General features: G+C 67.5%; 56 protein-coding genes, 1 pseudogene and 1 riboswitch. Of the genes and pseudogenes, 23 read left to right on the top strand and 34 right to left on the bottom strand.

Annotation, left to right across the window (positions count from 1 at the left end; genetic code table 11):
• Positions 1-169: 169 nt before the first annotated feature.
• The 5 genes from ACXDF8_RS14815 to thiC all read right to left on the bottom strand — a co-directional run bounded on the left by ACXDF8_RS14815 (position 170) and on the right by thiC (position 5171).
• The gene (locus ACXDF8_RS14815; protein ID WP_457224024.1) at positions 170-430 is read right to left on the bottom strand and encodes a DoxX-related protein; all 261 of its coding nucleotides are present in this window, start codon (positions 428-430) and stop codon (positions 170-172) included.
• 16 nt (positions 431-446) lie between these two features.
• Complete coding sequence (locus ACXDF8_RS14810; protein WP_457224023.1) at positions 447-1931, bottom strand: flavin-containing monooxygenase; 1485 nt, start codon at positions 1929-1931, stop codon at positions 447-449.
• A gap of 173 nt (positions 1932-2104) precedes the next feature.
• Entirely contained in the window at positions 2105-2728 is a 624-nt protein-coding gene (locus ACXDF8_RS14805) for an alpha/beta hydrolase family protein (protein ID WP_457224022.1), read from the bottom strand.
• A complete protein-coding gene (thiD, locus tag ACXDF8_RS14800; protein WP_457224021.1) occupies positions 2725-3591 on the bottom strand; it encodes a bifunctional hydroxymethylpyrimidine kinase/phosphomethylpyrimidine kinase in 867 nt (288 codons plus the stop codon). Before thiD ends, ACXDF8_RS14805 begins: the two co-directional genes overlap by 4 nt.
• Positions 3588-5171 carry a phosphomethylpyrimidine synthase ThiC gene (thiC, locus tag ACXDF8_RS14795; RefSeq protein ID WP_457224020.1) on the bottom strand — a complete coding sequence of 528 codons (1584 nt, stop codon included), beginning with the start codon at positions 5169-5171 and terminating at the stop codon, positions 3588-3590. Before thiC ends, thiD begins: the two co-directional genes overlap by 4 nt.
• Positions 5161-5269, bottom strand: a riboswitch (TPP riboswitch). It overlaps the preceding gene by 11 nt.
• A gap of 191 nt (positions 5270-5460) precedes the next feature.
• On the opposite strand from thiC, the gene ACXDF8_RS14790 reads away from it, so the two are divergent.
• The gene (locus ACXDF8_RS14790; protein ID WP_457224162.1) at positions 5461-7164 is read left to right on the top strand and encodes an MFS transporter; all 1704 of its coding nucleotides are present in this window, start codon (positions 5461-5463) and stop codon (positions 7162-7164) included.
• On the opposite strand, the gene ACXDF8_RS14785 is transcribed toward ACXDF8_RS14790, so the two are convergent.
• Both ACXDF8_RS14785 and ACXDF8_RS14780 read right to left on the bottom strand, forming a co-directional pair.
• On the bottom strand, positions 7124-7507 hold the full coding sequence (locus tag ACXDF8_RS14785; protein ID WP_457224019.1) for a hypothetical protein: 384 nt from the start codon (positions 7505-7507) through the stop codon (positions 7124-7126). The genes ACXDF8_RS14790 and ACXDF8_RS14785 overlap by 41 nt on opposite strands.
• A 59-nt stretch (positions 7508-7566) precedes the next feature.
• A complete protein-coding gene (locus tag ACXDF8_RS14780) occupies positions 7567-7800 on the bottom strand; it encodes a hypothetical protein (RefSeq protein ID WP_457224018.1) in 234 nt (77 codons plus the stop codon).
• Positions 7801-8001: 201 nt separating this feature from the next.
• Between ACXDF8_RS14780 and ACXDF8_RS14775 the strand changes: the two genes are divergently transcribed.
• On the top strand, positions 8002-9018 hold the full coding sequence (locus ACXDF8_RS14775; protein WP_457224017.1) for an NADP-dependent oxidoreductase: 1017 nt from the start codon (positions 8002-8004) through the stop codon (positions 9016-9018).
• 3 nt (positions 9019-9021) lie between these two features.
• On the opposite strand, the gene ACXDF8_RS14770 is transcribed toward ACXDF8_RS14775, so the two are convergent.
• The 3 genes from ACXDF8_RS14770 to ACXDF8_RS14760 are packed head-to-tail and all read right to left on the bottom strand — an operon-like array spanning position 9022 to position 11356.
• Positions 9022-9837 carry an exodeoxyribonuclease III gene (locus tag ACXDF8_RS14770; protein ID WP_457224161.1) on the bottom strand — a complete coding sequence of 272 codons (816 nt, stop codon included), beginning with the start codon at positions 9835-9837 and terminating at the stop codon, positions 9022-9024.
• Between the two features lie 15 nt (positions 9838-9852).
• On the bottom strand, positions 9853-10758 hold the full coding sequence (locus tag ACXDF8_RS14765; RefSeq protein WP_457224016.1) for an N-acetylglutamate synthase, CG3035 family: 906 nt from the start codon (positions 10756-10758) through the stop codon (positions 9853-9855).
• A 4-nt stretch (positions 10759-10762) separates the two neighbouring features.
• Positions 10763-11356, bottom strand: coding sequence for a peptide deformylase (locus ACXDF8_RS14760; RefSeq protein ID WP_457224015.1), 594 nt, complete (start codon positions 11354-11356; stop codon positions 10763-10765).
• Positions 11357-11483: 127 nt separating this feature from the next.
• On the opposite strand from ACXDF8_RS14760, the gene ACXDF8_RS14755 reads away from it, so the two are divergent.
• The 6 genes from ACXDF8_RS14755 (at position 11484) to ACXDF8_RS14730 (ending at position 15199) form a co-directional block, all read left to right on the top strand.
• Positions 11484-11792: a nucleoid-associated protein NapA gene (locus tag ACXDF8_RS14755; RefSeq protein WP_457224160.1), complete on the top strand. Its 309-nt coding sequence runs from the start codon at positions 11484-11486 to the stop codon at positions 11790-11792.
• Between the two features lie 75 nt (positions 11793-11867).
• Entirely contained in the window at positions 11868-12329 is a 462-nt protein-coding gene (locus ACXDF8_RS14750) for a LytR C-terminal domain-containing protein (RefSeq protein WP_457224014.1), read from the top strand.
• Positions 12330-12339: 10 nt separating this feature from the next.
• The gene (sodC, locus tag ACXDF8_RS14745) at positions 12340-13071 is read left to right on the top strand and encodes a superoxide dismutase[Cu-Zn] (protein WP_457224013.1); all 732 of its coding nucleotides are present in this window, start codon (positions 12340-12342) and stop codon (positions 13069-13071) included.
• A complete protein-coding gene (locus tag ACXDF8_RS14740) occupies positions 13052-14206 on the top strand; it encodes a glutamate--cysteine ligase (RefSeq protein ID WP_457224012.1) in 1155 nt (384 codons plus the stop codon). The genes sodC and ACXDF8_RS14740 overlap by 20 nt, the downstream gene beginning before the upstream one ends.
• 10 nt (positions 14207-14216) lie before the next feature.
• Positions 14217-14561 carry a hypothetical protein gene (locus ACXDF8_RS14735; RefSeq protein ID WP_457224011.1) on the top strand — a complete coding sequence of 115 codons (345 nt, stop codon included), beginning with the start codon at positions 14217-14219 and terminating at the stop codon, positions 14559-14561.
• Positions 14561-15199, top strand: a complete 639-nt coding sequence (locus tag ACXDF8_RS14730) for an LON peptidase substrate-binding domain-containing protein (protein WP_457224010.1) — start codon at positions 14561-14563, stop codon at positions 15197-15199. The genes ACXDF8_RS14735 and ACXDF8_RS14730 overlap by 1 nt, the downstream gene beginning before the upstream one ends.
• A gap of 9 nt (positions 15200-15208) precedes the next feature.
• Here ACXDF8_RS14730 and ACXDF8_RS14725 read toward each other — a convergent pair whose 3' ends face one another.
• The 10 genes from ACXDF8_RS14725 to ACXDF8_RS14680 all read right to left on the bottom strand — a co-directional run bounded on the left by ACXDF8_RS14725 (position 15209) and on the right by ACXDF8_RS14680 (position 26045).
• Entirely contained in the window at positions 15209-15682 is a 474-nt protein-coding gene (locus ACXDF8_RS14725; protein ID WP_457224009.1) for an SRPBCC family protein, read from the bottom strand.
• Positions 15679-15999, bottom strand: coding sequence for an ArsR/SmtB family transcription factor (locus ACXDF8_RS14720; RefSeq protein WP_457224008.1), 321 nt, complete (start codon positions 15997-15999; stop codon positions 15679-15681). The genes ACXDF8_RS14725 and ACXDF8_RS14720 overlap by 4 nt, the downstream gene beginning before the upstream one ends.
• Before the next feature lie 69 nt (positions 16000-16068).
• The gene (locus ACXDF8_RS14715) at positions 16069-16974 is read right to left on the bottom strand and encodes a class I SAM-dependent methyltransferase (protein WP_457224007.1); all 906 of its coding nucleotides are present in this window, start codon (positions 16972-16974) and stop codon (positions 16069-16071) included.
• Complete coding sequence (locus ACXDF8_RS14710; RefSeq protein WP_457224159.1) at positions 16971-19697, bottom strand: cation-transporting P-type ATPase; 2727 nt, start codon at positions 19695-19697, stop codon at positions 16971-16973. The genes ACXDF8_RS14715 and ACXDF8_RS14710 overlap by 4 nt, the downstream gene beginning before the upstream one ends.
• Before the next feature lie 95 nt (positions 19698-19792).
• On the bottom strand, positions 19793-20146 hold the full coding sequence (gene mnhG, locus ACXDF8_RS14705) for a monovalent cation/H(+) antiporter subunit G (RefSeq protein ID WP_457224006.1): 354 nt from the start codon (positions 20144-20146) through the stop codon (positions 19793-19795).
• The gene (locus ACXDF8_RS14700; protein ID WP_457224005.1) at positions 20143-20430 is read right to left on the bottom strand and encodes a monovalent cation/H+ antiporter complex subunit F; all 288 of its coding nucleotides are present in this window, start codon (positions 20428-20430) and stop codon (positions 20143-20145) included. The genes mnhG and ACXDF8_RS14700 overlap by 4 nt, the downstream gene beginning before the upstream one ends.
• A gap of 101 nt (positions 20431-20531) precedes the next feature.
• The gene (locus tag ACXDF8_RS14695) at positions 20532-21077 is read right to left on the bottom strand and encodes a Na+/H+ antiporter subunit E (protein ID WP_457224004.1); all 546 of its coding nucleotides are present in this window, start codon (positions 21075-21077) and stop codon (positions 20532-20534) included.
• Positions 21077-22675 carry a Na+/H+ antiporter subunit D gene (locus ACXDF8_RS14690; RefSeq protein ID WP_457224003.1) on the bottom strand — a complete coding sequence of 533 codons (1599 nt, stop codon included), beginning with the start codon at positions 22673-22675 and terminating at the stop codon, positions 21077-21079. The genes ACXDF8_RS14695 and ACXDF8_RS14690 overlap by 1 nt, the downstream gene beginning before the upstream one ends.
• A complete protein-coding gene (locus ACXDF8_RS14685) occupies positions 22672-23142 on the bottom strand; it encodes a Na(+)/H(+) antiporter subunit C (protein ID WP_457224002.1) in 471 nt (156 codons plus the stop codon). The genes ACXDF8_RS14690 and ACXDF8_RS14685 overlap by 4 nt, the downstream gene beginning before the upstream one ends.
• Positions 23139-26045, bottom strand: coding sequence for a Na+/H+ antiporter subunit A (locus ACXDF8_RS14680; RefSeq protein ID WP_457224001.1), 2907 nt, complete (start codon positions 26043-26045; stop codon positions 23139-23141). Before ACXDF8_RS14680 ends, ACXDF8_RS14685 begins: the two co-directional genes overlap by 4 nt.
• Before the next feature lie 255 nt (positions 26046-26300).
• Here ACXDF8_RS14680 and ACXDF8_RS14675 point away from each other — a divergent pair, with 255 nt between their 5' ends.
• Entirely contained in the window at positions 26301-26750 is a 450-nt protein-coding gene (locus ACXDF8_RS14675; protein ID WP_457224000.1) for an SRPBCC family protein, read from the top strand.
• Between the two features lie 4 nt (positions 26751-26754).
• On the opposite strand, the gene ACXDF8_RS14670 is transcribed toward ACXDF8_RS14675, so the two are convergent.
• From ACXDF8_RS14670 to ACXDF8_RS14650, 5 genes are read right to left on the bottom strand one after another with little or no spacing between them, the layout of a single operon-like run.
• On the bottom strand, positions 26755-28932 hold the full coding sequence (locus ACXDF8_RS14670) for an AAA family ATPase (RefSeq protein ID WP_457223999.1): 2178 nt from the start codon (positions 28930-28932) through the stop codon (positions 26755-26757).
• Between the two features lie 3 nt (positions 28933-28935).
• Positions 28936-29787 (bottom strand): CDP-diacylglycerol--serine O-phosphatidyltransferase, encoded by an 852-nt coding sequence (gene pssA, locus ACXDF8_RS14665; protein ID WP_457223998.1) that lies wholly within the window; start codon positions 29785-29787, stop codon positions 28936-28938.
• The gene (locus ACXDF8_RS14660; RefSeq protein WP_457223997.1) at positions 29784-30497 is read right to left on the bottom strand and encodes a phosphatidylserine decarboxylase; all 714 of its coding nucleotides are present in this window, start codon (positions 30495-30497) and stop codon (positions 29784-29786) included. Before ACXDF8_RS14660 ends, pssA begins: the two co-directional genes overlap by 4 nt.
• Before the next feature lie 36 nt (positions 30498-30533).
• Positions 30534-31727 (bottom strand): molybdopterin molybdotransferase MoeA, encoded by a 1194-nt coding sequence (gene moeA, locus ACXDF8_RS14655; protein WP_457223996.1) that lies wholly within the window; start codon positions 31725-31727, stop codon positions 30534-30536.
• A complete protein-coding gene (locus ACXDF8_RS14650) occupies positions 31727-32650 on the bottom strand; it encodes an SDR family NAD(P)-dependent oxidoreductase (protein ID WP_457223995.1) in 924 nt (307 codons plus the stop codon). Before ACXDF8_RS14650 ends, moeA begins: the two co-directional genes overlap by 1 nt.
• Before the next feature lie 59 nt (positions 32651-32709).
• On the opposite strand from ACXDF8_RS14650, the gene ACXDF8_RS14645 reads away from it, so the two are divergent.
• Positions 32710-33525, top strand: coding sequence for an HAD-IIA family hydrolase (locus ACXDF8_RS14645; RefSeq protein ID WP_457223994.1), 816 nt, complete (start codon positions 32710-32712; stop codon positions 33523-33525).
• Positions 33526-33570: 45 nt separating this feature from the next.
• A complete protein-coding gene (locus ACXDF8_RS14640; RefSeq protein WP_457223993.1) occupies positions 33571-33825 on the top strand; it encodes an SRPBCC family protein in 255 nt (84 codons plus the stop codon).
• Here ACXDF8_RS14640 and ACXDF8_RS14635 read toward each other — a convergent pair.
• The 3 genes and pseudogenes from ACXDF8_RS14635 to ACXDF8_RS14625 all read right to left on the bottom strand — a co-directional run.
• Positions 33809-35506 carry a DEAD/DEAH box helicase gene (locus ACXDF8_RS14635; protein ID WP_457223992.1) on the bottom strand — a complete coding sequence of 566 codons (1698 nt, stop codon included), beginning with the start codon at positions 35504-35506 and terminating at the stop codon, positions 33809-33811. The two genes, ACXDF8_RS14640 and ACXDF8_RS14635, sit on opposite strands and share 17 nt — an antisense overlap.
• A 74-nt stretch (positions 35507-35580) precedes the next feature.
• Positions 35581-36069: a cupin domain-containing protein gene (locus ACXDF8_RS14630; RefSeq protein ID WP_457223991.1), complete on the bottom strand. Its 489-nt coding sequence runs from the start codon at positions 36067-36069 to the stop codon at positions 35581-35583.
• Positions 36070-36086: 17 nt separating this feature from the next.
• Positions 36087-36473, bottom strand: a pseudogene (locus ACXDF8_RS14625) (short-chain dehydrogenase); the annotation flags it as partial.
• A gap of 28 nt (positions 36474-36501) precedes the next feature.
• On the opposite strand from ACXDF8_RS14625, the gene ACXDF8_RS14620 reads away from it, so the two are divergent.
• The 3 genes from ACXDF8_RS14620 to ACXDF8_RS14610 all read left to right on the top strand — a co-directional run bounded on the left by ACXDF8_RS14620 (position 36502) and on the right by ACXDF8_RS14610 (position 39526).
• Positions 36502-36747 (top strand): SbtR family transcriptional regulator, encoded by a 246-nt coding sequence (locus ACXDF8_RS14620; RefSeq protein WP_457223990.1) that lies wholly within the window; start codon positions 36502-36504, stop codon positions 36745-36747.
• 182 nt (positions 36748-36929) lie between these two features.
• Positions 36930-38555, top strand: a complete 1626-nt coding sequence (groL, locus tag ACXDF8_RS14615; RefSeq protein WP_457223989.1) for a chaperonin GroEL — start codon at positions 36930-36932, stop codon at positions 38553-38555.
• A 137-nt stretch (positions 38556-38692) separates the two neighbouring features.
• On the top strand, positions 38693-39526 hold the full coding sequence (locus ACXDF8_RS14610; RefSeq protein ID WP_457223988.1) for a DUF559 domain-containing protein: 834 nt from the start codon (positions 38693-38695) through the stop codon (positions 39524-39526).
• An 87-nt stretch (positions 39527-39613) separates the two neighbouring features.
• Here the strand turns inward: ACXDF8_RS14610 and ACXDF8_RS14605 are convergent, their stop codons facing one another.
• Positions 39614-41341, bottom strand: a complete 1728-nt coding sequence (locus ACXDF8_RS14605; protein WP_457223987.1) for an N-acyl-D-amino-acid deacylase family protein — start codon at positions 41339-41341, stop codon at positions 39614-39616.
• 41 nt (positions 41342-41382) lie between these two features.
• Here ACXDF8_RS14605 and ACXDF8_RS14600 point away from each other — a divergent pair, with 41 nt between their 5' ends.
• The 5 genes from ACXDF8_RS14600 to ACXDF8_RS14580 are packed head-to-tail and all read left to right on the top strand — an operon-like array spanning position 41383 to position 44638.
• Positions 41383-41772 (top strand): VOC family protein, encoded by a 390-nt coding sequence (locus ACXDF8_RS14600; RefSeq protein WP_457223986.1) that lies wholly within the window; start codon positions 41383-41385, stop codon positions 41770-41772.
• A 31-nt stretch (positions 41773-41803) separates the two neighbouring features.
• Positions 41804-42328, top strand: a complete 525-nt coding sequence (locus ACXDF8_RS14595) for a mycothiol transferase (protein ID WP_457223985.1) — start codon at positions 41804-41806, stop codon at positions 42326-42328.
• Positions 42329-42363: 35 nt separating this feature from the next.
• A complete protein-coding gene (locus tag ACXDF8_RS14590; protein WP_457223984.1) occupies positions 42364-42855 on the top strand; it encodes a phosphatase PAP2 family protein in 492 nt (163 codons plus the stop codon).
• A gap of 58 nt (positions 42856-42913) precedes the next feature.
• The gene (gene ppk2 / locus ACXDF8_RS14585; protein ID WP_457223983.1) at positions 42914-43771 is read left to right on the top strand and encodes a polyphosphate kinase 2; all 858 of its coding nucleotides are present in this window, start codon (positions 42914-42916) and stop codon (positions 43769-43771) included.
• A gap of 27 nt (positions 43772-43798) precedes the next feature.
• Complete coding sequence (locus ACXDF8_RS14580) at positions 43799-44638, top strand: hypothetical protein (protein ID WP_457223982.1); 840 nt, start codon at positions 43799-43801, stop codon at positions 44636-44638.
• Positions 44639-44800: 162 nt separating this feature from the next.
• Here ACXDF8_RS14580 and ACXDF8_RS14575 read toward each other — a convergent pair whose 3' ends face one another.
• From ACXDF8_RS14575 to ACXDF8_RS14555, 5 genes are all read right to left on the bottom strand, one after another.
• Positions 44801-45532, bottom strand: coding sequence for a hypothetical protein (locus tag ACXDF8_RS14575; RefSeq protein WP_457223981.1), 732 nt, complete (start codon positions 45530-45532; stop codon positions 44801-44803).
• A gap of 31 nt (positions 45533-45563) precedes the next feature.
• Positions 45564-47066: a putative alpha/beta hydrolase gene (locus tag ACXDF8_RS14570; protein WP_457223980.1), complete on the bottom strand. Its 1503-nt coding sequence runs from the start codon at positions 47064-47066 to the stop codon at positions 45564-45566.
• Positions 47063-47362 carry a DUF2563 family protein gene (locus ACXDF8_RS14565; protein WP_457223979.1) on the bottom strand — a complete coding sequence of 100 codons (300 nt, stop codon included), beginning with the start codon at positions 47360-47362 and terminating at the stop codon, positions 47063-47065. The genes ACXDF8_RS14570 and ACXDF8_RS14565 overlap by 4 nt, the downstream gene beginning before the upstream one ends.
• A gap of 70 nt (positions 47363-47432) precedes the next feature.
• Positions 47433-49430, bottom strand: a complete 1998-nt coding sequence (locus ACXDF8_RS14560; protein ID WP_457223978.1) for a prolyl oligopeptidase family serine peptidase — start codon at positions 49428-49430, stop codon at positions 47433-47435.
• Between the two features lie 23 nt (positions 49431-49453).
• Positions 49454-51268, bottom strand: a complete 1815-nt coding sequence (locus ACXDF8_RS14555; RefSeq protein WP_457223977.1) for an NAD(P)-binding domain-containing protein — start codon at positions 51266-51268, stop codon at positions 49454-49456.
• A 118-nt stretch (positions 51269-51386) separates the two neighbouring features.
• On the opposite strand from ACXDF8_RS14555, the gene ACXDF8_RS14550 reads away from it, so the two are divergent.
• From ACXDF8_RS14550 to adh, 4 genes are all read left to right on the top strand, one after another.
• Positions 51387-52439 (top strand): 2,3-butanediol dehydrogenase, encoded by a 1053-nt coding sequence (locus tag ACXDF8_RS14550; protein WP_457223976.1) that lies wholly within the window; start codon positions 51387-51389, stop codon positions 52437-52439.
• The gene (locus ACXDF8_RS14545; protein WP_457223975.1) at positions 52436-53215 is read left to right on the top strand and encodes an acetoin reductase; all 780 of its coding nucleotides are present in this window, start codon (positions 52436-52438) and stop codon (positions 53213-53215) included. The genes ACXDF8_RS14550 and ACXDF8_RS14545 overlap by 4 nt, the downstream gene beginning before the upstream one ends.
• A gap of 23 nt (positions 53216-53238) precedes the next feature.
• On the top strand, positions 53239-54528 hold the full coding sequence (locus tag ACXDF8_RS14540; RefSeq protein ID WP_457223974.1) for a GAF domain-containing protein: 1290 nt from the start codon (positions 53239-53241) through the stop codon (positions 54526-54528).
• Positions 54529-54538: 10 nt separating this feature from the next.
• The coding region (gene adh / locus ACXDF8_RS14535; RefSeq protein ID WP_457223973.1) for an aldehyde dehydrogenase at positions 54539-56046 on the top strand (1508 nt) is incomplete at its 3' end.

Raw genomic sequence — 56046 nt, 5'->3', positions numbered from 1 at the left:
GACCGGCGTGGGCGCGGTTTCCCGCGCCCAGGCCGGTCCGGCACGGTCCCCCGACCCAATTTGCGTGGCATCCTCACAAGCCAACGACCAACGCGTCGCCGTGCCCGATCAATGTAAGCCAAATATCTGACGTCTTCGTAAAACTTGTCGGATTTGTGACCTTCGCCGATCAGCGATGACGGGCGACGTTGACGCCCAGATACGCGCCGTATGCCACCAGTGCGGCCAGCGCGAGCTTGCGGGTTTTCGGTGCGACCAGACCCAGTCCGATCGCGGTCTCGATCCCACCGTCGATGTAGGTGTGCTGCAGGGTGTTGTCCGGGAAGGCCGACTTGGTGGCCGACTCGAAGAGCTCCGGGCGCACGAAGTGCGACAGCCCGGTGACGGCTACGAGCGCACCGGTCAACTTGATCAAAGGCTCTGCAGACATCAAGGTCCTCTCAGCTTCAATTGATGTGGTAATCCGTGACCGGATACGACGACGCCTCGCGCACCGCGGCGCGCGTGGACATCGGGCGTAGCAGGGCCGCCTCACCACTGGGATTGAAATAGTACGACCGCGCCGACGCGCAGTTGCCCTGGGTGAACAGCGAATCGCCGAGTAGTTCGGTCATCCGGTCCAGGTAGCGGGCATTGGCTTCTTCGGTGATCTCGAATGTCGTTGCGCCCCTGCGCCTCACTTCGCCGAACAAGCGGTGCATGTGCCGCATCTGGTATTCCATCGAGTTGAAGAAGTTCAGCCCGAGGAAGGCATACGGGCTCGCCAGGCTCAAGAAGTTGGGGAAGTGCGGCACTGAAACGCCCTGGTAGGCCTGGAACCGGCTCTCCCGCCACCACTTTCCGAGGTTGCGGCCGTCGCGGCCGATCACCTCGAAGGCTGGGAAGTTGGCCTCCCAGATGTCGTATCCGGTTGCCAGCACCAGCGTGTCGAGGACGGCCTTGGTGCCGTCGTTGGCCACGATCCCGTCGGACTCGATGTGGTCGATGCCGGTGGTCTGCAGATGCACGTTGGGCTTGGTGAACGTGCGGTAGTACTTGTTGGAGAACGTCGGCCGCTTGCAACCGAAATCGTAATCGGGGGTGAGCTTTTCGCGCAGCTCCTTGTCGCGGATGGTGGCGAACCGCCACATCTTGGCCAGGTCGGCGGCCGCGATGGTGGCGCGCCGGAAGTGTCGCTGGCGCAACACCCCGACGTAGACCATGAATTCATAGACCGAGTCGGTGATCACCCGGATCGCGCGCTGGGTGAGCGGTACCCGGGCGAACAGTCGTTTGGCCCGCGCAGAGAACTTGATGTCGATCTTGGGCACGACGTAGATCGCCGTGCGCTGGTAGACGGTGAGGTCGGCGGCAGTCTTGGCCAGTTCGGGGATCAACTGCACCGCGGTGGCGCCGGTACCGATGATGCCGATCCGCCGGCCTGCGGGGTCGTAGGCGTCATCCCAGTCGGCGGTGTGGACGACCTTGCCCTCGAAGCTGTGGATGCCCGCGATCTGCGGGGTGAACGGCTGGGACAGGAAGCCGGTGGCGGTGATCAGATAGCGCGCGGTCAGTAGATCGCCGCCGGCCAGGGTCACCTGCCACAGCGCCGCCTCTTCGTCCCAGCGGGCGCTGTCCACCGCCGCACCGAACTGGATGTGACGGCGGATGTCGTACTTGTCGGCGACGTCGTCGGCGTACTGCTTGATTTCGGCGCCGGTGGAGAACAGCCGGTTCCAGTTCGGATTGGGCTCGAAGAAGTACGAGTAGGTGGTGGTCGGGACGTCGACGGTCAGCCCCGGGTAGTGGTTGACGTACCAGGTGCCGCCCAGGTCGGCTTCCCGCTCGAGCAGGACGAAGTTGTCGAATCCCAGTCGCTTGAGCTGGATCCCAGCCCCGATTCCTGCGAAGCCGGCGCCGACGATGATCGCGTCGAGCTGCGTCGATGGCATCGGCCCAGAATACCGCCACCTACCGGTTGGTAATCCGCTCCTTTGGGCCCGAGTCCCGGGGACCAACGACAGTGCGTTCAGGGATCCGAGTGTGCGACGCAGGCGAAAAATACGGCCGATTTCCGCCCCGGCCGCACGCTCGGCTCCGCCAGCGCACAGTCGATGAAAACAGCTCAGCCCAGGGCCGACAGCGCCGCGTCGACCGCCAGGGCGGGGACGTCGAGCGTCTTCGAAACCAGATCGTGACGGGCCCCGGTGACCTCCACGATGTCCACCGGACCGCCGAGCAACGCGGCGGCCTGACGCAGCTCGTCGATCGTGCCGAACGGGTCGGACGTGCCGTGGGTGAACACCGTGGGCATCGAGATGGCGCCGAAGTGCTCGGTGCGCAGCCGGTCGGGCTTGCCGGGCGGGTGCAGAGGATAGGAGAACAGGCTCAGCCCGTCGATCAGGTCGGGCCGCTCGGCGGCGACCATCGAGGTCTGCCGGCCGCCGTAGGAGTGCCCGCCGGCGATGACCGGCCCATCCGCGAGCGTGTGGGCCAGGGTCAACGCCTCGACGATGCCGTCGCGGTCTCCGCCTGCCGAGCCCGACGGCGGTCCCTTGGGACGCCGCCGCCGATAGGGCAGGTTGTAGCGGATCGCCAGCCACCCGCGCCCGGCCCACTCCTCGCAGAGGCGGATCAGCAGCGGGGAGTCCCGGTTGCCGCCCGCGCCGTGCGTCAGGACCACGATTCCGCTCGGGCTGCCGGCCGGCTCGTGGGCGATGCCGGCGATCTCGTCGAGGCCCGGGCTCATGCGCGATCCGCCTGCGGCTTCTCGCTGGATGCCTGCAGTCGCCATAGTGCCGAAACCGGGCCGTGCCCGGCGCCGAGCGGGTAGGCCGCGCGCAGGCATTCGGTCACCCACGTCTTGCCGAAGGCGACGGCATCGGGCATCGAATAACCGTGCGCCAGAGCGCATGCGGTGGCGGCACCGAGTGTGTCACCCGCACCGTGGTCGTGGCCGGTGTCGATGCGGGGTCCGTCGTACTCGTGGAAGTCGGTGCCGTCGTAGAGCAGGTCGGGGCTGTGTGTCGAGCCGCGCAGGTGGCCGCCCTTGACCAGGGCCCACTGGGGCCCCAGCGCATGCAGGGCCTTGGCGGCGTCGCGCTGGGTCTGCTCGTCGACCACGTCGATCCCAACGAGCAGCCGCACCTCGTCGAGGTTGGGCGTCACCAGGCTGGCCAGCGGGAACAACTCGGTGCGCAGGGTGTCCAGCGCGGAGGGATGCAGCAGCGGATCGCCGTGCATGGAGGCGCACACCGGGTCGACGACGAACGGGGTATTGCCCGTCAGCCCGAGGTCGCGCCAGGTCCCCGCGACCGTCTCGATGATCTGCGAGGAGGCCAGCATGCCGGTCTTGGCGGCCTGCACGCCGATGTCACTGACCACTGCCTCGATCTGGCCTGCGATCACATCGGTTGGGATCTCATGAAAGCCCTTGACGCCCAACGAGTTCTGCACCGTGACGGCGGTGACGGCAACCAGTGGATGCATGCCGAGCATGGCGAAGGTCCGCATGTCCGCCTGGATACCCGCGCCGCCACCGGAATCGGAACCGGCGATGGTCAGCACCCGCAGCGGCGTCTGGCCCGGCGGGGTCAACGGGAGAAAGTTCACGGGTGTGAGTTTTCCAGAGGGAGGTACACGCGGTTGCCGTGTGCGGCGAACTCCTCTGATTTGGCGGCCATCGCGTCCCGAATATCGGCCGTGATACGCATGGAGCAGAACTTCGGTCCGCACATCGAGCAGAAGTGTGCGGTCTTGGCCGGCTCGGCCGGCAGCGTCTCGTCGTGGAATTCCCGCGCGGTGTCCGGGTCCAGCGACAGGGCGAACTGGTCGTTCCAGCGGAACTCGAATCGGGCCTGCGACAGCGCGTTGTCGCGTTCCTGCGCCCGGGGGTGGCCCTTGGCCAGGTCCGCGGCGTGCGCGGCGATCTTGTAGGCGATCACGCCGTCCTTGACGTCCTTGCGGTTGGGCAGGCCGAGGTGTTCCTTGGGGGTGACGTAGCACAGCATCGCGGTGCCGGCCTGGGCGATGATCGCCGCGCCGATCGCCGAGGTGATGTGGTCGTATCCGGGTGCGATGTCGGTGGTCAGCGGGCCCAGGGTGTAGAACGGCGCCTCCTCGCAGAGCTCTTCCTCCAGGCGGACGTTCTCGACGATCTTGTGCATCGGCACGTGGCCGGGCCCCTCGATCATCACCTGCACACCATGGGATTTCGCGATCGTGGTCAGCTCGCCAAGGGTGGCCAATTCGGCGAACTGCGCCTCGTCATTGGCGTCGGCGATCGAACCCGGGCGTAGCCCGTCGCCGAGGGAGAACGTCACGTCGTAGCGTGCCAGGATGGTGCACAACTCATCGAAGTTGGTGTACAGAAATGACTCTCGGTGATGTGCCAGGCACCACGCGGCCATGATGGACCCGCCACGGCTGACGATGCCGGTGACCCGCTTGACGGTCAGCGGGATATGGCGCAGTAGCACCCCGGCGTGCACGGTCATGTAGTCGACGCCCTGTTCGCACTGCTCGATCACGGTGTCGCGGTAGATCTCCCAACTCAACTGGGTCGGGTCGCCCTTGACCTTTTCCAGCGCCTGATACATCGGCACGGTGCCCACCGGCACGGGGGAGTTGCGCAGGATCCACTCCCGGGTTGCGTGGATGTCGGCCCCGGTGGACAGGTCCATGATGGTGTCGGCACCCCAGCGGATGGCCCACACCATCTTGTCGACCTCCTCGGCGATCGAGGAGCTGACCGCCGAATTGCCGATATTGGCATTGACTTTCACCGCGAAGGCCTTGCCGATGATCATCGGTTCGCTCTCCGGATGGTTGTGGTTGGCCGGGATGACCGCACGGCCGCGGGCCACCTCGTCTCGGACCAGCTCGGCAGGCAGCCCTTCGCGAGCGGCGATGAACGCCATCTCGGCGGTGATCTCCCCGGCGCGGGCGCGCTGGAGCTGGGTGCCGCGGTCGCGGACCACACCCGCGCGGGCCGGTAACCCGGCGTGCAGGTCGATCACCGCCTGCGGGTCGGTGTACGGCCCGGAGGTGTCGTAGAGGTCCACGTGCCCGCCGTCGGACAAGCCGACCCGGCGCAGCGGCACCCGGGCGGCGCCGTCCAGCTCGCGGTAGACCTTCGTGCTACCCGCGATCGGGCCTGTGGTGACGGTGGGGTCGACGAAAAGATCGGTCATTCTCACTCCCTACGCCGGCGTTACCCGGACAGGTTCTACGGTCGACGGCCCTAGCCGTCCTCTCAGCGCACTGGGTGTGCACTCCCGTGTGGTTGGTTGCCCGGTCGACGCTATCAGCCGAGTGGGATCGCCGATTGGTTCAAGGTGATTTGTATAGCTAACATATGTGTATTGCGCCGCGAGGCGACCCGATGACTTGCACCGTGGACGATTGCTTACGAAACGAGATTGACCCGTGACTGCCGAGCTCGACGCCGACCTGGCCGAAACCGACCGGCGGCGCCGCCGGATGGACCACGACCACCCGCACTACAAGTGGATCGTGCTGTCCAACACCACGCTGGGCATCCTGCTGGCCTCGATCAACGCCTCGATCGTGCTGATTTCGCTGCCCGCGATCTTCCGCGGCATCGGCCTGAACCCGCTGGCGCCCGGCAATGTCAGCTACCTGCTGTGGATGCTGATGGGCTACCTGGTGGTGACCGCAGTCCTGGTCGTGCCGTTCGGCCGCCTCGGCGACATGTACGGGCGGGTGAAGATCTACAACATCGGGTTCGTCGTATTCACCCTGGCCGCCGTCGCGCTGTCGTTCGACCCCTTCCACCTCGACGGCGGAGCCATCTGGCTGATCGCCTGGCGGGTGGTCCAGGGCGTCGGTGGCGCCATGCTGATGTCGTCGTCGTCGGCCATTCTCACCGACGCCTTCCCGGCCAACCAGCGGGGAATGGCGCTGGGTGTGAACATGGTTGCCGCCGTTGCGGGTTCGTTCCTGGGACTGCTGATCGGCGGGGTGCTCTCCGAGATCCACTGGCAGGCCATCTTCTGGGTGGGTGTGCCGATCGGCGTCATCGGCACCATCTGGAGCATGCGCTCGCTCAAGGAGCTGGGCACACGCAGCCCCGGCCGCGTCGACTGGGCGGGCACCGTCACCTTCGGCGTCGGGCTGACCGTCCTGCTGATCGGCATCACCTACGGCATCCAGCCCTATGGCGACTCGACGACCGGCTGGACCAGTCCGCTGGTGCTGGGCTCGATCGTCGCCGGGCTGCTGCTGCTGGTGGCGTTCTGCCTCATCGAATTGCGGGTGGCACAGCCCATGGTCGACGTCCGGCTGTTCCGGTCGGCCGCCTTCGGCATGGGTAATCTCGCCGGCCTGATGTCCTCGGTGGGACGTGGCGGATTGCAGTTCATGCTGATCATCTGGCTACAGGGCATCTGGCTTCCGTTGCACGGCTACAGCTTCGAGTCCACGCCGCTGTGGGCGGGCATCTACCTGCTGCCCGCAACCTTCGGCTTCCTGGCCGCCGCCCCGATCGCCGGCTCGTTCGCCGACCGGTTCGGGGCCAGGCCGTTCACCGTCGGTGGCATGGCATTGATGGCCGTGACATTCGTGGCGCTGCTGCTGATCCCGGTCAACTTCAACTACTGGGTTTTCGCGGTGCTGGTTTTCCTCAACGGCCTCGGCGGCGGCATCTTCACCGCACCCAACACCGCGGCCATCATGTCCAGCGTCCCGGCCTCCCAGCGCGGCGCCGCCTCAGGTGTGCGCGCCACGTTCTTCAACGCCGGCTCGTCGCTGTCGATCGGAATCTTCTTCTCGCTGATGATCGTCGGCCTGGCGGGCACGCTGCCCGACGCGATGAGCCGCGGCCTGCAGGAGCAGGGGGTCTCGGCCTCGGTCGCCCACGACGTGGCCAACCTGCCACCGGTGGGCAGCCTGTTCGCGGCGTTCCTGGGTTACAACCCCATCGGTGAGCTGTTGGCCCCGTACGACGCGCTGCACCAGCCGGGCGTGAACGCCGATGTCCTGACCGGAAAGACGTTCTTCCCCCACCTGATCACCGAGCCGTTCCACTCCGGGCTGGTGGTGGTGTTTGGTGCGGCGGCGGTGATGATGGTGATCGGCGGGATCGCCTCGCTGTTCAATCCCGGCCGCTACGGCACCGAGTCGGTCAGCGCGGCTGCGGCGCCCGCGGCGACGACGTCCGAGTGAGCGGCGGGGCGGCGGTACCCTCGGCGACCCATCGGTGCAGCCGCCCGGCGATCCGCCACATCGCCGCCTGAAGCTCTTCCGGGCCGAGTTCGGCCTTGGCGCAGGCGGTCAGCCGATCGGAGATTCTGGCCAGGGTCGCCGCCGCCACCCGGGCGGTGCGATCGCGCGACGATCGCATGCCCAGCGACACCGCCTCGCGGAACTCGATCAGCTCCGCGATCACCCCGGACGTCCCCGCCGCGGCCGGTTGGCGACGGTGGAGCTCGATGAGCGCCTCCAGGCACGCCAACGTCTGATGCGCGGTGCTCTTGGGGATCAGGATGACGTCGAGGTCCGAACTCACGTCCCCAAGCGCAGCACGCTCGGACGAACAGCCCGTGACCGTCAGGAGACGGTCACGGCTCACCAATCCGAACGGCCGACGAGGATCAGGTCGTGCAGCGAGAACGCCGGGACGCCGAGCGCCTCGGACAGCTGCGTCGCGTACGCGCGGGCGATCCGCGGGCCGTCCCGCTGTTCGTCGAAGTCACCGGTGAGGTCCACCGCGATGCGGCAACCCAGGGTGTCACCAGCGGCAACGACCTCGACGCCGAGCACCCCGGCCGGCATGGGCAATTCGACCGCTGCGCGGCGCACCTGGTTTACGGTGGCTGCCCAATCGACATAAACCGACACAAAGGATCGCACCAGAAGAATTTTCCCTCCACCGACCGCCGCGGGCCACCTGAGTTGCCCAGTGTTCACCTGAGCGCAACCGGGGCGGCGAGCGGTGGATGGGTCGATCGCGCCCCCGGAACAGGCCCCGAACCACTGGTGCCTTGGGTAGTTTCACTGACCGTGCCCACCCTGACGAACCGCCAGATCCTGCTGCGCCGCCGGCCGGCCGGACTGGTCCAACCCGGTGACACCGAGCTGATCACCACTCCTGCCCCCGGCATCGCCGAGGGTGAGGCACTGCTGCGCACCACCTACGTCGGGCTGGACGCCGCCGCGCGGACCTGGCTCGACGATCAGCCCAGTTATCTGCCGCCGGTGCAATTGGGCGAGGTGATCCGCGCGGCCGGGATCGGTGAGGTGGTCGAGTCGCGGTGCCCGGCGTTCCGGGTCGGTGATGTCATCACCACGCTGACCGGCTTTCAGGACTACGCCGTCATCCGCGACGATATCTTCAGCACACCCATTCCAGGCGAGACCGATCAGCTGGCCATCATGAGCGTCTACGGACCCACCGGTGCCACCGCCTATTTCGGGATGACCGACATCGGCCGGCCCGAGGCGGGCCAGACGGTGGTGGTGTCGGCGGCCGCCGGAGCCACCGGGTCGGTGGCCGGGCAGATCGCGAGGATCGCCGGAGCACGGGTCGTCGGCATCGCCGGCGGGCCGGAGAAATGCCGCGCCGTCGTCGAGGACTTCGGGTTCGACGCCTGCATCGACTACAAGAACGAAGACGTCCGTGCGGCCCTGAAGAAGCAGTGCCCCAAGGGCGTCGACGTCTACTTCGACAATGTCGGCGGCCCGATCCTCGACGCCGTGCTCGGCAGGCTCGCCATGAAGGCGAGGGTGGTGCTGTGCGGTGTGATCTCCAGCTACCTCACCGGTGAGCACCCGGGGCCGGCCAACTATGTCAACCTGTTGGCGAAAACCGCCACGATGCAAGGCTTCAACGCCCTCGACATGTGGGGTCGCTTCGACGAGGCGTTCGCCGACCTGCGCCGCTGGGAGGCCGAAGGCAAGCTGGTGCACCGCGAGACCGTCTTCGACGGTCTGGAATCCTGTGTCGACGCGCTCAACGGCCTGTTCACCGGGGCCAATATCGGCAAGATGCTGGTGAAGGTCAGCGAGCCGAGCCGCTGATCGTCACCGGCTCAATTCCACCAGCACCGGCGCGTGGTCGCTGGGTGCCGGGTCACCCTTCTTGCCGGGGCGCCGTTCGTCCTTGACGATCTCGGCGTGGGTCACCCGCGCCGCCAAAGCCGGTGAGCCCAGGATGAAGTCGATCCGCATGCCGCGGCGCTTCTGGAACGCCAGCTGGGTGTAGTCCCAGTAGGTGTACACCCCGGGCCCGGGAGCGAAGGGACGGACCACGTCGGCGAAACCCGCCTCCACGATCGAGCTGAACGCCGCACGTTCGGGTTCCGAGACGTGGGTGGCGCCGTCGAACGCCGCGATGCCCCAGACGTCCTCGTCGGTGGGCGCGATGTTCCAGTCGCCGACCAGCGCGATCGGCGCCCCCGGGTTGCTGTGTAACCATGAATGCGCCGTTTTCTCCAGCGCGGCAAGCCATTCCAGCTTGTACTGATAGTGCGGGTCGGCCAAGGTTCGGCCGTTGGGCACATACAGGCTCCACACCCGCACACCGGCGCAGGTGGCGGCCAGCGCGCGGGCCTCGGCCTTCGCGTCGACGCCGTCCTTGCTCCACGACGGCTGCCCCTGGAAGCCGACCTCGACGTCGTCGAGGCCCACCCGGGACGCGATCGCCACACCGTTCCACTGGTTGAGCCCGCAGTGCACCACTTCGTAGCCGGCCTCCAGGAACGGCATGGTGGGGAACTGGTCGTCGGAGCACTTGGTCTCCTGCATGGCCAGCACGTCGACGTCACCGCGCCCCAGCCAGTCGACGACCCGGTCGACCCGGGCGCGAATCGAATTCACGTTCCAGGTGGCTACGCGCAGACCGTCAGACATGGGCTACAGCGTACGTGCGGTCAACGACACCGCATCGACGTAGCGATGGTGGTGGTGCAGCCGGAACCCCATCGAGTGGTAGAGCGCGATCGCTCCGGCGTTGTCCGCCAGCACCTGCACGTAGGCCTGGGTCGCCGCCTGTTGTGCGCCCCACGCCAGCAGCGTGCGGCACACCGCGCGGGCGTGCCCGCGTCGACGTTGCACGGCGTCGACGCGCACCGCTGAGATCCCCAGCCAGCGGGTGCCGTCCGGCGCGCTGGTCACCGCGCCGCGGCCCACCGCGGCGTACCCGGCCGAGGCGAACACCACCACACCGTCGACGACGGCGGTCAGCACCGGCACCGGCACGTCGCGCTGATAGGTCGCCAGCCACGAGGAGTCCGGGCCCTCGCGCAGCGCCACGGCGGGCCCGGGTTCGGCCGCGGGCAGGTCGATCACCATCACGCGGGTGTGCTTGACCCCTTCGGTGCGCACGGGTACCAACCGCTCTGGCAGCGCCAGCCACGGCGCCAGGCCGCGTTCGGTGTACCACTCGACGATGGCTGGGAGCGTTTCCAGGGTGGCGGAGAAGTCAAGCGGCACAGCGGAATTTGCTCTGCTCGTGTAGCCGCCTGCGGCGCGCAACAGCCAGCCGTCGCGCCAGCTCTGCTCGGTACCCGGCCAGGCCAGCGCCGCCGCGTGCTCGAGTCCGCGGATCTCGGAGGCGCGCACCGGAACATCGCTGAGCTCCCGCACCGCTGCCACGTCGGCGGGATCGATCGACACCGGTTCGCCGGACTTGGTCCGCAGCACGATCAGCGGGGCGACGGCCTCGACGTGGCCGATGACGTCGGTCATCGCAGAAGAGCTGCCGTCCGCCAGGCGATAGCGGAGGCTGACTCGTGCGCCGACCGGCGGAATGCGCACCATCGGCTCAGTGGCCGAACGGGTCGGGCACCTCACCGGGCATCCACGACAGGCCGGGCACCCCCCAGCCGTTCTTCTTCACGGTCTTCTTCGCCGCCCGCGCGTGCCGCCCGATCAACTTGTCGACGTACAGAAAGCCGTCGAGGTGACCGGTCTCGTGCTGCAGCATCCGGGCGAACAGGTCGTGTCCCTCGAGGGTCACCGGGTTGCCGTCGGCGTCCAGTCCGGTCACCCGCGCCCAGCTGGCCCGCCCGCACGGGAACGATTCGCCGGGCACCGACAGGCACCCTTCGTCGTCGTTGTCCGGGTCGGGCATCGTCTCGGGAATCTCGGAGGTCTCCAGAACGGGATTGACGACGACGCCGCGGTGCCGTGTCGTCTTCCCGCGCTCGTCGGCGCAGTCGTAGACGAACACCCGCAGCCCGACACCGATCTGGTTGGCGGCCAGCCCTACTCCGTTGGCCGCGTCCATGGTGTCGTACATGTCGGTGATCAGATCGGCCAGATCGGCGGGCAGTGAACCGTCGGCCCCGACGGGCACGGGGCTCGTCGGCTTGTGCAGGACGGGATCACCCAGAATCACGATTGGTCTGACTGCCATGATCGGCAAGCTTAAGTCAGCCGACGCGCGGGCTCGGCTGCCGTCCCAACCGGTCGCGACGTGATTGAATGAGCGCCGAGTATCAGGCATGTCAGCTGCAGTTCTGCGAAAGGGCCCACAGATCGAAATGGACGGCGCCATGGCACGGGCCGAGCGGTCCAATGACGACGCTGACCTGCCCGCTGGGTTGACCCGCCGCGAGTTCGACATCCTGGCGTTCGAGCGGCAGTGGTGGAAGTACGCCGGAGCCAAGGAAGAGGCCATCAAGGAGCTCTTCTCGATGTCGGCGACCCGCTACTACCAGGTGCTCAACGCGCTGGTGGACCGTCCCGAGGCGCTGGCTGCCGACCCCATGCTGGTCAAGCGTCTGCGTCGGCTGAGGGCCAGCCGGCAGAAGGCGCGTGCGGCGCGCCGGCTCGGCTTCGAGGTCACCTGATTTTTTCTCTCGGTAGGCGGCCCCGCCGAGGAGCGTTTGCGTGAAGAGCGATTAGCCGCGGCTACAGTAGGCCCGATGAACGACCGCGTCCCTGACTCCTCCGGGCTGCCCTTGCGGGCGATGGTGATGGTGCTGATCTTCCTGGGCGTCATCTTCCTTCTGGTCGGATTCCAGGCCATGGGCTCCGGCAACGACAGCAGCGACGACTCGTCGGCGGCCCAGACCGTCACCACCACGACCACCAAGACGTCGGTCGCACCGGCGCCCAAGGCCGACGTTCGGGTGTTCAACGTCGGCGGCGACGAGGGTGCGGCGGGTCGCACAGGTGACCGACTGCGCGAGGCGGGCTGGAACGTCACCGAGACCGGCAATCTGGACGTCGCCGGCATTCCGGCGACGACGGTGTACTTCGGCAGCGCCGAAGGAGAGCAGGCCGCTGCCGAGGCGGTCGCCAAGGTGCTCGACGCGCCCGCCGCCCCGCGAATTCCGGAAATCGCCGAGCAGCCACCGGGCGTGATCGTTCTGGTGACGGGTTAGGCTTCGGCACATGGTCAAACCCGCCCGCAGGCTCATCAAAACCGCCGCCGCCGTCGTGTTCGTCGCTCCCGTCGCTGTGCTGGCCGCCTGTAGCCCCAATGAGCCCATCGCGACTCAACCGGGTACCCAGCCCCCGATCTGGACCGGGTCGCCGGCACCGTCGGAGTCGGCCCCGGGCGAAGAGCCCCACGGCACCGCCCAGGGACAGGCTGCCGGTCCGGCCGACACGCTGACGGCGCAGTTGAAGGCTCCGGACGGCACCGAGGTCGCCGCCGCCACCTTCGACTTCACCGGCGGTTTCGCCAAGATCACCGTGCAGACCACTGGCCCCGGCAAACTGACGCCCGGTTTCCACGGACTGCACATCCACTCGGTCGGTAAGTGCGAGGCCAACTCGGTGGCCCCGACCGGCGGCGCACCCGGCGACTTCCTGTCCGCCGGTGGGCACTTCCAGGCGGCTGGGCACACCGGCCACCCGGCCAGCGGCGACCTGGTCTCGCTGCAGGTCCGCGAGGACGGCACGGCCATGCTCGTCACCACCACCGATGCGTTCACCAAGCAGGATCTGCTCGGCGGCGCCGGTACGACGATCATGATCCACGCGGACGCCGACAACTTCGCCAACATCCCGCCGGAGCGTTACCAGCAGATCAACGGTGGCGCGCCCGGCCCGGACGAAACCACGATGGCCACCGGCGACGCCGGTAAGCGGGTGGCGTGCGGTGTCATCGGCACCGGTTAACCCAGCCCCGGGTAGACCCTCCGCCGGACGCATAGACTTCGCCAGCTCACCCCGGCCGACGCTCGGCGTCGAATGGGAGTTCGCCCTCATCGACGCCCAGTCGCGGGACTTGAGCAACGAGGGCGCCGCGGTGATCGCCGAACTCGGCGAGAACCCGCACGTACACAAGGAACTGCTGCGCAACACCGTCGAGATCGTCACCGGTGTCTGCGACACCGTCGATGAGGCGATGACCGACCTGCAGTCGACCCTGCGCGACGTCCGCGGCATCGTCCACGACCGCGGCATGGAGCTGTTCTGTGCGGGCACCCACCCGTTCGCGTCGTGGTCGACCCAGAAGCTGACCGACGCACCGCGCTATGCCGAGCTGATCAAGCGCACCCAGTGGTGGGGGCGTCAGATGCTGATTTGGGGCGTGCACGTACATGTCGGCGTCTCGTCCGCGCACAAGGTGATGCCGATCATCTCCTCGTTGCTCAACCAGTACCCGCACCTGCTGGCGCTGTCGGCATCCTCGCCGTTCTGGGCCGGTGACGACACCGGCTACGCCAGCAACCGGGCGATGATGTTCCAGCAGTTGCCCACCGCCGGCCTGCCGTTCCAGTTCGAGACCTGGCGGCAGTTCGAGCGGTTCGTGCACGACCAGAAGACCACCGGCATCATCGACCACGTCAACGAAATCCGCTGGGACATCCGGCCGTCGCCGCATCTGGGCACCGTCGAGGTGCGCATCTTCGACGGGGTCTCCAACCTGCGTGAGCTTTCGGCCCTGGTGGCGTTGACGCATTGCCTGATCGTCGACCTGGACCGGCGCCTGGATGCCGGTGAGCAGTTGCCGGTGATGCCGCCGTGGCACGTGCAAGAGAACAAGTGGCGGGCGGCGCGCTACGGACTGGACGCCATCATCATCCTTGACGCCGACAGCAACGAGCGGCTGGTGACCGAGGACCTCGAGGATCTGCTGACGCGCCTGCAGCCGGTCGCCGAGTCCCTACACTGTGCTGACGAACTGGCCGCCGTCGCCGACATCCCGCGTCGCGGCGCCTCGTATCAGCGTCAGCATCAGGTGGCCGAGGCCAGCGGCGGCGACCTGCGCGCGGTGGTCGACGCACTGGTCGGCGAGCTGGAGATCTGAGGAGGCCGCGATGACAGCGATGACGCTGAGACGAGTCGCACTGGCATTGCTGGTCAGTGTGGTCGTCGTGGCCGGCGGCGGATGTGCCAAGGCGATCACCGGCACCCCGGTGGCGACGCCGGGCGAGGCGGGCAAACCGTTGGCGCCCGCCGACCTGACCAAGACCACCTGCCGCGAGTACCTGGCCATGGACACCGTCGGCCGCCGCGAGGTGATCAAGGCCATCGGCGACGCCGGCAATCAGATCGTCGCCACCAACCCGGTGCTGTGGGCCGGGGTGGCCGGGGCGCTGTGCGGCTTCGTCGACCCGAGCGCCCCGGTGCGGGATGTGGTGATGGGACAAGGAATTCGCTGATGACCGCGCAGCCGATGTTCCCGCTGGAATCAGCATTGCTGCCCGGCGAGGTACTGCCGCTGCGGATCTTCGAACCGCGCTACGCCCAACTGGTCGAGGATTGTCTGGCCCTGCCTGACCCCGCGTTCGGGGTGGTGCTGATCACCCGCGGCCGGGAGGTCGGCGGCGGAGACTCCCGCGGCGACGTCGGGGCGCTGGCGCACATCGCCGAACACGTTGACCTCGGAATGGGGCTACACCAGCTCAATGCGCTTGTCGGCGAACGCATCCGGATCAACGAATGGTTGCCCGACGATCCGTACCCGCGGGCGGTGATCGAGCCATGGCCCGATGACCCCGGGCCGCCCGTCACCGACGAACGGATCGGCGAGGTGATCGACGGCATTCTGGCGCTGCTGGAGCTGATCGTGAATTCCCGTGGAACCCAGCTGCGGCCCGACGCGCTGGCGGTCGAGCCGGAGATCGCCGACGACCCGGCGCGGCATATCTACGCGCTCGCCTCGCGGGTCCCGATGGGTCAGGCCGACCGCTACGCGCTGCTGGCCGCACCCACCCTGGCCGAGCGGGTCGACGTCCTCACCGACGCCATCGAAACTGTCACGGCCATGGTCGAATTCCAGATCGCCGACGAGGACTGACGTCGCGGATCAGCCCGCCAGTTCCGCGTAGCGCTGGAGATACAGTGGCCAGCCGGCCTCGGCGTCGACCCCGTCGGCCACTCGTTCCCATCCCGGCCCGTGCCGGTCGAGATGGCGGTGCTCGAGTTCGACGCGGGTGCGCTCGGGGGCCTCGGCGATGAAGCGCACTTCCACCTCGCTGGACCTGCTCACGTCGGGGTCGACCTGCCAGTTGGCGCCGATGTCCCAGCTGAACAGCACGCGGGTGGGCGGCTCGTAGGCGAGGATCCGGGCCCAGCGGCACTCGCTGCCGTCGACCCCCCGATCGACGATGTTGCCGCCGACGCGCGGCTCGAAGACGGTCTCGGCGATCGGCACAGCGAGCAGGTTGTGGTCGCGCGGCTTGAAGTCACCGAAACGCTCCGTGAACAGGGTGAACGCACGCTGCGCCGATGTGCTGACGACGACGCTGCGCCGGATGGATGTTGCCTGGGCGTCGCTCACGAGTCCTCCTCGGGTGTATCGGCCGCCGCCTTGAAGGCGGCCAGGGTGTCGTGCCAGAACCTGTCCAGGTCACGTCGGAGGGCCTCGATACCTGCCGGATCCACCTGGTAGAGCCGACGGGTCCCGACGGCCCGATCGTGCACCAGGCCGGCAGCTTTGAGGACCTTGAGATGCTGGGAGACCGCGGGCCGGCTGACCGGGAGGTCGCGTGCGAGGTCGCCGACGGCCAACGGTCCGTGCGCCAGCCGCTCCAGGATGGAGCGGCGGGTGCGGTCGGCCAGCGCGGACCAGGCGTCCTCGGCTTGGTAAGTGGCCACGAACGGTAAGTCTAGACTTACGCATCGCGGGCGTCCAGAAGAACGGCGTCTGGAGAGTGCCTCCGGGACCTACGCCTTCTTGGCGTCCAGTAGGACGGTGTCCGGCACGGCGTCTTCTAAGTCGTCAGGCGCCGGCCGGTGGTAGCGCGCCATCAGGTCGGCCGCCGAGGCGGCGCTGACCACCCACCCGTGCTCGGTCAGCCACTCGGCGACGTCGGTGCGCGGCTCGAGATACCACAGGCCGGTGACGTCGGGAGTCGGTGGCCGGCCGGCCTCGACGGCATCGCGGCGGGCCTGCGCCATGCGCTCCTGCCGGCGTGCCAGCAGCTCGGGGGAGTAGAACACCGGACCGAACGCCTCCACCGCCAGCCGGCTGCCCGGTGGGCTGAGCTCGTCGATGCGTTCGAAGAGCATGTCCTGAGCGGCCGCCGGCAGGTACGGCAGCAGCCCTTCGGCTGACCATGCGGTCGGGGTCGACGGATCGAAACCGTTCTCGCGCAATGCCGTCGGCCAGTCTCGCCGCAGGTCGACCGCAACTGCGGCATACCCGGTGGCGGGCAGCGCTCCGTGCGCGGCGAGCACCCGCTCCTTGAACTCGAGCACCTTCGGCTGGTCGATCTCGTAGACCGTCGTGCCGCTGATCCACGGCAGTCGCCAGGCCCGGGTGTCTAGGCCGGCGGCGAGGATGACGGCCTGATCCAGGCCATTGGCGCCGGCGGTGGTGACGAAGTCGTCGAAGAACTTGGTCCGGGAGGCGATGTAGGCGGCCATGGCCTGCGCGCGCCGGGGCTCGTCGTCCAGGAACGGTGAGCGCCAGCCCGCCGCGGTGGCCGCGTCGATGAAGTACTGCGCGTACGGATCGGTGTAGAGCGGGCAGCCCGTCTCGGTCTCGGCGGCACGGGCCCGCGCCACGCTCAACGCGGTCGCGCCGACCCCCTCGGTGATGTCCCAGCTGTCGTCATCGGTTCGGGTCACGGGTTGCGTTCTGCCCTCTCGGTGTCGGCACTGACGACGAGACTACTGTTCGACGTCTGGCCGTTGGAATGACGCGACCGGCGCAACCGCTTGTCGATGGCGACGACGGCGCTAACGGCAAGGGCGACAGCCAAAATCCGCAGCCAGGAGGCCCCATCGATGGGGGCAGTGCCAAAGGCGGTGTTCAGAGCGGGCAGATAAGTGATGAGAAGCTGACCAAGAGCTTGTGCAGCCACTCCGAGCAAGACCCATCGGTTGCTCAAAAAGCCGATCCGCCAGGCAGAGCGGGACATGGATCGGCAACTGAACAGGTACGCCACCTCGATCACAACGAACAGGTTCAGTGCCACCGTCCGGGCCTCGGTCAGGCTCGCGCCCCGCGAAAGCTCCCATTGGAAAAGCCACCACGTGCTGGCCACCATCATCGTGGACACCAGCAGGATCCGGGTTACCAGGCCGCGCGTCAGCAGCGGCTGCCGGGGGCCGCGCGGTGGACGCGCCATGATGCCCGTTTCTTTGGCTTCGAAGGCGAGCATCAGGCCGAGCGTCACTGCGGTGGTCATGTTGATCCACAGAATCTGGGTTGGCAAGATCGGCAGTGCCACGCCGAACGCGATCGCGGCCAGGATCACCAGACCTTCCCCGATGTTGGTGGGCAGCGTCCAGGTGATGAACTTTATGAGGTTGTCGAATACACCCCGGCCTTCCTCGATGGCAGCCTCGATCGTGGCGAAATCGTCGTCGGTCAGCACCATGTCGGCGGCATCCTTGGCGACTTCGGTGCCGCCGAGGCCCATCGCAACACCAATGTTGGCCTGGCGCAATGCCGGTGCATCGTTGACGCCGTCGCCGGTCATCGCCACCACGTGTCCCCGGGCTTGCAGGGCTTCGACCAACCGCAGCTTCTGCTCGGGTGAGACCCTGGCGAATACGGTGGCCACATCGACCGCGTCCTGGAAGTCCGCGGAGTCCAACTCGGCCAGATCGGCACCGGTGAGCACAGCACCGGGGTGGGCTTCGCCATCGGGAAACATGCCGACCTGGGCGGCGATTGAGGCGGCCGTGCCTGCGTGATCTCCGGTGATCATCTTGACCGCGATCCCCGCCGTGTGGCAGGCGGCCACTGCGCTGGCAGCAGCGGCCCGTGGGGGATCCGACATTGCTTGCAATCCGGTGAAGGTCAACGAGCCCGGCAACTCGTCCTCTGCCAAATCGCTGGTGCTGCTGGTACGGACGGCGGTGGCGAGCACCCGCAAGCCACCCGAACTCAACGACTCGGCGGCCCGCATGACGTCGGCGCGCTGCACCGGCTCGACAACTCCCCGCGCACCCATCTGCGTGTTGCACAGGTGCAGGACGCGCTCGACCGCTCCCTTGACGAGCACGACGTGGTCACCGGAACCAGCGCGGTGGAGGGTGGCCATGTACTGGCGCTCAGAGCTGAACGGGATGACGTCGACCCGCGGCAGTGCGGCGAGTTCGTCGCTGTCCAGACCGGCGGCGACCGCCACCGCCAACATCGCTCCCTCGGTCGGGTCACCGACCACCTCCCACTGGGCGCCGTCGGCAATCAGCACCGCGTCGTTGCAGCAGGCTCCCGCCAGCAACGACCAGCGCAGCGCCTCGTCGGCAGTCATGGCGGTGTGGAGCGCGTCAGGCGCGTTCGCTTCGACGCGACCGGCGGGCGTCCAGATTCTCTGCACCGTCATCTGGTTGGTGGTCAAGGTCCCGGTTTTGTCGGTGCAGATGACGGTGGTACTTCCCAGGGTTTCGACGGCCGGAAGGCGTCGGATGACTGCGCGGCGCTTAGCCATCCGAGCGACGCCAATGGCCAGCGTGATCGTCACCGCTGCCGGCAATCCCTCCGGAATCGCTCCGACCGCAAGGGCGATCGCCGCAGTGAAGGTGTCGGCCGCGTCTTGGTGGCGCAGCAGACCGATGCCGAAGGTCAGCGTCGCCAGCCCCAAGATCCCGATGGTCAGCATCGCGCTGAATCGGGCCAGGTCCGCCGTCAACGGCGTCGTGAGATCGTCGGCGGCACCGACCAGCCGGTGGATCTGGCCGACCTCGGTCTCCGCTCCCGTCGTGACGACGACGCCCGCCCCGCTGCCGGCGGTCACCAGTGTGCCGGAATACGCCATGTTGCTGCGGTCGGCCACCGGCGCGGGGCCCGGCAGGACGAGCTCGTCTTTGTGGACGGGTGCGGACTCACCGGTCAGCGCTGATTCGTTGATCTTCAGCTCGGTCGCTCTGAGCATCCGAAGATCGGCGGGCACCTTGTCGCCGGTGTCCAACAGCACCAGATCCCCGGGGACCAGGCATTCAGACGCCACGGTGTACTCGCGGCCCGCCCGGACGACCTTGGCATCGGTGTGCACCATCGCCCGTAGGCTGTCCAGCGCGCCCTCTGCCTTCGACTCCTGGATGAATCCCACGATGGCGTTGACCACGACAACGCCGAATATCACTGTGGCGTCGATGAACTCGCGCAGGCCAGCGGTGATGAACCCGGCGACCAGCAATACATAGATCAATGGGTGATGGAACTGCCGCACAATGCGCAGCCACAATCCCGGCCCAGCTGCCGACGGCAGTCTGTTCGGCCCGAAGGTTTCCAATCGCTCTGCGGCCTCCGCATCCGACAACCCGTGGTGTGGGTCGGTTTGCAGCAGCAGAACCACTTCGTGTTCGGCCAACCGGTGGTGCCCGGTCGTCGCCGACATTGTCAAAGCCAAAGTTGCCCACCTCGCAGCTCATAGTCAGGTGACGGCTGACTCCACAGTGTCCGATGAGCGCCGGCAAGGTTCAGGGGCGAAGGTCATCCGCCGGTGGGACCTGTGCCCCCTGCTGAGTCGTCACGCATCTCATCGATGGTCAGGTCGTCGCCCATGTTCTGCTCACGGTAGGCCAACTGTCCGACCCGGTGTGCGACCACCGGGGCGGTGATCAGGGTGAACATGGCGGTCAGCACGATCATGCCGACGTCGATGTTGCCGCTGAGCCGGATCGCCGCGCCGCTGAGGACCAGCAGCAACCCCAGCACCTGGGGCTTGGTCGCGGCGTGCATGCGGGTCAGGGTGTCCGGAAAGCGCAGCACCCCGATCGCGGCGGTCAGCGCCAGCGCGGATCCGGCCAGCACCAGGCCCGCGGCGGTCACATCGGATGCGCTCATGCGTTGTCCGTTCCGCGATCTGTCTGCACCAGGTCCGGCACCCGGAACCGGGCCACGCTCACCGAGCCGACGAAGCTGATCAATGCCAGCGCCGCGAGACTGTAGGTGACGGTGGTATCCAGGCTGAACGCCGCCCAGGTACCCACCCCGCACATCGTCACCGCGACCAGCGTGTCGACGGCCACCAGCCGGTCGAGCGTGCTGGGTCCGCTCAGCAAACGGACCATGGTCACCGCCGCCGCCGCGACCAGCATGACGCCGGCCAGCACCCACGCGATCGTCATGCGCGATCCGCCTTCGCTTCTCGCTGGGCCGTCATGCGCGATCCGCCTTCGCTTCTCGCTGGGCCGTCATGCGCGATCCGCCTTCGCTTCTCGCTGGGCCGTCATCGCGGGGCCACCTCCTCGGATTCGTTTGCCGCGGGACGCCATTCGCCGCCACGCTCGAATGCGGCGATCAGCAGCCGCTCCAACTGGGCCGCCTGTCGGTAGAACCGGTCCACCGAGCGTTGCGAGCTGACGTCGAGCACGTGCACGTAGAGCAGCCGCCGGGTCTGGTCGATCTCCAGCACGATCGTGCCGGGCGTGAGGTTCATGATGTTGACCCCCAGGGCGAGCACCAGATCGGACTTGCACGCCAGCTGCGCCCGCAGCACCGCCGAGCGCGGCGGGTGCCCCGGCCGGACGGCCAGCCACGCCACCTGAACCGAGGATTGCGCCAGCCACCACGCGATGTGCAGCGCCAGCCACAGCAGCGACAGCGGATGCAGCCGACCCTGAACCGGGACTGCGGGCAACGGCAGCAGCAATGTGATGAACAGCGCCACCGCCAGACCCGATGCCACGTTGGCGACCGACACGTTGCCCCACAGCAGCAGCCACACCAGCGTTAGCCATACCAGCGTCCAGATCCGCAGAATCCACAACCTCATCAGCGGCCCCCCAACACGGCGGCGATGTACTGGCTGCGATCCATGACCTCGTCGGCGGCCCGGTCGGTGTAGCCGAAGATCGGCCCCGCCGCCACGGTCAACGCCAATCCCACCGCGATCAGGGTCATCGTCGGAACGAGCATCCCGACCGGCATCCGGCCGACATCGTCGCGGTCGACGAACGCGACGTCCTGGGCGTAGTCGTCGAGCAGCGCCGACGGCGCGGAGTCGGCGAGGTCGCCCTCCGGCGCGTCGACCCGGGCGCGCCAGAACGCCTTGGTCCACACCCGAGCCACCACATACAGCGTCAACAGGCTGGTCACCACCGACCCGGCGACCAGCAACCAGGCCAGTACCGAGCCGTTCGCGGTACCGGCCTCCAGCAGCGCGACCTTGCCGATGAAGCCCGAAAAGGGCGGAATACCACCGAGATTCAATGCCGGCACCAAGAAGACGAACGCCAGCAGCGGGCTGGCGGCGGCCAGCCCGCCCAGGCGACGCAGCGTGGAGGCGCCGGCTTGTCGTTCGATCAGGCCCACCACCAGGAACAGGGTGGTTTGCACGACGATGTGGTGCGCGACGTAGTAGATCGCCCCGGACATGCCGAGCTTGCTGGACAGCGCGATGCCGAACACCATGTACCCGATGTGGCTGATCAGGGTGAACGACAACAAACGTTTGATGTCGCTCTGCGCGATCGCGCCGAGGATGCCCACCAGCATGGTCAGCAGCGCCGCGACCAATAGCACGTTGTCCAGCCTGCCGGCGGGGAACAGCAGCGAATGCGTCCGGATGATCGCGTACACGCCGACCTTCGTGAGCAGGCCGGCGAACACCGCGGTCACTGGTGCCGGTGCGGTCGGATAGGAGTCCGGCAGCCAGGCCGACAGCGGGAACACCGCCGCCTTGATGCCGAAGGCCACCAGCAGCACCGCGAAGATCGCGCTGCGGGTACCGGGGCTGACGTCCTGCAGCCGCAGCGAGAGCTCCGCCATGTTCAGCGTCCCGGCGGCGGCGTAGACCAGAGCCAGACCGATCAGGAAGATCAGCGAGCTGACCATCGACACCATCACGTACGAAATGCCGGCCCGGACCCGTTCCTTGCTGGCCCCGATGGTCAGCAGCACGAAGCTGGCTGACAGCAGTACCTCGAAGCCGACATACAGGTTGAACAGGTCACCGGCCAGGAACGCCGTACACACGCCCGCGGACAACACCAGGTAGGTGGGCAGGAAGATCGACACCGGCTGGCGTTCGTCCCCGTCGCGGATGCCCTGCCCGATGGCGTAGAACACCACCGCCAGCAGCACGATCGCCGAGACCACCAGCATCAGGGCCGAGAGGCGGTCGGCCACCAGCGTGATGCCCAGCGGGCCGAGGCCGTCGTTGGTCGGGCCCCATCCGCCGACGTGCAGCGCCTGGGTGCCGTCGCGGTCGGTCAGGTACAGCAGGACCGCGCAGACCGCGAGCACCGCGGCCAGCGCCACCAGGGCGATGAGCCGTTGCAACCGGGGCCGGCGGCCGGCGACCAACGTCGACGCAGCGGCGATCAACGGGATGAGCACCGGCAGCGGCATCAGGACACCCGAGAGGCTCATCGGGATCCCTCGTGCCCGGGCAGCGCGTCCAGTTCATCGGGCTCGTCGGTGTCACGGGCCGGCACGGGCTGCGGGTTGTCCTCGTCGATCGAGGAGACCTCTTCGTCGGACAGCTGGGACACCCGGGTGTCCTCGGGGTCGTTGCCCACCTCCTCCTCGGTGGTCAACCGGTACGAGCGGTAGGTCAGCGCGAGCACGAACGCGGCGATGCCCATCGCGATGACGATCGCGGTCAGGATCATGCCCTGGGCCAGCGGGTCGGCCGTGGTGGTCTCCGCGCCACTGGTGCGCCCGCGGATCGGCGGGTTGCCGGATTCACCGCCGACGGTCAGGATCAGCAGGTTCACCGCGTTGCCGACGAGCAGCAGGCCCAACAGCATGCGGGTCAGGTTGCGCGAAAGCAGCAGATAGACACCGCAACTGGTGAGGCCGCCGATGATGACGAGTGGAACGAGGTAGGTGGTCATCGTGCCTGCGCTTTCACGGCGGCCCGCGGCAGGGTGGCCAGTTCCTCGTCGATGCGCGCCCCGAGGCTGCGCAACACGTCGAGCACCAGGCCGAGCACGATCAGGTACACGCCCAGGTCGAAAAACAGGGCGGTGACGAACTTGACGGAGCCCAGCAGCGGCAGCTGCAGGCTGATCACCGCCGAGGACAACGCCGGCGCGCCCAGCAGCATCGAGCCGACCGCGGTGCCGCCCGACAGCGCTAGCCCGACGCCGAGGATCTTCCCGGCGTCCAGCGGCAGCGTTTCACCCAGTTCGTAGCGTCCGCCGGCCAGGTAGCGCAGCACCAGCGCCAGGCCCGCCGTCAGGCCACCGGCGAAGCCGCCGCCGGGGGTGTTGTGCCCGGTGAAGAAGAAGTAGACCGACAGCACCATGATCAGCGGGAAGATCATCCGGGTGGCGACCTCGAGCACCAGTGAGCGGTAGCGCGGGTCACGCAGCTCGCTGCCGCGCAGCCAGGTGGTGTCGCTGACCGACGGGCTGTACGGCGCTGACGGCAGCGCGCCGATGTCGGGCTGGCCGGCGTCGGACACGCGCGGCGCGGAGCCGAATCGGCGGTTGCGGAACACCAGCGACGCCACCCCGGTCGCGGCGACCACCAGCACCGAGATCTCGCCGAGGGTGTCCCAGGCGCGGATGTCGACCAGCAGCACGTTCACCGTGTTGGCGCCGTGGCCGCGGTAGTAGGCGGCGTCGGGCAGCAGCTCGGCGATCGGCCTCGAGGTGCGCGCGGCCATCGCGAACGCCGCAAGGGTGGTGACGGTGGCACCGACCGCGAGCGACAGCGCGGCTCGCGGCAGCCGGTAGCGCCTGATACTGGCCTCGTCGGCTTCAGCGGGCAGCGTACGCAGGACGAGCACGAAGATCACCAGCGTCAGGGTTTCCACCAGGAATTGGGTCAGGGCGAGGTCGGGTGCGCCGTGGAAGGCGAAGATCGCGCCGCAGCCGTAGCCGGTGATCCCGACCAGCAACACGGCGGCCAGCCGGTTGCGCATGACGGTGGCGGCCACCGCGGCGGCCAGGATGAGCAGGCCCACCACCGGTTGGACCAGCGAATCCCACAGCTGGACGTGGGGCCGGTCGGTGGCGCCGAGCATCAGCACGATGACGGGGAAAAGCACCAGCGTGGACAGGATCACCGCCTGGGTGACCGGGATCGACCCGCGTTGGGTCAGGGCAGTCAGCCGCACGGAGGCGACGTCCGCGCCGCGGATCACCGCGTCGTAGACCCGGTCTGCGTTGCCCAGTGGTTTCCAGCTACCGAGGCGGGCGTGGCGCAATCGCTCGCGGCTGAAGAATGCTGCGGTACCGACCGCCAGGACCAGCACGGACAGCGCCAGCGGCAGGCCGAAGCCGTGCCAGAGCTCCAGCGTGTAGTGACCGTCGTTCGCCCCGGCGGCCGGCAGGGTCTCCGCGTAGTCGTCGAGCGTGGCGTCCAGGGTCTGCGGCACCAGGCCGAAGACCAGCCCGGCGGTGGCGAGGATCGCCGGGGCGACCAGGAACGCCGCCGCCGGCCGGTGCAGGTTGGCCACCAGCGTGGTCGGTCCCTGCGCGCCCTTGCGCGCGAACGCGCCCCACAGGAACCGCAAGCTGTAGATGGTGGTGAACACCGAGCCGAGCACCACACCGGCCAGCACCACCGGCGCCCACGGCCCCAGCGACGCACTGTGCGCAATGGTCTCGAAGTCGGCTTCCTTGGCCACGAACCCCAGAAACGGCGGCAGCGCCGCCATGCTGGCCGTCGCCCCTGCGGCGATGACGAACAGTGCAGGCATGCGCCGACCGAGCCAGGCCAGTCTGCGGATATCGCGCGTGCCGGTGGAGTGGTCGATGACGCCCACGACCATGAACAGGGTTGCCTTGAACAGGGCGTGGGCACAGAGCATGGCCAGCCCGGCCAACATCATGTCCTGCCCGCCGCCGCCGACCATGACCGTGATGAAGCCCAGCTGGCTCACGGTGCCGAACGCGAGGATCAGTTTGAGGTCGTACTCGCGCACCGCGCGCCAACCGGCCAGCAGCATGGTGGCCACGCCCAGCGTGATGACGGTCGGGCGCCAGCCGGGAGAGTCGGCGAAGCCGGGCGCGAGCCGGGCGATGAGGTAGACACCGGCCTTGACCATCGCGGCGGCGTGCAGGTATGCGCTGACCGGCGTGGGTGCCGCCATGGCGCCAGGCAGCCAGAAGTGGAACGGCACGATCGCCGACTTGGACAGCGCGCCGATGAGCACCAGCACGATCGCGACCGAGACGGCGGTGCCGTGCGGCGGCGCGGCCACCAATTCGGAGAGCAGATAGGTGCCGGCGCTGTGCCCGAGCACGACGATGCCGACCAGCATCGCCAGCCCGCCCGCGGTGGTGACCAGCAGCGCCTGCATCGCCGCGCGTCGGCTGGTGGCCCGCTCCGCGTAGTGGCCCACCAACAAGAACGACAAGACGGTCGTCAGCTCCCAGAACGTGTAGAGCAGCAGCATGTTGTCGGCGACGATCAGCCCGAACATCGCTCCGGAGAAGGCGACCAGTTCCGCGGCAAAACTGGGCAATCGGTTCTCGGTGTGTCCGTCGCGGTGGTGGAAGTACTCCGCGCAGTAGAACAACACCAGCGCACCGATGCCGAGGACCAGCACACTGAGCACGGCGGTCAGGGTGTCGAACCGCAGATCGATGTTCATGGACAGTTCCGGCACCCACGGGATGTCGACCCGGGCCGGTGTGGCGTCCTGGGACGGCCAGTTGGCCGTCACCCACGCCAGCGAGCCCGCCGGTACCAACGCCAGCGGGTAGAACGCCAGCCGCCCCCAGCGCCGTACGAGCACCGGCGCTAAGGCGGCGGCGATCGCATGTGCGATCAGGATGACGAGCATGGCACTCCGATCTGTGGACGCGCCAGCGCGTCGGTGATCTACCGGTCGGTCGGGGTGTCAGCCAATATTTTCGGCTATTTCCTGGGCACAGTCTACGGGCCCGGCGCCGGGGCAAGGCTGACGCCCGCGGGACCGCCCCCCGCAGCTGCTCGAAGGGTGTTGTGAATATCTCTGCGGTGCATCGTTTTTCGTTGTCCGCCGAAGCCGGGGCCATCCCGGTGATGTGACCGAACGGCTGTTGTGTTGAATGGTGCGGTGGCCGAAGAACGCGTCGTCAATGCCAGCCGACAGGTCGCCGCGCCCGCCGCGGCGATCTTCGAATTCATCGCCGACCCCGCGCGCCAGCCCGAGTGGGATGGCAACGACAATCTCGCCGAGGCCGCCGCCGGCCAGCGGGTGCGTGGCGTGGGTGACGTGTTCGAGATGCGGCTGGTCCAGGGGCCGGTTCGGCAGAATCACGTGGTGGAGTTCGAGGAGGGCCGGCTGATCGCGTGGCGGCCGGCAGAGCCCGGCTCGCCGCCGCCGGGTCACCTCTGGCGCTGGCGCCTCGAACCGCTCGACGACCAGCACACCCTGGTCACCCACACCTACGACTGGACGCAGTTGGCCGACCCCGCCCGGATGGTGCGGGCGCAGGCCACCACCGCCGAGAAGCTACAGGCGTCCGTCGGCCGGCTCGCCGCACTCGTCGAGCAGCCTCGGTAGGTAGTCACCGGCCGGCGGCGAATTCCCGCAGGGAATCCACCTGAGCAGGATCCAGTGACGGGCGAACCGCCCGCCTGGCCTTGTCCACGTCGGCCGCGGTGACGTCGGCGGCGTCGATCGAGCGGCGCATCGCGGTCAGGGCGGCCTCCCGCAGCAGCGCCACACAGTCGGCGGCGCTATACCCGTCCAGTTCGCCGGCCAACGCGTCGAGGTCGACTTCCGGAGACAGCGGCACCGACTTGCCGGCCGTGCGTAGGATCTCCCGGCGCGCCGCGGCGTCGGGAGGCTCGACGAACACCAGCTTCTCCAGCCGGCCGGGGCGCAGCAGGGCGGGATCGATCAGGTCGGGCCGGTTGGTGGCACCGAGCACCACGACGTCGCGCAGCGGTTCGATGCCGTCGAGCTCGGTCAGCAGCGCGGCGACCACCCGGTCGGTGACACCGGAGTCGAAACTCTGCCCCCGCCGCGGGGCCAGTGCGTCGATCTCATCGAGGAACACTAGTGAAGGTGCGGAATCTCTTGCCCGGCGGAACAATTCGCGCACCGCCTTCTCCGAGGAGCCGACCCACTTGTCCATCAGTTCGGCACCCTTGACGGCGTGCACGCTCAGCCGCCCCGAACTGGCCAGGGCGCGCACCACGAACGTCTTACCGCAGCCGGGCGGACCGTAGAGCAGGACGCCACGGGGCGGTTCCACGCCGAGGCGAGCGAAGGTGTCGGGATGCTGCAACGGCCACAGCACCGCCTCGGTGAGCGCCTGCTTGACCTCGATCATGTCGCCGACGTCGTCGAGGGTGATCGAGCCGACTGACACCTCTTCGGTGGCCGAGCGGGACAGCGGGCGGATCACGGTTAGCGCACCGGTGAAGTCTGCCTGGGTCAGCGCAGGGGGTTTGTCGTCCTGACTGGCTCTGGCGGCGGCCCTCAGCGCCGCCTCCCGCACCAGCGCGGCGAGATCGGCTCGCACGAAACCCGGTGTGCGCTCAGCAATCTCGCCGAGTTCAAGGTCTTCGGCCGGCACGTCGCGCAACAGCACCTCGAGCAGCGCCTTGCGGGTCGCGCCATCGGGCAGGCTCAGGCCAAGCTCGCGGTCGCACAAATCCGGCGCGCGCAGTCGTGGGTCCAGGGCATCGGGCTGCTGCGAGGTGACCACCAACGCCACCCCGGGTGCGGCGACGGCCGTGCGCAGTTCGGCCAGGATCTTCGTGGCCACAGGTTCGGCCGTGGCCGGCAGCAGCGCATCGACGTCGGTGATCAACAGCACGCCGCCGCCGTTGCAAACGGTGGCGACGGCGTCACCGACGGCCCGCTGCCGGTCGGCCGCGGCCAGTGCACCGGTGTCGGGTCCGTCCAGCTCGACGAGTCGCCGGCCGGCGCACACCGCTCGCACCAGTGTGGCCTTGCCGACCCCGGCCGGGCCGGTGACCAGCACACCCAGATTCGGTGTGGCCCCCAACTTCTCCAGCAGTTCGGGCTCGTCGAGAGCGAGCTTGAGCCACTCGGTGAGCCGGCCGGCCTGCACGTGCTGACCCTTGAGGTCGTCGGTACTGACCGGCGGAGCCTGCGGCCACACCATCGGCGGACTGACCTCCGCGCCGTGGCCTGCTGGCAGCGCCGGAGCAGTGGCACCATCACCCCAGGTGACCGAAGAATTCGGCTGCACGCTCACCGGTCCGGCCGGATCTGTGCCGGTGACGGTGAGCAATTCCGAGGTCCAGGTGATGCCCACCGACGCCGTCAGTGCCGAGCTGGCCGCCGTCGTCGACGTGCCCGGCCCGAGGTCGCGGGGCAGCAGCGACACCGTGTCACCGACGGTGAGTACCTTGCCCAGCAGCGCCTGCCGCAGCGTCGACGATGACACCGACTGGGTGGTCAGTTTGGATCCGCGCAGCGTCACCGACCGTGCGCCGTAGACGGTGACCGGTGCGACCAGCACCGTGGTGTTCTCGCGCAGGCCGGCGTTGGACAGCGTCACGTCGTCGAGCAGCGCGGTGCCGGTCGGGGTGTCCGGCGGTGCCACTCCGGCGACGGCCGTGGTGGTGCGTGCGCCGGTCAGCGACACCGCATCCCACTCACGAATTCCCAGGGCGGCGATGGCCTCGGGATGCAGCCGGACGACACCGCGGCGCGAGTCCAGCGCCGAGGTGTTCAGCCGTGCGGTCAGCGCCAGGTTCGACGGCACCGGTCAGCCACCGGGCTTGCGTAGGCCCAGCCGGGCCACCGAGCGGCGATTGGGCTGGCGGGCCCGGCGGGTCGCCCGGCGCGCGGCGCGGTGTTGGCGGGGTCGGTCGTTCCACGCCTCGGGGTGTGCGGCCACCCACCGCTGGCTGCGGATCGCGAACGGGATGTGCACGATGTAGGCCGCGATGATCACCAGGATCACCAGATACGGGAAGACGAAGGCGGCGGCGACGCCGATCGCCAGTAGGGCCAGCAGGGGCGCCACCATGTTGGGGCGCACCGAGAACGTGTGGATCTTGCGCATCGGGATCCGACTGACGACCAGCAGGGAGACCCCGACCAGCCACAGCGACACCGCCCCGTACGACGTCCACCAGCCGTCGCCCCACTGCATCTTGGCGGCCAGCGGCCCGATGGCGCCAATGGCACCGGCCGGCGCGGGCATGCCGACGAAGTACTCCTTGGTGTAGGCGGGCAAATCCGCGTCGAGCAGCGCGTTGTAGCGGGCCAGCCGCAGGACGATGCACACCGCGTAGAGCAGCACGACGATCCAGCCGACCCTGGTGTTGGACAGCAGCAGGGACCACACGATGAACGCCGGTGCTACCCCGAAGTTCACCGCGTCGGCCAGCGAGTCGATCTCCTCGCCCATCCGTGAGGTCGCCTTGAGTACCCGGGCGATGCGCCCATCGAGCGCATCGAGGATGGCGGCGGCGGCCAGCATCGCCATCGCTTCGGTCGGGCGGTTGTCCAGCGCGTACTTCACCGAAGTCATACCCAGGCAGATGGCCAGCACGGTGACCGCGCTGGGCAGCAGCCGCGTGCTGATCAGCGGCCGGGGGCGTGGCTTGATCACGGCAGTTGCGCCAATACCGTCTCGCCGGCCAGCGCCCGCTGACCGGGCTCGACCAGGAGCTGCGAGCCGGCGGGCAGGTAGGTGTCCAGTCGGGAGCCGAACCGGATGAGCCCGTAGGTGTCGCCGATAGCGACCTTGTCGCCGGCGTGCACGTCGCAGATGATGCGCCGCGCGACCAGGCCCGCGATCTGTACGACCACGACGTCTCGTCCTTCCGGCGTGCGGATGTGCACGCTGTTGCGTTCGTTGTCCTCGCTGGCCGTGGCGAGGTCGGCCGAATGAAAGCGGCCGGGACGGTATTGCACGGCCAGTACTTCGCCGCCGACGGGGATGCGCTGGACATGCGCGTCGAGCAACGACAGGAAGATGCTCACCCGTGGCACTGCTATCGCAGGCAGGCCCAGCTCGGCCGGCGGAACGGCCTCCTCGACCAGGCAGATCAGCCCGTCGGCCGGGGCGACGACGACGCCGGGGCGGCTCGGCGGGGTACGGGCCGGGTGGCGGAAGAATCCGGCGTTCGCAGCCGCCGCGGCGAGTCCCGCGCGGCGCAACCAGCGGTGCTTGCGGCCCACCGCGGCCACGGCCAGACCGGCCGAGATGAACGGCAGGCCAGCGGGGTGAATCGGGGGAACGGAGGTGCGCACCAGCGCGACCAGCCGCTGGGGGCCGGACTTCATGTTGTCGTCCGCGGAGCGGGGGCGTCTGGCCATCGGCGTGATTCTACGTGCGCCCGGGGTCGACCGAAGCTAGGACAGGTCCCACAGCGCAACCTGATGCCCGGCGGTCATCTCGGTGACATCCTCTTCGATCTCCAACAGGCAGTTCGCCGAGGCCAGCCAGCGCAGGTGATGCGACGCGGGCGGTCCGTAGGTGGTGACGGTGCCGGCCGCCGCGTCATAGACACCGCGGCGGAACTGACGCTTGCCCTTCGGTGAGGTCAGGTCGTCGGCCAGCACAGCGGTGCGGCGGGGGCGGTGCGGATGTGGCAGCCCCATCGCCGCGCGCAGCGCGGGCCGGACGAACACCTCGAAGGACACCAGCGCGCTGACCGGGTTGCCGGGCAACGTCACGATCGGTGTGCCCCCTGCACGCCCGGCGCCCTGCGGCATGCCCGGCTGCATCGCGACCTTCACGAACTCCACCCCACCCTCTCCGAACGCGTCCTTGACCACTTCGTAGGCGCCGGCGCTGACTCCGCCGGAGGTGATGATCAGGTCGGCCTGTCCGGCATACCCTGCGAGCACCGCGCTGAACTGGTTGACGTCGTCACTGGACGTCGGGCAGGCGACCACCTCGCCGCCCGCTTCGCGGACCGCCGCGGCCAGCATGATGGCGTTGGATTCGTAGATCTGACCGGGTTGCAGCTCGGTGCCGGCCGAGACCAACTCCGTGCCGGTCGACATCACCAGCACCCGCTGGCGGGGCACCACGCTCAGCGCTCCCAGCCCGAGCGCCGCGGCCAGGCCCAGCGCGGCGGGGGTGACCACCTGACCGGCCCGCAGCACCGTCGTGCCCGCGGTGACGTCCTCGCCGGCCCGGCGGATGTGCTGGCCGGGCTTGGACGCCGCGCGGATCTCGACGGTCTCGAGCCCGCCGTCGGTCGCCTCGACCGGGACCACGGCCGTCGCACCTGCGGGCAGCGGCGCACCGGTCATGATCCGGTGCGCGGTGCCCGGCGCCAAGGTCAGGGGATCGGTGCGTCCAGCCGGAATGTCTTCGGCGACAGGCAGTTTCACGGGGCTGGCGTCCGCCCCGGCGACATCCTCGGCGCGCACGGCGTAGCCGTCCATCGCGGAGTTGTCGAACACCGGCAATGACATCGGCGCCGCGACGTCGGCGGCCAAGACCAGCCCCTCGGCATCGGCAAGCCCGACGGTCACCGCCGGGCGGGCCGCGATCAGTGCGCCGACGACACGCTGGTGCTCGGAGACGCTTCGCATCAGAGCGGGTAGCTCACGCCGGTCAGCTCCTCGGACACTGCCCACAGCCGCTGCTGGACGTTGCGGTCGTGCGACTGGCTGCTGGAGCTCACCAGCTTGGGGTAGCCGCGGATCTCACGGAAGCCGTCGGGGCCGTAGTACTGCCCACCCACGACGGCGGGATCGGTGGCGGCCCGCAATGTCGGAAGGGCACCCAGCTCGGGGCTGTTGAGCACCAGACCGGCCAGCAGCTTGACGCCGGGTAGCGACGAGCCGGGGACGTGGCGGATGAGTTCGGTGTTCGACACGCCCGGATGCGCCGCGACGGCAATGGTTTTCGCGTTCGCCGCTGCCAGCCGGCGTTGCAGCTCGTAGGCGAACATCAGATTGGCCAGCTTGGACTGCCCGTAGGACGCCACCCGCTCGTAGCGGCGGCGTTCCCATTGCAGGTCGTCGAAATCGATCTTGGCCCGGATGGTGTGGGCGATGCTCGCGACCACCACGACCCGCGACCCGTCGACCGGCAGCAGGTTGTTCAGCAGCAACCCGGTGAGCGCGAAGTGGCCTAGATGGTTGGTGCCGAACTGCAACTCGAACCCGTCGGCGGTGGTCTGCTTGGGCGGGTACATCACCCCGGCGTTGTTGATCAGCAGATCGACGCGCGGGTAGGTACTGCCCAGTTCGGCGGCTGCTTCCCGGACCGACGCCAGTGAGCCCAGATCCAGTTTGTGCACCGCCACGTCGGCGCCCGGGGCTGTGGACCTGATGTGCGCCGCCGCGGCGTCGCCCTTGGCGGTGTCGCGCACCGCCATCACCACGCGCGCGCCGCGTTCGGCCAGGACCCGCGCCGTGTCGAAGCCGAGGCCGGTGTTGGAGCCGGTGACGATCGCCACGCGACCGTGCTGATCGGGAACGTTGGCCTCGGTCCACTTCGGTGTGCTCATGGCACCGACGATACGTCGGCCCAAGTTGCATCCAAGCGCTGGCCGTTTACTGTCGCCGTATGGCGATCGGTGGGGTTCTGTTCGACATCGATGGTGTCCTGGTGACCTCGTGGAAGCCGATCCCCGGCGCGGCGGACGCCCTGCGGGTGCTCGACGAGCACCAGATCGCGCGGTCCTATCTGACCAACACCACCACCCGCACCCGCCGGCAGATCGCCGCGGCCCTGTGCCAGGCCGGGATCGACGTGCGCCCCGACGAGGTCATCACCGCCGCCGCGCTGACCGCCGACTACGTCCGGGCGAACTATCCCGATGCGCGGTGCTTCCTGGTCAACAACGGTCAGATCACCGACGACATGCCGGGTATCGACATCGTCGACTCGCTGATGGTCGGTGACGGCGCTGTGCCGGACACCCCTGACGTCGTCCTGCTCGGCGGTGCCGGCCCGGAGTACAACCACGTCACGCTGAGCTGGGTCTACGACTGGATGACGCGCGGCATTCCGGTGGTCGCCATGCATCGCAGCACGGCGTGGACCACCACCGACGGGTTGCGCATCGACACCGGCATGTACCTGATCGGCATGGAGGAGACCTCCGGCCGCAAGGCCACCGCGGTCGGCAAGCCTGCCCCAGCGGGTTTCCTGGCCTCGGCGGTTCGCCTGGGCGTCGACCCCGACGAGATGTACATGGTGGGTGACGACCTCAACAACGACGTGCTGGCCGCGCAGGTCGTCGGGATGACCGGTGTGCTGGTGCGTACCGGCAAGTTCCGTCAGGACACGCTAGATCGTTGGGCCGCAGACGAATTCGCGATGCAACCCAACCATGTGCTCGACTCGGTCGCCGACCTGCCGGAGTTGCTCGGGCTCTAGCGGTGGCAGCGATGAGTTTCGCGGCCGGGCACGGTCTACCCCTGCATGGCCGAAACACTGATCGCCACCACCACCGTCGACGCACCCGCTGCTGCCGTGTTCCGCGTGCTGGCCGACCCCACCACCCACCGGCACATCGACGGCACCGGCTGGGTGCGGGATTCGCGTGACCCGCAGCCGTTGACCCGCGTCGGGCAGGTCTTCCGGATGGACATGTACCACGAACAGCACCCCGACAAGGACTACCAGATGGCCAATCGGGCCAACCTGGCCGGTACGGGGGTCAGTGCGACGACGTGAGGCCGCGGACGGCTTCGATGCGGGCCTTGAGCTGATCGGTGGTGGCCGCCGCCACCGGGGGCCCGCCGCAGATGCGCCGCAGTTCGTTGTGGATCTGCCCGTGCGTCTTGCCGGTGCGGTGATGGGCCAGCGACACCAGGGTGTTCAGCTCGCGACGTAGGTCGCGCAGTTGGCCGTGGGTGGTCGGTCGGGGTACCTCGCCGCTGGCCGTGCGCTTGGTCAGCTGCTCTTCCTGCCTGCGCCGCAACAGATCTCGCATCGACGCGGCGTCCAGCAGTCCGGGGATACCGAGGTAGTCGGCCTCCTCGTCGCTGCCGGCGGGCGTGGCGGTGCCGAACGAGGAGCCGTCGAAGATCACCTGATCGAGTTCGGCGTCGGCCCCCAGATACTCGATCTTGCCCTGCTCGTCGTCGGCCTCGTCGCGCTTCTGCTTGGCCAGCTCCGCGTCGAGCGGGTCCTCGTCGAGGTTCTCCCGGTGCGGCTTGCCGAGTACATGGTTGCGCTGGGCTTCCATTTCGCTGGCCAGCAGCAACAGGTTGGGCACCGAGGGCAGGAAGATGCACGCCGTCTCACCCGGGCGCCGTGAGCGCACGAACCGGCCGATCGCCTGGGCGAAGAACAGTGGAGTCGACGCGCTGGTGGCGTAGACGCCGACCGCGAGGCGGGGGACGTCCACACCTTCGGACACCATCCGAACGGCCACCAGCCAGCGGGAGGTGTCGGCGGAGAACTGGGAGATACGGTCCGAGGAGCCCTTGTCGTCGGAGAGCACCAGGGTCGGAGCCTCGCCGGTGATCTTGCGCAACAGCTCGGCGTAGGCCCGCGCGGCGGTCTGGTCGGAGGCGATGATCATGCCGCCGGCGTCGGGGACGTGCTGGCGCAGGCCACGCAGGCGGGTGTCGGCGGCGGAGATCACCGCGGGCATCCACTGACCGGCCGGGTTGAGTGCGGTCTTCCATGCCCGCGCGGTCTGCTCGGCGGTCAGCGGCTCACCCAGGCGGGCGGCGTGCTCCTCACCGGCGCTGTCGCGCCACCGGGCCTCCCCGGAGTAGGCCATGAACATCACCGGCCGGACCACCCCGTCGGCCAGCGCGTCGGAGTAGCCGTAGGTGTGATCGGCCCGGGAACGGGCGAACCCGTCGGGCCCGGTCTCGTAGGTGACGAACGGGATCGGGCTGTCGTCGCTGCGGAAGGGGGTACCGGTCAGCGACAGCCGGCGGGTGGCGTCGTCGAACGCCTCCCGCATGGCGTCGCCCCACGTTTTGGCGTCACCACCGTGGTGGATCTCGTCGAAGACGACGAGGGTCTTGCGGTTCTCGGTGCGCACCCGGTGCCGGGTCGGGTGGCTGGCCACCTGGGCGTAGGTGACGACGACGCCGTGGTACTCCGCCGAGGTCTGCGAGTTGGAATTGGAGAACTTCGGGTCCAGCGCGATGCCGTGCCGGGACGCGGCCTGCGCCCACTGGATCTTGAGGTGCTCGGTGGGGACGACGATGGTGACGGCCTCGACGGTGCCCTCGGCGAGCAGCTCGGCGACGATGCGCAACGCGAAGGTGGTCTTGCCGGCGCCGGGCGTTGCCACGGCCAGGAAGTCCCTCGGTTGGGCGGCCAGGTACTTGACCAAAGCCCGTCTCTGCCAGCCCCGCAACGCCTGGGTGCTGGGCGCATCCACTGCCCGCACCCTGGGACTCCTCTCTAGCCGAGATGGACTCTAGCCCAAGCGGATACGCTTGCGCACTTCGATCCGGCGTGTCGTCAGACCAAGAAGTTGTCGTTGCGGATGAGGAACTCGCGCCGGTCGTCCTCGGACAGCTCGCCGAGCCTGGCCAAACCCTCGAAGTAGAACTCGCGGGGTGCGCCGGGGGTGAACAGCATCAGGATCGAGGCCGGTTCGTCGGCCTCGTTGCGGAAACCGTGGATGCCGCCCGGCGGTACGTAGAGGTAGTCACCGGTGCCGCCGTCGACCCAGTCGGTGCCGTCGTAGAGGCGCATACGCCCGGACAGCACGAAGAATGACTCCGACATGGCTTTGTGGAAGTGCGGCCCCGGCCCTCCGGCGGCGGGGCCGAGGTCGACGCGGTACAGACCGAACTCGCCGTCGGTGGACTTCTCGGTCGCCAGGTAGGTGTATCTGATCGGGCCGACTTCGAAGTCGGCCGGGGTGCCGGCCTTCCGGAGCCTGGCGCTCACTTCGCCCTCGCCGTCGTAGCGAGGGGGCGGATAGGGCGGCACGTGTAGGGACATCGTCTCCAGTCTGCCGGTCAGCCGATCGGGTAGGCCACCCCGGTCAACTCTTCGGACGCCGCCCAGAGGCGGCGCTGTGTCGCGGTGTCGTGGGAGCGCCGCGTCGACGCGACCAGCTTCGGATATCCCCGCATCTCGAGCAGGCCGCCAGGTCCGTAGTACTGCCCGCCCAGCACCGCCGGGTCGGTTGCGGCGCGCAGCGCGGGCAGAGCACCCATCTCGGTGCTCTGCTCGACCAATCCGAACACCGACCGGATGGGCCTGGGCAGGTGGCGCGACAACTCCGAGCTGGATCCGCCGGGGTGCGCGGCGGTCGCGATGGTGTCAGTCCCGGCCAGACGACGTTGTAGTTCATAGGTGAACAGCAGGTTGGCAAGCTTGGCCTGACCGTAGGCGCCCGTGCGGCTGATCGTCGAGCACGGCCGGGCGCTGTTGGCCGCTGACCCGGCGGGCGCGCTGTTCGACTTCATCCGCGAGATCGTTCGCAACGGCGCCACCGATCACGGCATGGTCGAGGCGCTGGCCAGCTACGGCATCGACGTGGACTGTGCCGCGCCCGGCGCCGAGGCCGAATTTCTCGGTGTGGTGGGGGAGATGTTGGTGACCGGGCAGGAGTTCGGCCCGGACGTCGCCGAGCGAATCACCGGGGTCATCGTGGACGGCTTGCGCGCCGGGTGAACAACCGGCTCTCTTTCTTGCACTCGGCATAGGCGAGTGCTAAGAATGTGGTTGGCACTCCCGACCGGTGAGTGCTAGGTCGGGATGGTGAGACCGAAGCAGAACACAGCTGCGGTCGTCCGTCGCGGGCACTGTGTCCGACCCAAGAACGTGTAACCCCCAACCGGAGGATTCACTTCGCAATGTCCAAGATCATTGCTTACGACGAAGAGGCACGCCGTGGCCTCGAGCGGGGCCTCAACGCCCTCGCCGATGCGGTAAAGGTGACGCTGGGCCCCAAGGGTCGCAACGTCGTTCTCGAGAAGAAGTGGGGCGCCCCCACGATCACCAACGACGGTGTGTCCATCGCCAAGGAGATCGAGCTCGAGGACCCGTACGAGAAGATCGGCGCCGAGCTGGTCAAGGAAGTCGCCAAGAAGACTGACGACGTCGCGGGTGACGGCACAACCACCGCCACCGTTCTGGCCCAGGCTCTGGTTCGCGAAGGCCTGCGCAACGTGGCTGCCGGCGCCAACCCGCTCGGTCTCAAGCGCGGCATCGAGAAGGCCGTCGAGAAGATCACCGAGACGCTCCTCAAGAGCGCCAAAGAGGTCGAGACCAAGGAGCAGATCGCTGCTACCGCTGGCATCTCGGCCGGTGACCAGACCATCGGTGACCTGATCGCCGAGGCCATGGACAAGGTCGGCAACGAGGGTGTCATCACCGTCGAGGAGTCGAACACCTTCGGCTTGCAGCTGGAGCTCACCGAGGGTATGCGCTTCGACAAGGGCTACATCTCGGGGTACTTCGTGACCGACGCCGAGCGTCAGGAAGCGGTCCTCGAAGATCCGTACATCCTGCTGGTGTCGTCGAAGGTCTCGACGGTCAAGGACCTGCTGCCGCTGCTGGAGAAGGTCATCCAGTCCGGCAAGCCGCTGCTGATCATCGCCGAGGACGTCGAGGGCGAGGCCCTGTCGACCCTGGTGGTCAACAAGATCCGTGGCACCTTCAAGTCCGTCGCCGTCAAGGCTCCGGGCTTCGGTGATCGCCGCAAGGCCATGCTGCAGGACATCGCGATCCTGACCGGTGGCCAGGTCGTCAGCGAAGAGGTCGGCCTCTCGCTCGAGACCGCCGACATCTCCCTGCTGGGTCAGGCCCGCAAGGTCGTCGTCACCAAGGACGAGACCACCATCGTCGAGGGCGCCGGGGATTCCGACGCCATCGCCGGCCGGGTGGCCCAGATCCGCAGCGAGATCGAGAACAGCGATTCCGACTACGACCGCGAGAAGCTGCAGGAGCGCCTGGCCAAGCTGGCCGGCGGTGTTGCGGTCATCAAGGCCGGCGCTGCCACCGAGGTGGAGCTCAAGGAGCGCAAGCATCGCATCGAAGATGCAGTGCGCAACGCCAAGGCTGCTGTCGAAGAGGGCATCGTCGCCGGTGGCGGCGTGGCCCTGCTGCAGGCGGCCCCGGCGCTCGACGAGCTCACCCTCACCGGTGACGAGGCCACTGGCGCCAACATCGTGCGCGTCGCGCTCGAGGCCCCGCTGAAGCAGATCGCCTTCAACGCCGGGCTGGAGCCGGGCGTTGTCGCCGAGAAGGTTCGCAACTCCGCGATCGGCACCGGTCTCAACGCTGCCACCAACGAGTACGAGGACCTGCTCAAGGCCGGCGTCGCCGACCCGGTGAAGGTCACCCGCTCGGCGCTGCAGAACGCGGCGTCCATCGCGGCGCTGTTCCTCACCACCGAGGCCGTCGTCGCCGACAAGCCGGAGAAGGCCGCCGCACCTGCGGGCGACCCGACCGGTGGCATGGGCGGTATGGACTTCTAAGTCCGTTTACGAAAGGCCCCGGTGCGCTTCGCGCGCCGGGGCTTTTTGTTTGTCCCCAGTGTGGGCCTCATGCACAGATTTCGGCCGAAGGCGCTGCATAGCACGCACACTCGTGGGCGGGCAGCGACCCTTCGGTGATGCAGCCCTTCATTGGGAGCGCGGCGGTGCGTCGCGGTGACATCACGCGAAGCGCACTGACCCGCCACCACAGAGCGATCTATCGGGACGTGTACCTACGGCGTGATGTCGAACTGACGGCGCTGCTGAGAGCACGGGCTGTCTGGCTGTCGACCGGTGCAACGTTGTGCGGTCTGTCGGCGGCGGCGGCATTCGGCACGAAGTGGCTGGACCCCTCGGCGCCAGCGGAGATTGTTCGGGCTGATCGGCATGCAGCGCCTGGCATCGTTGTTCACACCTGGGACCTCGCGCCAGACGAAGTGTGTCTCGCTGGCAGCATGACCGTGACGACTGCGGCCCGAACCGCCTTCGACATCGGTCGCTACGCCCAGCCAGAGCGTGGTATTCCGATCCTGGACGCGCTGCTCAACGCCACCGGAATCCGACCTGCGGCAGTTCGAGTAGTGGCGGACCGACATCCGGGCACTCGCGGCGTCGCGCGGCTGCGTTCGACGCTGGAGCTTGTCGACGGTGGCGCGGAGTCGCCACAGGAGACCAAGCTGCGTCTCCTGATCGTCGGTGGTGGTCTGCCTCCGCCTGAGACGCAGATCGAATTTCCATACCTGCGTATCCGTGTCGACATGGGGTGGCGCGAGTGGAAGGTCGCCGTCGAATACGACGGCGTTCAGCACTGGACCGATCGCCGGCAGAGGGCATGGGATATCGAGCGGATCGCACATTTGGAGGCGGCCGGGTGGGTGGTCGTCCGCGTCAGCGCCGAGATGATGTCGAGGCCGACGGTCATTGTCGACCGTGTGGCGGGCAAACTGCGTGCAGCGGGCTGCCCCCTCTAGCGCCGAGTGTGTGCCTTATGCACCGCTTTTCGTCATTTTGCGAACATAAGGCCCACACTCGCTCAGGGTGGTCGGCCACGCCGCCCGTCAACCCGCTGGCGGCGCGGACCGCCGGCCGCGAACCAGCCGGCCCGGGCGTGCCGACGTCGGCACGCCGTTTTCCGCGATGACTTCGCCCGAGACGATCGTCGCCACGTAACCGTCGGCGGTCTGGTCCAGCCGACGCCCACCGCCGGGCAGATCGCGGGCGATCACCGGCCGGTGCAACGTCAGTGCCGAGTGGTCGATGACGTTGAGATCGGCCTTGTATCCCACCGCAATACGGCCACGGTCAGCCAAACCCGCCACCCGTGCCGGCACCGAGGTGAGTTCCCTGACGGCATCGGCGAGACTGAGCCGGCCGGCGGAACGGTCACGTACCCAATGGGTCAGCAGGTACGTCGGATAGCTTGCGTCGCAGATCATTCCATAGTGGGCCCCACCGTCACCGAGGCCCAGGATGACGTCGTCGCGGCGCAACAGATCGGCGACGGTGTCCAGCGACTTGTCGCGGAAGTTGGCCAGCGTCACCAGCAACATGGCATGTCCGTCGTCGTCGAGCACCCGGTCGTATGCCTCTTCCAGTGGGCTTACCCCGCGCGCCGCCGCCCGCGCCGCGATGGACTGCGAGGGGTCGGGCTCGTAGTTCGGCGGCTCGCCGAGGGGGTAGATGTAGTCCCACGCCTGTACAGCGAACATCAGCGGATGTCCGGTGCCTGCCGGCTCGTCATGCAGAATGCGCATCCGCACTTCGGGTTTGCGCATCTCGGCCACCCGTTCGGCCAGTGGCAGTCCAGCGATCTCCTGGTAGGAGGGGTAGAGCACGAACGGGTTGCCGCTCAGCTCCAGTCCAAGTACGAGCCCGATCGGGCGGGGAAAGATCTGTGCGGTGACGTCACCACCGTTGGCGTTCGCTTTCTCCACCATCGTCAGGGCGTCGAGGAAGTACGGGTCGCCGGCGTTGCCGACCGCCAGCGTGAACGTCACCGGCAGGCCGACGTCGGCGGCCACGTCGAACACCGTCTGCAGGGCGGGCTCGTAGTCACCGGCGACCAGGTCGGGCACGAACTGGATGAGCCCACCTCCGGCGTCGTCGACACCGCGGGCGATCGCCTCGATCTCGGACTGGGCAGCGTCATAACTGGGAATGGGCTTGCCGCTCTCGGACTTGTGGATCGTCAGCCGCGACGACGCGAACCCGAGCGCCCCGACCGAGACGGCCTCGGCGGCGAGCTTGCGCATCTGGGCCAGGTCTTCGCTGGTCGCCGGCTCCCGGTCGACACCGCGCTGGCCCATGACGTAGACCCGCAGCGGGGAGTGCGGCAGCAGTGCCGCCAGGTCGATGTCGCGGCGTCCGGCGTCGAGGGCGTCGAGGAACTCGGGGAAGGTCTGCCACGTCCACGGCAGCCCGTCGACCATGACCACACCCGGAATGTCTTCGACCCCGGCCATCAGGTCGACGAGTACGTCGTGGTCCTCGGTGCGGCACGGCGCGAACCCGACACCGCAGTTGCCCATCAGTGCGGTGGTGACCCCGTGGGCCGACGATGGTGTCAGCCGGTCCGACCAGATCGCCTGCCCGTCGTAGTGGGTGTGCAGGTCGACGAACCCGGGCGTGACGAGCAGACCGGTGGCGTCGATCTCCCGGGCGCCGTTACTCGAGACGGAGCCGACGGCGACGATCACGCCGTCGGATACGGCGACGTCACCCGGGTAGGGGTTTCCGCCCAAGCCGTCGACGATGGTGCCGTTGCGGATGACCAGGTCGTAGCCCATGTCGATGAGATTACGTCGCAACCCCCTGCCACGATGGAGCTGTGATCGATCATCTCGGAATCAATTGCAGCGACTTCACCAAGTCGAAAGAGTTCTACGACAAAGTGCTCCATGTGCTGGGCTACATCCGGGTGCTGGAATTCGGCCCGGCCATCGGCTACGGCATCGAGGGCCATCCCTCGTTCTGGATCGCCGACGCGTCCGCGGGTGACGTCGCCGGCCCCAACCGCGAGGCGCACATCGCGTTCTCGGCCAAGGACGCCGAGTCTGTCCAGGCCTTCTATCACACCGCTTTGGCGCTGGGCGCCGAGCCGTTGCACGCCCCACGACTGTGGCCGGAGTACCACCCCGGTTACTACGGTGCCTTCGTGCGAGACCCCGACGGCAACAACGTCGAGGCGGTGTTCCACGGCGCGCAGCCCGAGGCTTAGACGCCGACGAACTCCGCGTAGCGTCAGGTCCATGGCCGACTCATTGAGCGCTGCAGACGCCGCCCGGGAACTCCTGCGGGATTCCTTCACCCGGATCATCGAGCACGTCGACGACCTCACCGACGACCTCACCGACGAGGTGTCGTTCTTCCGGCCCACCTCGACCGCCAACAGCATCGCCTGGCTGATCTGGCACAGCGCGCGGATCCAGGACGCTCAGCTTGCGGCCATCGCCGGTACCGAGCAGGTGTGGTTCAACGGTGAGTGGGTGGACCGTTTCAATCTTGACTTGCCGCGCGACGCACACGGTTACGGCCATACCGCAGAGGAGGTCGGCAAGGTTCGGGTTGCTGCGGATCTGCTGGCCGGTTACTACCACGGGGTGCACAAGGCGACGCTGGAGTACGTCGCCAGCGTCACCCCCGACGAGCTGGCGCGGGTGGTCGACGAGAACTGGAACCCACCGGTGACGGCCAGCGTCCGGTTGGTGAGCATCATCGACGACTGCGTCCAGCACCTGGGCCAAGCGGCCTACATCCGGGGTATCGCGCGCTGACCGCCAGGGCCCTCCGGTGGTGGCCGCTCGTCGGCTTGGCAGCGCTGGCGCTGCTCGGGTGGGTGGTGCGGGGTGGCTCGACTGCGGTCGACGAGTGGTTCCAGCGTGCGGGCAACAGCGGCCTGAGTCGGCTGCTGTTCTTCACCGATTACCGCACGGTGGCGGTGCTCCTGGTAGTTGCGCTTGTCCTCGCGGCGTATCGGCGCCGCTGGCGGCTGGCCATCCTTGCTGTGGCGACTCCTGCTGCGGCCGTGTGGCTTTCGCGTCTCCTCAAACTCGCATTCGGCCGGGAGAAGGGCGATGCTGTCACCTACCCCAGCGGGCACGCCACGTTGACGGCGGTGGTGCTCGGGATGGTGATCTTGGCCGCCGGTGTGCGGCTGTGGTTGGTGCTGACGTCGGTGGTGTGGATGCTGCTGGGGATGGTCGGCCAGGCGGTCAGCTACCACTACTTCACCGATACGGTCGGAGCCGTGCTCCTCGGCTCGTCGTTGGTGTGCGTGGCGGCTCTCCTCGACGGTGGTTAGCACTGTGTGTTCACCCGGTGGCAACCTTGGTGTCGAGCGGGCGCGATAACTTCCGCGCGTGTCACTCGAAACCAATGGCTACACGATTTTCGACGACGACGATGACGACCCGGTGTTGCTCGATGCCGCCGGCCTCGCCGTCGACACCTGGCGGGAGAACTACCCGTACGACCATCGGATGTCGCGCAGCGAGTACGAGGAGCAGAAGCGGCTGCTGCAGATCGAGCTGCTGAAGCTGCAAAAGTGGAGCCAGGCCCACGGGCTGCGGCACGTATTCGTCTTCGAGGGGCGCGACGCCGCCGGCAAGGGCGGCACCATCAAGCGCTTCATGGAGCACCTCAACCCCCGCGGCGCCCGGGTGGTCGCGTTGGAGAAGCCCACCGAGAAGGAACGCACTCAGTGGTACTTCCAGCGCTACGTCAACCACTTGCCGGCGGCCGGTGAGATCGTCATGTTCGACCGGTCCTGGTACAACCGCGCCGGGGTCGAGCGGGTGATGGGCTACTGCACGCCCAAGCAGCATGCCGAGTTCATCCGGCAGGCCCCGCTGTTCGAGCAGATGCTGGTCAACGACGGCATCAGCCTGACCAAGCTGTGGTTCTCGGTGTCGCCGTCCGAGCAGCGCACCCGCTTCACTATCCGCCAGGTCGACCCGGTGCGGCAGTGGAAGCTGTCGCCGACGGATCTGGCCTCGCTGGACAAGTGGCACGACTACACCGCCGCCAAGGAAGACATGTTCGCCTGGACGGACACCGAGATCGCGCCGTGGACCGTCATCAAAAGCAACGACAAGAAACGCGCGCGGATCAACGCGATGCGCCACGTCCTGAGTAAGTTCAATTACGACAACAAAGACCATGAGGTGGTCGGCCAGCCCGACCCCTTGATTGTGGGACGCGCGACGCACTCCGACTGACGCCCGCGTCCTTGTTGAGGAGGACGTGTGCGGTTCGTGGCGACACTCCTGATGTGGATCGTCACGACGGTGCTGCTGGCGCTCGCGCTTCCGGCGGCGTGGGTGCAGCAGAACTTGGTCGATGCGGACGGTTACGCGGCGCTGGCGCAGAAGGCCGCGGCCGACCCAGGGCTGCAGTCGGCGATGGCCTCGGAGTTGACGACGCAGGTGGCTCGGCTGGGCACGGGCGTCAACACCGGAGCGGTGAGCCCGGCTGCTTCCGCGTATACGTCGAGCCCGTCGTTTCCCGGCCAGTTCGCGCAGGCGAACCGCTTCGCCCATCGCTGGTTGTTCACCGATCAGATCCGGTCCAGTGTCGACGGGCAGGGGCGGTGGGTGATCGACATTGCGCCGATGCTCTCCGACACCGCGTTTCAGCAGACGTTGAACGACTACAACATCACGGTGCCGACGTCGATGCCGATTCCGTTGACCGACAACGCTCCTGCGGCGTTGCGGCCCGGGGCGCTGCGGCAGGTGGCGACGTACGGGCCGTGGGCGAGTGTGGGCCTGGCGGTGCTGGCGGGCGTGGCAGCGTTACTGACGCTGTTCATGGCGCGCAGTCGGGGCAAGATGTTGGTGGGCCTGGGAGTGGTGGGACTGCTGGTGGGAGCGGCCGGTTGGGCCGCGATCGAACTCGGTCGACGCCACCTCAATACGCTGCTGGACAACACTTCTGGGGACATCCGGCGAATCGCCGAGGCGATGATCGGCACTGCGGAGAGCAGCATGCACCAGTGGCTCAACATCACGTTGGTCTCCGGTGGCGGCTTGGTGATCATCGGGGTGATCGTCTCGCTGCTGGTGAGCCTGGCCAAGACGAGCTAGGGCAGCTCTAGTCGTCGTGGGTTTCGGCGAGCGCTGGTGGCCCGGTCGGGCCGATTAGATTTGAAGGCGCCGTCGACGCGGCCGTTGATCTTGATGAAGTTGGTCCAGAATCTGGCAACGAAGAACAGCGTTACTGCCGCCATGATCGATACGAATAACCCGCTATTCCAGTCGGTCGTCTAGAGAACGGCGGGTGGTGTGACGTTCATGATCGCCAGGCCCACTTCGTGGTCGGCGCTTACCGAACTGATAGCCCACCGCATATGCGATGAAGGGCAGTAGCCACAACGGCAGTGAGGCGATGGTGGCGACGACAGCCTGAACATATTGCGCGCGCGCAGGTGGCTCGCCGCGTGAAGCGTCATCGGCGCCAGCCAGCGCACCCATCGCAGTCAGCGCAATAGCACCGATCACTGACTGCCAAACCCAGCCGAATAGATATACGTCCGCTGCGATAATTGAGGTGAGAATCGCCGCGATCCACCAGAATCCGTCAGCAGTGACCACGCCGTTGTAGCTGTGCGGCGGCGGAGGAGGTAATGAAGGCGGCTCTGAACCATCTTCCGGAGGGTCAGGATGCGTGTTCTTTACGAATACGGAGCGGGTCTTCCCGCCAATTCTCAGTTGCCAACCAACAAAATATGCGAAGCCAACTGCGAACGCGACGCTCAGCGCAACCGCGAGGAATACCACGCGCAAGGGGCGTCCCGATTGCTCCAGCCCCAGTCCAAGCAGCGCCGTTGTCGCGGCCGACCCTATCCAATAGCAAAGTCGTGCAGCATGGCGCGTCTTGCAGAGGAGCTGAGACAAGATGACGAAACCGACGGCAGTCGCCGCGCCTAGAAGAAGCACAGATGAACTGCTTAGCCGCACCCGATGTGCGGCAGCGGCCATGGGCAGTGACTCCCTAGCGTGGTCGAGCGACTCAATTATCAAATTGGGACCCTACCCATCCGCCGAACTTGCCTCCGCCAAAGCCAATCACGATTGCACCGACCACTGCTGCGGCTGCCGCGCCTTCCGGGCCAATGGCAGAGCCAGCCAGCGCCCAGGCGCCGACACCGGCAAGATAGCCGCCGCCAATCGAACCCGCCGTCTCTCCGATGGTCTGTCCCATGGGTGCGCCGTCTTCCAGGGCACGCCCAGCCATCACTATCTCAATGGCGGCACCAACGGCGCCCATGCGCTTTCCAATCGTTGTGAGTGCCTCGGCATCCGCACCCGACAAGGCCCCGACTGCGTGTCGGCCTGTGCTGGCAGTGTCGCCGTAGACCTCGATGCCGCTAGCGGCAGCACCGCCGTAAGTAGTCAAGCCCTTGGTCAAGTCAGCAAGGGTAACTCCGTCGGACAGTTCACTAACGGTTGCCGCCGCCCCGGCGGGTGACATACCTTGGTGTTCAAGCGCATTCACAGCCTGCTTGACGGTGAGGGACCGCGCGAACTGCTCTCCCTCGTCAAGCTGCTGCGTCGCTTGGTCGGCCGACATCGGCGGCAAGCCATACAACCCCTGCTCCAGCTTTCGTTGGAGGTCCAGCCGAGACTGTGCGCGCGTTCGGGTATCACCGCCGAGAACAGGATCCTTCGGCAGTGGCCCCGTGAAGTGCGCCATCCGGAAGTCGTCGAGACGTTCACCGGCCAGCCGTCGGGCATCGGCGTCGGCACCAGGGTTGGTCGCGGTGGCGAAGTCGCGCAAACGTGCTGCGGCAGAAGCCTTCTCCGGGGTCATCGGGTCGGAACTGTTGGCCAGCGCCTCATCCTGGGCGCGCTGATTCGCGTCGTAGTAGTCGGTCGATTCGCGACCACGTTGCTCTGGCCCTAGCTCGCTGTCACCATCGACGTCTTCGATCGGTGCTGGGTCGTAGCCGTGCCCGGCGCGCAGGTCGGTCAACGAGGCTTCCAGCTTGGCCGAGTAGTCGTCGCGCAGGGCTTCAACCTGATGCAGCACGCCTGATGTCGCCGCGATCGCGTTGTCCTCCAAGACCGAGGCGTCCTGGTCGTTGGCCAGTGCTTGCCCGATCAAGGCATCGATGTAGTGCAGTTGGGTGTTGAGGTTCTCCACCTGCATCCCCGAGAATCGCTGTGTCTCTGCCAGGTTGGCGGCAATGTAGGTCAGATCGGTCCCGATGGCAGGAAGCTGGTCCTGCTGGACCATCAGCCGAGTCGTGGCCCGCTTGACCTCGTCGCTGTCGTTTATCGGGTGCTCGCCGTTCTCTCGGTCCCACGAGGCCTGGAAACGAATGCGCGCCTGCTCGAACTCCTTGAACGTCTCCGATGTGCAGGCGCCGGCGCTGTAGAAGGCTCGGCCCAGATCGGCGATCGCGCCGGGATCACCGCTTTGCACGGTCTGGTCGACTTTCCAGGGATCGCCGCCGGCTTCCCCGATCAGCGCACCGACGCTGATGTGGACCAGCTGCGGGTATGCGGTCACAGCACCGAACGCAAGGCCTCGGCGTTGCGGTCCTCCATGTCGAGGAATGCCGACGCGGTCGTGTGCGCTTTGTCGCCCAGCACCCCGAGGCGGCTGTCGTGGTCGCGGAGCCGCTGGACGTGGTTGCTGTGCGCTTCGCCGAGGACTCCGTGAAAGGCCTCGGCTGCGGCGAAGTCGCCGAAGATCCCTGTCGTCACGCGAGCGCGTGACAGCTGGTCAGCGCCCTCCATGGCCAGCCATGCCGCGTTGTAGGACCGGTTTGCGCCCGAGCGCATCTCCTCGACGTCGACCTGCACCGCACACCCCCTGACAAGTTAGCTGTTAGCCACAGGGTACTACGCTTCGTGTGCTGGTCAACTCACCCATTTACCCCAGCATGCGGTGCAGGAACGAGTAGCTCAGCGCGGACTTGAACGCCGTCTGCGCATTGTCCGCCGCCCCGGCATGCCCGCCCTCGATGTTCTCGTAATACCAGACGTCGTGGCCGGCCTCCTCGAGCGCCGCCGTCATCTTGCGGGCATGTCCGGGATGCACCCTGTCGTCGCGCGTCGAGGTGGTGATCAGCACCGGGGGATAGCGCTTCTCGGCCAAAATATTCTGATACGGCGAGTATTCGGAGATGAACGCCCAGTCCTCGGGGTTGTCCGGGTCGCCGTACTCGGCCACCCAGGACGCGCCGGCCAGCAGCAGATGGAACCGCTTCATGTCCAGCAGTGGCACCTGGCACACCAGTGCGCCGAATAGCTCGGGGTACTTGGTCAGCATGACACCCATCAGCAACCCGCCGTTGCTGCCACCTTGGGCTCCGAGCTGTTCGACAGTGGTGATCCCGCGCGCGACGAGATCCCGTGCCACCGCGGCGAAATCCTCGGTCACCTTGTGCCGGCCCTCCCGCATCGCCTGGGTGTGCCACGTCGGTCCGTACTCCCCGCCGCCGCGGATGTTGGCCAGCACGTAGGTCCCGCCTCGCGACAGCCACAGCCGGCCCAGCACACCGTCGTAGCCGGGAGTCCGCGATACCTCGAACCCGCCGTACCCGCCCAGCAGCGTGGGTCCGGGTGCTTGGTTGTGCTTGTGGCCCACCACGAAATACGGGACCGCCGTGCCGTCGTCGGACGTCGCGAAGTACTGCGCGACCTCCAGATCGGCGGCGTCGAAGAACGACGGCGCGCGCCTGATCTCGGTCAGTTCGCCGCCGATGACGCCGTGTAGCAGCCGAGACGGGGTGATGAAATCGCTGGAATCCAAGAAGATTTCATCACCGGTGTCATCGGCGGCGACGATGACCGTGTTGTCGCCGAGGTCCGGCACCGGTTCCCGTGTCCAGCTTCCCGGCGTGACGATCTCCACCCGGCTCGCGACGTCGGCCAGCGTCACCAGCAGCAGCCGGTCGCGCGTCCACGAATACTGGTGCAGGCAGGTGTGCGCGTCGGGCTCGAAGACCACCGCCAATTCAGCTGTACTGTCGAGGAATTGTTCGTAGTCGGCGGCCAATAGCGACCCGGCCCGATACGACGCGGTGCCGGTCAGCCAGTCGCTGCGCAACTCGATCAGCAACCACTGCCGATGTACCGACAACGTGGCATCGGTCGGTGCGTCGATCCGCACCAACTCACCCGAACGCAGTTGGTAGACCTGGTCGTTGAAGAAGTCCTCCGCCCGGTGCAGCAACACGCGTTCGAAGCCGGGGGTCCGGTCCACCGACGCGCTGACAATGACGTCGGTGACCGGCCCGGTGAACACCGTTTCCGCTTCGGCCAGTGGTTGGCCACGCCGCCAGCGCTTGACCACCCGCGGGTAACCGGACTCGGTCATCGAGCCCGGTCCGAAGTCGGTGCCCACCAGCACCGTGTCGGGGTCTTCCCACGAGACCCGCGACTTCGCCTCCGGCAGCTCGAACCCGTCGGTCACGAATGTCCGCGATGCCATGTCGAATTCGCGCACCACGGCCGCGTCCGACCCACCCCGCGACAGGCTGACTAACGCCAGCGTGTGCTCCGGCTCGATCACGTCCGCCCCGGCCCACACCCAGTTCTCGTCCTCGGCGGCGGCCAGCGCATCGACGTCGATGATGACGTCCCAGGCGGGATCCTCGGTCAGGTAACTGTCCAGGGTGGTCCGCTGCCACAGCCCCCGCGGGTTGGCCGCGTCGCGCCAGAAGTTGTACAGGTACTCGCCGCGGCGCCGCACGTACGGGATCCGCGCGTCAGTGTCGAGGACTTCCAACGCTTCGGCGCGCAGCTGGTCGAACGCGTCGCCGCTGAACTCGGCGACGGTCGGATCGTTGTGCTTGCGCACCCAATCCAGTTGCTCGTCACCGGCGATCTCTTCGAGCCAGAGGTAGGGGTCGTCGTGTTCGGCCATGCCCCCATTCTGCTGGCATACCCTCAGCTCAGGTGATGGACCTCCTGCAAGCCGTACACCGGCGTCGGCAGACCTTCGTGGCGGGCCTTGAGTTGCAGGGCCAGGTACAGCGAGTAGTGCCGCGATTGGTGCAGGTTGCCGCCGTGGAACCACAGGTTCGCCTGCTGGGTGGGCTTCCACATGTTGCGCTGCTCGCCCTCCCACGGCCCTGGGTCCTTGGGCGTATCAGAACCCAGACCCCACACCTTGCCCACCTTGTCGGCCACCTCCTGACCGATCAGGTCGGCCGCCCAGCCGTTCATCGATCCGTACCCGGTGGCATAGACCACCACATCGGCGGGCAGCTCGGTGCCGTCGGCCAGCACCACCGCGTCCTCGGTCAGCCGATCCACCTGACCGTGGGCCAGCTTGATGCGGCCGTCGGCGACCATCTCGCACGCGCCGACGTCGATGTAGTACCCCGAACCACGCCGCAGGTACTTCATGAACAGCCCGGAACCGTCTGCACCCCAATCCAACTCGAAACCTGCGGCCTCCAGCCGGTCGTAGAAGTCCTTGTCCTTCTCCCGCATCTGGTCATAGAGCGGAATCTGGAACTCGTGCATGATCCGGTAGGGCAGCGAGGCGAACGTCAGGTCGGCCTTCTCGGTGGTCATCCCGGCCGCCAGTGCGCGTTCGGAGTACAGGTCGCCTAGGCCGATCTCCATCAGGGAGTCCGACTTGACGATGTGGGTCGAAGAGCGCTGCACCATCGTCACATCCACGCCGTTCTCGTAGAGCGCCTTGCAGATGTCGTGCGCGGAGTTGTTCGACCCGATTACGACGGCCTTCTTGCCCACGTATGGGTCGGGCCCGGGATGCGCGCTGGAGTGGTGCTGGTCGCCACGGAAGACGTCCTGGCCCGGAAGCGTCGGCACGTGTGGCTTGCCCGACATCCCGGTGGCGAGCACCAGCTGCGTCGGGTGCAGGGTCAGGCGCTCACCGTCGCGGTCCACCTCGACCGTCCAGCGACCGGCTGCCTCGTCGAAGGACGCCGACTCACACGTCGTCTTCGGCCAGTACGGCACCTCCATGACGCGGGTGTAGAACTCCAGCCAGTCGCCGATCTTGTCCTTCGGCGCGAACACCGGCCAGTTCGGCGGGAACGGCAGATACGGCAGGTGGTCGTACCAGACCGGATCGTGCAGGCACAGCGACTTGTACCGCTTGCGCCACTGGTCGCCGGGCCGCTCGTGGCGGTCGACCACGATGGCGGGCACCCGCAGCTGGCGCAGCCGAGCACCCAGCGCGATCCCGCCCTGTCCACCGCCGATGACGAGCACGTACGGCTGGATCGACCGGCCCAGTTCGGCCTCCTCTTCGGCCCGCTTCTCGGCCCAGGACCGCGGGTCCGGATCGTCACCGTGCACGGCGCCCAGCACCCGCGACGGTCCCTTGGCCTCCTCGAAACCCTTGAGTTCCTGCAGCGCGGTCAGCAACGTCCAGGCCTGATCGCCCTTGAGCCGGAGATGTCCGGTGCCGCGGCCGGCCGCCGTCTCGAACTCGATGAACGCCGAGGTCACGTCACCATCGGCGGTCGGTGTCTCCCGCGTGCGGAAGCCGGAGGGATCGGTGTCGGCCAACCGCGCGGTCAGCATGCCGGCGATCGCGTCGCGGCCCTCGACGGTCTTGATGTTCCAGGTGAACGAGACGAGGTCGCGCCAGAAGCTGTCGACGGCGAACTTCGCGACGACGCGGTCGATGTCGCGGTCAGCCAGGGCGGCCTCGAAGTCGGCGAGCCAGGCGTCCACCCGCTGCTGCGGGGTGACGTCGGTCTGTGGTTCCAATGTTGATGTCATGTGAGCCAGGACACACCTGCCCCGACGGGTCGACAAGAGTTGCGAGGCGTTGCAACCTGCGGCCCTGCAACCCCCTGCAACTCTTTCCGATGTGGTCGCCGTCACATAGAACTGCGTCATGAGAGCAGCCGTGTACTACGGGCCGAACAAGGTCCAGATCGAAGACGTCGCCGAACCTGAGCCCACACCCGGGACGGTGAAGCTCAAGGTGGGATTCAACGGGATCTGCGGCACCGACCTGCACGAGTACTACGCCGGACCGATCTTTGTGCCCACCTCACCGCACCCGCTGACCGGCGCGCAGCTGCCGCTGACCATCGGCCACGAGTTCTCCGGCACCATCACCGCCGTCGGTGACGGCGTCACCGGCTGGGCCGAGGGCGACCGGGTAGCCGTCGAACCGATCTACAAGTGTGGTCACTGCGGCCCGTGCCGGGCCGGGAACTACAACGTCTGCCAGCAAATCGGCTTCCACGGCCTGATGTCCGACGGCGGCATGGCCGAATACACCGTCGTCCCCACCAACATGTTGCACAAACTGCCCGACAACGTCTCCTTGGAACTGGGAGCTTTGGTGGAGCCCATGTCGGTGGCCTACCACGCCGCAACCCTCGGCGACGTGCACACCGGCGATACCGCCATGGTGTTCGGCGCCGGACCGATCGGGATCGGTCTGTGGTTCGCTTTGCGGGGCAAGGGAATCGACGACGTCTTCGTCGTCGAGCCGTCGCCGACCCGGCGTGCGGCCATCGAGGCGCTCGGTGCGAAGACCCTCGATCCGGCCGGCGTCGACATCCCCGCCTTCATCGCCGACCACACCGGGGGAGACGGTGCCGACGCCGTGTTCGACGCGGCCGGAGTCACCCCGGCGGTGACGACCGCGCTGGCCTGCGTAGGCTCGCGCAAGCCGATGATCAGCGTGGCGATCTACGAAAAGCCGCTGGAGACACAGCTTCTCAACCTCGTGATGAACGAGAGCCGGATTCAGGGCTCACTGTGCTACACCGGTGCGGACTTCGAGGCGGTCATCGCCCTGATGGCCAAGGATGCCTACGACACCACCGGCTGGGTGGCCAAGATTCCCATCTGCGACGTGGTGGACGAGGGATTCGAGGCGCTGCACGCCGGAACGAAGATGAAAGTCCTGGTCGACCCGAACGGAGAATCATGAGCCTGCAAGGTAAGGTCGCGCTTGTCACCGGAGCGGCCCGCGGAATCGGGCGCGCAATCGCGCTGCGCCTAGCCCGTGACGGAGCTGACATCGCACTGGTCGACCTCCGCGCCGACGGCCTCGACGCCGTCGCCGCCGAGATCTCCGAAATAGGCTGCAAAACAGCGATCTTCGCCGCGGACGTCAGCGACCGCGAGCAGGTGTTCGCCGCCGTCGAACACGGCGCCCGCGGCCTGGGCGGGTTCGACATCATGGTCAACAACGCCGGCATCGCCCTCGTCGGCCCCCTTGCCGACGTGACACCGCAGGACGCGGCCCGGGTCTGGGCGATCAACGTCAACGGCGTGTTGTGGGGAATCCAGGCCGCGGCCGCGAAGTTCAAGGAGCTGGGCCACGGGGGCAAAATCATCAACGCCTCCTCGATCGCCGGCCACGACGGGTTCGCCATGCTGGGCGTCTACAGCGCGTCGAAGTTCGCGGTTCGGGCGCTGACCCAGGCCGCGGCCAAGGAGCACGCCGTCGACGGCATCACCGTCAACGCCTACTGCCCAGGGGTGGTCGGCACCGACATGTGGGTGGAGATCGACAAGCGGTTCGCCGAACTCACCGGTGCCGCCGAAGGCGAGACGTACGACAAGTTCGTCGGCGGTATCGCACTCGGCCGCGCGGAAACCCCCGACGATGTCGCCGGGTTCGTCTCCTATCTGGCCAGCGCGGATGCCGACTACATGACCGGCCAATCCGGTCTGATCGATGGTGGCCTGGTTTACCGCTGAGATGCGGAGCACAATCGGCAGTAATGCAAGGTCCGTCCGTGCCTGAGCCCGCCGTCGCTGTCGGGGAAGATCCGCGCGTGTACGCGCGGCTGATGTCGGCCGTCTATGACGCGACGATGGCAGGCCACCGTGCCCCCGCCCGCCCGCGCGATGTGATCGGCGAATCCTGGCGGCGGCTGATGTCGGCGGGGGTGAACCCCGACCGGCGCACACCGCCGGTGGTGGAAGCCGGCGGTCTGGAGGCGTTGCGGCGGGCGTCGGGTTTGATGACGGTGCTCGACGAGGTCTCCCGCGGACTCGGGTCGATCGTCGCCGACGGCGCCAGCATCCTCGTGGTCGCCGACTCCGCGGGTCGCGTGCTGTGGCGATCCGGCTCACCGGCGGTGCTCCACAATGCCGACCGCCTGGGCTTCGTGGAAGGCGCCCGCTGGGCCGAAGGAGAGGTCGGGACCAACGCAATCGGCACGGCCTTGGTGTCCAATCGCGCCGTGCAGGTCTTCTCCGCCGAGCACTTCCTGCGTACTCACCATTCCTGGACGTGCGCCGGGGCGCCGATCCGCGACCCGCGAACCGGCACCGTGATCGGCGTGGTCGACGTCTCTGGCCCGGCTGCCACCGTGCACCCCACGACGGTGGCGCTGGTCGACGCCGTGGCCCGGCTCGCCGAGGCCCACCTGCGCGAGCAGCACGACCGCACCCTGAACCGGTTGCGGATGGTGGCCGCCCCGATCTTGGCGCGAATCGGCAAGCCCGCCTTGGCTGTCGACTCTGAAGGCTGGGTGGCGGCGGTCGACTCACTGCCGCTGCACAACCGCATCCTGTTGCCCGAGCAGGTTGCCCCGGGCCGGGTTTGGATACCGACGTTCGGCCCCTGCGATGTCGATGTGCTCCCCGGCGGCTGGCTGGTCCGGCCCACTGAGGACGACGACATTCCGGCGTTGGCCCGGGTGTCGCTCGACGTGAGTGTGTCGGGGGCGCCGGCCCTGGAGATGGCCGGAGAATTCGGCCGCTGGCGCCACGACATCTCGCTGCGCCACGCCGAGATTCTGCTGATCCTGGCACGCAACCCGCAGGGCAGATCGGCGCCCGAGCTGGCGGACGACCTGTACGGCGACCGGTCCCGGGTGGTCACGGTTCGCGCCGAATTATCCCGGCTCCGTAAGCAATTTGCCGGCTTGCTAGCTGCCCAGCCGTACCGCTTCGCCGGCGGGATCGATGTCACCGTGTGTTACCCCGCCGCCATGTCGATGGTGTTGCCCGCGTCGGCAGCACCCGCGGTTCATGCCGTTCGTATCAGTGAAAGTGTCTCGTAGAGGAGGACTTATGACAGTGTTCGCACGGCCGGGTTCGGAGGGATCGTTGATGTCTTTCCTGGGTCGTTATGAGAATTTCGTTGGTGGGCAGTGGGTGGCGCCCGTGGGTGGGCAGTATTTCGAGAATCCGTCGCCGGTGACTGGTGAGGTGTTCTGCGAGGTGGCTCGGTCGACGGCGGCTGATATCGAGTTGGCGTTGGATGCTGCGCATGGGGCGGCTGCGGGGTGGGGGAAGACCTCGGCGGGGGAGCGGGCGGTCATCCTGAACAAGATCGCTGATCGGATCGAGGCGAACCTGGAGTCGATCGCGTTGGCGGAGTCGTGGGATAACGGTAAGCCGATTCGGGAGACGTTGGCGGCGGATATTCCGTTGGCGGTGGATCATTTTCGGTATTTCGCTGCGGCGATCCGGGCGCAGGAGGGCTCGTTGTCGCAGATCGATGAGGATACGGTGGCGTATCACTTCCATGAGCCGTTGGGGGTGGTGGGGCAGATCATTCCGTGGAACTTCCCGATTTTGATGGCGGTGTGGAAGTTGGCGCCGGCGTTGGCGGCGGGTAATGCGGTGGTGCTCAAGCCGGCCGAGCAGACCCCGGCCTCGATTCTGTATTTGGTGTCGTTGATTGCGGATTTGTTGCCGGCGGGGGTGCTCAATGTGGTCAACGGGTTTGGGGTGGAGGCGGGTAAGCCGTTGGCCTCGAGTAATCGGATCGCCAAGATCGCGTTTACCGGGGAGACCACTACGGGTCGGTTGATTATGCAGTATGCGTCCCAGAATCTGATCCCGGTGACGTTGGAGCTTGGGGGTAAGAGCCCGAACATCTTTTTCTCCGATGTGATGGCGGCCAATGATGATTATCAGGACAAGGCTCTTGAGGGGTTCACGATGTTCGCCCTCAACCAGGGCGAGGTGTGCACGTGTCCGTCGCGGTCGCTGATTCAGGCCGACATCTATGACGAGTTCTTGGCGATGGCGGCGATTCGGACCAAGGCGGTGCGTCAGGGTGATCCGCTCGATTCCGAGACGATGATCGGGGCGCAGGCTTCCAACGATCAGTTGGAGAAGATCCTGTCTTATATCGAGATCGGTAAGAGCGAGGGCGCCAAGGTGTTGACCGGTGGTGAGCGTGCCGAGTTGGGTGGTGATCTGGGTGGCGGCTACTACGTGCAGCCCACGATTTTCACCGGGCACAACGCGATGCGGATCTTCCAGGAGGAGATTTTCGGGCCGGTGGTGGCGGTGACGTCGTTCGCCGATTACGACCAGGCCATCGCTATTGCCAACGACACGCTTTACGGGTTGGGGGCGGGGGTGTGGAGCCGTGACGGGAACACCGCGTATCGCGCCGGGCGTGACATCAAGGCTGGGCGGGTGTGGACCAACTGCTATCACGCCTATCCCGCCCACGCCGCGTTCGGTGGCTACAAACAGTCCGGTATCGGCCGCGAGAACCACAAGATGATGCTCGACCACTACCAACAAACCAAAAACCTGCTCGTCTCCTACTCCAACAAAGC

It is taken from the genome of Mycolicibacterium sp. CBM1 (genome assembly GCF_054073305.1).
The sequence above is the reverse complement of the archived record's forward strand: the minus strand, read 5'-3'. Positions and strand labels throughout refer to the sequence as shown.

Bases quoted from the DNA above. Each gene is read 5' to 3' on its own strand.
- ACXDF8_RS14815 (WP_457224024.1), bottom strand. From the start codon at position 430: ATGTCTGCAGAGCCTTTGATCAAGTTGACCGGTGCGCTCGTAGCCGTC.
- ACXDF8_RS14810 (WP_457224023.1), bottom strand. From the start codon at position 1,931: ATGCCATCGACGCAGCTCGACGCGATCATCGTCGGCGCCGGCTTCGCA.
- ACXDF8_RS14805 (WP_457224022.1), bottom strand. From the start codon at position 2,728: ATGAGCCCGGGCCTCGACGAGATCGCCGGCATCGCCCACGAGCCGGCC.
- thiC (WP_457224020.1), bottom strand. From the start codon at position 5,171: ATGACCGATCTTTTCGTCGACCCCACCGTCACCACAGGCCCGATCGCG.
- ACXDF8_RS14790 (WP_457224162.1), top strand. From the start codon at position 5,461: ATGGACCACGACCACCCGCACTACAAGTGGATCGTGCTGTCCAACACC.
- ACXDF8_RS14765 (WP_457224016.1), bottom strand. From the start codon at position 10,758: ATGGTGCGCATTCCGCCGGTCGGCGCACGAGTCAGCCTCCGCTATCGC.
- ACXDF8_RS14760 (WP_457224015.1), bottom strand. From the start codon at position 11,356: ATGGCAGTCAGACCAATCGTGATTCTGGGTGATCCCGTCCTGCACAAG.
- ACXDF8_RS14755 (WP_457224160.1), top strand. From the start codon at position 11,484: ATGGACGGCGCCATGGCACGGGCCGAGCGGTCCAATGACGACGCTGAC.
- ACXDF8_RS14750 (WP_457224014.1), top strand. From the start codon at position 11,868: ATGAACGACCGCGTCCCTGACTCCTCCGGGCTGCCCTTGCGGGCGATG.
- sodC (WP_457224013.1), top strand. From the start codon at position 12,340: ATGGTCAAACCCGCCCGCAGGCTCATCAAAACCGCCGCCGCCGTCGTG.
- ACXDF8_RS14735 (WP_457224011.1), top strand. From the start codon at position 14,217: ATGACAGCGATGACGCTGAGACGAGTCGCACTGGCATTGCTGGTCAGT.
- ACXDF8_RS14730 (WP_457224010.1), top strand. From the start codon at position 14,561: ATGACCGCGCAGCCGATGTTCCCGCTGGAATCAGCATTGCTGCCCGGC.
- ACXDF8_RS14710 (WP_457224159.1), bottom strand. From the start codon at position 19,697: ATGTCGGCGACGACCGGGCACCACCGGTTGGCCGAACACGAAGTGGTT.
- mnhG (WP_457224006.1), bottom strand. From the start codon at position 20,146: ATGAGCGCATCCGATGTGACCGCCGCGGGCCTGGTGCTGGCCGGATCC.
- ACXDF8_RS14700 (WP_457224005.1), bottom strand. From the start codon at position 20,430: ATGACGATCGCGTGGGTGCTGGCCGGCGTCATGCTGGTCGCGGCGGCG.
- ACXDF8_RS14695 (WP_457224004.1), bottom strand. From the start codon at position 21,077: ATGAGGTTGTGGATTCTGCGGATCTGGACGCTGGTATGGCTAACGCTG.
- ACXDF8_RS14690 (WP_457224003.1), bottom strand. From the start codon at position 22,675: ATGAGCCTCTCGGGTGTCCTGATGCCGCTGCCGGTGCTCATCCCGTTG.
- ACXDF8_RS14685 (WP_457224002.1), bottom strand. From the start codon at position 23,142: ATGACCACCTACCTCGTTCCACTCGTCATCATCGGCGGCCTCACCAGT.
- ACXDF8_RS14680 (WP_457224001.1), bottom strand. From the start codon at position 26,045: ATGCTCGTCATCCTGATCGCACATGCGATCGCCGCCGCCTTAGCGCCG.
- ACXDF8_RS14660 (WP_457223997.1), bottom strand. From the start codon at position 30,497: ATGGCCAGACGCCCCCGCTCCGCGGACGACAACATGAAGTCCGGCCCC.
- moeA (WP_457223996.1), bottom strand. From the start codon at position 31,727: ATGCGAAGCGTCTCCGAGCACCAGCGTGTCGTCGGCGCACTGATCGCG.
- ACXDF8_RS14650 (WP_457223995.1), bottom strand. From the start codon at position 32,650: ATGAGCACACCGAAGTGGACCGAGGCCAACGTTCCCGATCAGCACGGT.
- ACXDF8_RS14645 (WP_457223994.1), top strand. From the start codon at position 32,710: ATGGCGATCGGTGGGGTTCTGTTCGACATCGATGGTGTCCTGGTGACC.
- ACXDF8_RS14640 (WP_457223993.1), top strand. From the start codon at position 33,571: ATGGCCGAAACACTGATCGCCACCACCACCGTCGACGCACCCGCTGCT.
- ACXDF8_RS14630 (WP_457223991.1), bottom strand. From the start codon at position 36,069: ATGTCCCTACACGTGCCGCCCTATCCGCCCCCTCGCTACGACGGCGAG.
- groL (WP_457223989.1), top strand. From the start codon at position 36,930: ATGTCCAAGATCATTGCTTACGACGAAGAGGCACGCCGTGGCCTCGAG.
- ACXDF8_RS14610 (WP_457223988.1), top strand. From the start codon at position 38,693: ATGCAGCCCTTCATTGGGAGCGCGGCGGTGCGTCGCGGTGACATCACG.
- ACXDF8_RS14605 (WP_457223987.1), bottom strand. From the start codon at position 41,341: ATGGGCTACGACCTGGTCATCCGCAACGGCACCATCGTCGACGGCTTG.
- ACXDF8_RS14595 (WP_457223985.1), top strand. From the start codon at position 41,804: ATGGCCGACTCATTGAGCGCTGCAGACGCCGCCCGGGAACTCCTGCGG.
- ACXDF8_RS14575 (WP_457223981.1), bottom strand. From the start codon at position 45,532: ATGGCCGCTGCCGCACATCGGGTGCGGCTAAGCAGTTCATCTGTGCTT.
- ACXDF8_RS14560 (WP_457223978.1), bottom strand. From the start codon at position 49,430: ATGGCCGAACACGACGACCCCTACCTCTGGCTCGAAGAGATCGCCGGT.
- ACXDF8_RS14555 (WP_457223977.1), bottom strand. From the start codon at position 51,268: ATGACATCAACATTGGAACCACAGACCGACGTCACCCCGCAGCAGCGG.
- ACXDF8_RS14550 (WP_457223976.1), top strand. From the start codon at position 51,387: ATGAGAGCAGCCGTGTACTACGGGCCGAACAAGGTCCAGATCGAAGAC.
- ACXDF8_RS14545 (WP_457223975.1), top strand. From the start codon at position 52,436: ATGAGCCTGCAAGGTAAGGTCGCGCTTGTCACCGGAGCGGCCCGCGGA.
- ACXDF8_RS14540 (WP_457223974.1), top strand. From the start codon at position 53,239: ATGCAAGGTCCGTCCGTGCCTGAGCCCGCCGTCGCTGTCGGGGAAGAT.